This window comes from Streptomyces sp. M2CJ-2 (genome assembly GCF_016757295.1).
Classification (GTDB): domain Bacteria; phylum Actinomycetota; class Actinomycetes; order Streptomycetales; family Streptomycetaceae; genus Streptomyces.
The window spans coordinates 1-55,897 of the sequence record NZ_JAESIF010000042.1; the positions used below are offsets into that span (position 1 = coordinate 1).

55 protein-coding genes and 3 pseudogenes (1 of these 58 cut by a window edge) are annotated in these 55,897 nt (G+C 71.2%); 42 read left to right on the forward strand and 16 right to left on the reverse strand.

The window, feature by feature from the left end; translation table 11 throughout:
- The first annotated feature begins 64 nt into the window (after positions 1-64).
- The gene (locus JL475_RS26155) at positions 65-1,915 is read left to right on the forward strand and encodes an ATP-binding SpoIIE family protein phosphatase (protein ID WP_202280390.1); all 1,851 of its coding nucleotides are present in this window, start codon (positions 65-67) and stop codon (positions 1,913-1,915) included.
- A 35-nt stretch (positions 1,916-1,950) separates the two neighbouring features.
- Positions 1,951-3,183, forward strand: coding sequence for a radical SAM family heme chaperone HemW (gene hemW, locus JL475_RS26160; protein WP_202280391.1), 1,233 nt, complete (start codon positions 1,951-1,953; stop codon positions 3,181-3,183).
- A gap of 127 nt (positions 3,184-3,310) precedes the next feature.
- Here hemW and JL475_RS26165 read toward each other — a convergent pair whose 3' ends face one another.
- Positions 3,311-4,114, reverse strand: coding sequence for a DUF3097 domain-containing protein (locus tag JL475_RS26165; RefSeq protein ID WP_202280392.1), 804 nt, complete (start codon positions 4,112-4,114; stop codon positions 3,311-3,313).
- A gap of 43 nt (positions 4,115-4,157) precedes the next feature.
- Entirely contained in the window at positions 4,158-4,889 is a 732-nt protein-coding gene (locus tag JL475_RS26170) for an MBL fold metallo-hydrolase (protein WP_202280393.1), read from the reverse strand.
- 168 nt (positions 4,890-5,057) lie between these two features.
- On the opposite strand from JL475_RS26170, the gene hrcA reads away from it, so the two are divergent.
- From hrcA to JL475_RS26190, 4 genes are all read left to right on the forward strand, one after another.
- Positions 5,058-6,074: a heat-inducible transcriptional repressor HrcA gene (hrcA, locus tag JL475_RS26175; RefSeq protein WP_202280394.1), complete on the forward strand. Its 1,017-nt coding sequence runs from the start codon at positions 5,058-5,060 to the stop codon at positions 6,072-6,074.
- Positions 6,074-7,213: a molecular chaperone DnaJ gene (gene dnaJ, locus JL475_RS26180; protein WP_202280395.1), complete on the forward strand. Its 1,140-nt coding sequence runs from the start codon at positions 6,074-6,076 to the stop codon at positions 7,211-7,213. The genes hrcA and dnaJ overlap by 1 nt, the downstream gene beginning before the upstream one ends.
- A gap of 193 nt (positions 7,214-7,406) precedes the next feature.
- Positions 7,407-8,480, forward strand: coding sequence for a nitronate monooxygenase (locus JL475_RS26185; protein ID WP_202280396.1), 1,074 nt, complete (start codon positions 7,407-7,409; stop codon positions 8,478-8,480).
- Positions 8,477-9,217 carry a 16S rRNA (uracil(1498)-N(3))-methyltransferase gene (locus tag JL475_RS26190; protein WP_202280397.1) on the forward strand — a complete coding sequence of 247 codons (741 nt, stop codon included), beginning with the start codon at positions 8,477-8,479 and terminating at the stop codon, positions 9,215-9,217. Before JL475_RS26185 ends, JL475_RS26190 begins: the two co-directional genes overlap by 4 nt.
- A 37-nt stretch (positions 9,218-9,254) precedes the next feature.
- Here the strand turns inward: JL475_RS26190 and JL475_RS26195 are convergent, their stop codons facing one another.
- The gene (locus JL475_RS26195; protein WP_202280398.1) at positions 9,255-9,635 is read right to left on the reverse strand and encodes a hypothetical protein; all 381 of its coding nucleotides are present in this window, start codon (positions 9,633-9,635) and stop codon (positions 9,255-9,257) included.
- A 71-nt stretch (positions 9,636-9,706) separates the two neighbouring features.
- On the opposite strand from JL475_RS26195, the gene JL475_RS26200 reads away from it, so the two are divergent.
- From JL475_RS26200 to era, 14 genes are all read left to right on the forward strand, one after another.
- Entirely contained in the window at positions 9,707-10,252 is a 546-nt protein-coding gene (locus JL475_RS26200; RefSeq protein ID WP_202280399.1) for a hypothetical protein, read from the forward strand.
- Between the two features lie 45 nt (positions 10,253-10,297).
- Positions 10,298-13,534: a S41 family peptidase gene (locus JL475_RS26205; protein ID WP_202280400.1), complete on the forward strand. Its 3,237-nt coding sequence runs from the start codon at positions 10,298-10,300 to the stop codon at positions 13,532-13,534.
- A gap of 156 nt (positions 13,535-13,690) precedes the next feature.
- Positions 13,691-14,044: a histidine triad nucleotide-binding protein gene (locus JL475_RS26210; protein ID WP_202280401.1), complete on the forward strand. Its 354-nt coding sequence runs from the start codon at positions 13,691-13,693 to the stop codon at positions 14,042-14,044.
- Between the two features lie 8 nt (positions 14,045-14,052).
- Positions 14,053-14,958, forward strand: a complete 906-nt coding sequence (locus JL475_RS26215) for a ribonuclease Z (protein ID WP_202280402.1) — start codon at positions 14,053-14,055, stop codon at positions 14,956-14,958.
- A gap of 20 nt (positions 14,959-14,978) precedes the next feature.
- On the forward strand, positions 14,979-15,971 hold the full coding sequence (locus JL475_RS26220; RefSeq protein WP_202280403.1) for an adenosine deaminase: 993 nt from the start codon (positions 14,979-14,981) through the stop codon (positions 15,969-15,971).
- Positions 15,972-16,184: 213 nt separating this feature from the next.
- Positions 16,185-17,486 (forward strand): glucarate dehydratase family protein, encoded by a 1,302-nt coding sequence (locus JL475_RS26225; RefSeq protein ID WP_307825168.1) that lies wholly within the window; start codon positions 16,185-16,187, stop codon positions 17,484-17,486.
- Between the two features lie 176 nt (positions 17,487-17,662).
- Complete coding sequence (locus JL475_RS26230) at positions 17,663-18,829, forward strand: PfkB family carbohydrate kinase (RefSeq protein ID WP_202280443.1); 1,167 nt, start codon at positions 17,663-17,665, stop codon at positions 18,827-18,829.
- 163 nt (positions 18,830-18,992) lie between these two features.
- Positions 18,993-20,066, forward strand: coding sequence for a PhoH family protein (locus JL475_RS26235; RefSeq protein WP_202280405.1), 1,074 nt, complete (start codon positions 18,993-18,995; stop codon positions 20,064-20,066).
- Between the two features lie 12 nt (positions 20,067-20,078).
- The gene (gene ybeY, locus JL475_RS26240) at positions 20,079-20,576 is read left to right on the forward strand and encodes an rRNA maturation RNase YbeY (RefSeq protein ID WP_202280406.1); all 498 of its coding nucleotides are present in this window, start codon (positions 20,079-20,081) and stop codon (positions 20,574-20,576) included.
- Positions 20,573-21,901 (forward strand): hemolysin family protein, encoded by a 1,329-nt coding sequence (locus tag JL475_RS26245; protein WP_202280407.1) that lies wholly within the window; start codon positions 20,573-20,575, stop codon positions 21,899-21,901. Before ybeY ends, JL475_RS26245 begins: the two co-directional genes overlap by 4 nt.
- Positions 21,898-22,257 (forward strand): MmcQ/YjbR family DNA-binding protein, encoded by a 360-nt coding sequence (locus JL475_RS26250; protein ID WP_202280408.1) that lies wholly within the window; start codon positions 21,898-21,900, stop codon positions 22,255-22,257. Before JL475_RS26245 ends, JL475_RS26250 begins: the two co-directional genes overlap by 4 nt.
- 24 nt (positions 22,258-22,281) lie before the next feature.
- Complete coding sequence (locus JL475_RS26255) at positions 22,282-22,635, forward strand: cytidine deaminase (RefSeq protein WP_202280409.1); 354 nt, start codon at positions 22,282-22,284, stop codon at positions 22,633-22,635.
- Positions 22,636-22,826: 191 nt separating this feature from the next.
- Positions 22,827-23,303 (forward strand): hypothetical protein, encoded by a 477-nt coding sequence (locus JL475_RS26260; protein ID WP_202280410.1) that lies wholly within the window; start codon positions 22,827-22,829, stop codon positions 23,301-23,303.
- Between the two features lie 148 nt (positions 23,304-23,451).
- Positions 23,452-24,405, forward strand: coding sequence for a GTPase Era (gene era, locus JL475_RS26265; protein ID WP_202280411.1), 954 nt, complete (start codon positions 23,452-23,454; stop codon positions 24,403-24,405).
- Between the two features lie 196 nt (positions 24,406-24,601).
- Here era and JL475_RS26270 read toward each other — a convergent pair whose 3' ends face one another.
- From JL475_RS26270 to JL475_RS26280, 3 genes are read right to left on the reverse strand one after another with little or no spacing between them, the layout of a single operon-like run.
- The gene (locus JL475_RS26270; RefSeq protein ID WP_202280412.1) at positions 24,602-25,912 is read right to left on the reverse strand and encodes a GH1 family beta-glucosidase; all 1,311 of its coding nucleotides are present in this window, start codon (positions 25,910-25,912) and stop codon (positions 24,602-24,604) included.
- A gap of 58 nt (positions 25,913-25,970) precedes the next feature.
- Complete coding sequence (locus tag JL475_RS26275; RefSeq protein WP_202280413.1) at positions 25,971-26,237, reverse strand: protealysin inhibitor emfourin; 267 nt, start codon at positions 26,235-26,237, stop codon at positions 25,971-25,973.
- Between the two features lie 21 nt (positions 26,238-26,258).
- Complete coding sequence (locus JL475_RS26280) at positions 26,259-27,329, reverse strand: M4 family metallopeptidase (RefSeq protein ID WP_202280414.1); 1,071 nt, start codon at positions 27,327-27,329, stop codon at positions 26,259-26,261.
- Positions 27,330-27,668: 339 nt separating this feature from the next.
- Between JL475_RS26280 and leuA the strand changes: the two genes are divergently transcribed.
- Positions 27,669-29,390, forward strand: coding sequence for a 2-isopropylmalate synthase (gene leuA, locus JL475_RS26285; RefSeq protein ID WP_202280415.1), 1,722 nt, complete (start codon positions 27,669-27,671; stop codon positions 29,388-29,390).
- Positions 29,391-29,574: 184 nt separating this feature from the next.
- Positions 29,575-30,273: a TerB family tellurite resistance protein gene (locus JL475_RS26290; RefSeq protein WP_202280416.1), complete on the forward strand. Its 699-nt coding sequence runs from the start codon at positions 29,575-29,577 to the stop codon at positions 30,271-30,273.
- 75 nt (positions 30,274-30,348) lie between these two features.
- Here the strand turns inward: JL475_RS26290 and JL475_RS26295 are convergent, their stop codons facing one another.
- On the reverse strand, positions 30,349-30,825 hold the full coding sequence (locus JL475_RS26295; protein WP_202280417.1) for a GNAT family N-acetyltransferase: 477 nt from the start codon (positions 30,823-30,825) through the stop codon (positions 30,349-30,351).
- Between the two features lie 150 nt (positions 30,826-30,975).
- Between JL475_RS26295 and JL475_RS26300 the strand changes: the two genes are divergently transcribed.
- The 7 genes and pseudogenes from JL475_RS26300 to JL475_RS40285 form a co-directional block, all read left to right on the forward strand.
- On the forward strand, positions 30,976-31,740 hold the full coding sequence (locus JL475_RS26300; RefSeq protein ID WP_202280418.1) for an SCO2525 family SAM-dependent methyltransferase: 765 nt from the start codon (positions 30,976-30,978) through the stop codon (positions 31,738-31,740).
- A 58-nt stretch (positions 31,741-31,798) separates the two neighbouring features.
- Positions 31,799-33,639, forward strand: a pseudogene (locus tag JL475_RS26305) (SCO2524 family protein).
- Positions 33,640-33,642: 3 nt separating this feature from the next.
- Positions 33,643-34,560 carry an SCO2523 family variant P-loop protein gene (locus tag JL475_RS26310; RefSeq protein ID WP_202280419.1) on the forward strand — a complete coding sequence of 306 codons (918 nt, stop codon included), beginning with the start codon at positions 33,643-33,645 and terminating at the stop codon, positions 34,558-34,560.
- The gene (locus JL475_RS26315) at positions 34,557-35,522 is read left to right on the forward strand and encodes an SCO2522 family protein (RefSeq protein ID WP_202280420.1); all 966 of its coding nucleotides are present in this window, start codon (positions 34,557-34,559) and stop codon (positions 35,520-35,522) included. The genes JL475_RS26310 and JL475_RS26315 overlap by 4 nt, the downstream gene beginning before the upstream one ends.
- 1 nt (position 35,523) lies before the next feature.
- Positions 35,524-36,528, forward strand: a complete 1,005-nt coding sequence (locus JL475_RS26320; protein WP_202280421.1) for an SCO2521 family protein — start codon at positions 35,524-35,526, stop codon at positions 36,526-36,528.
- Between the two features lie 86 nt (positions 36,529-36,614).
- Complete coding sequence (locus JL475_RS26325; RefSeq protein ID WP_202280422.1) at positions 36,615-37,556, forward strand: DUF6879 family protein; 942 nt, start codon at positions 36,615-36,617, stop codon at positions 37,554-37,556.
- A gap of 291 nt (positions 37,557-37,847) precedes the next feature.
- Positions 37,848-37,952 (forward strand): annotated as a pseudogene (locus JL475_RS40285) (DNA-binding response regulator); the annotation flags it as partial.
- Positions 37,953-37,973: 21 nt separating this feature from the next.
- Here the strand turns inward: JL475_RS40285 and JL475_RS26330 are convergent.
- Positions 37,974-38,261: a hypothetical protein gene (locus tag JL475_RS26330; protein ID WP_307825166.1), complete on the reverse strand. Its 288-nt coding sequence runs from the start codon at positions 38,259-38,261 to the stop codon at positions 37,974-37,976.
- A gap of 368 nt (positions 38,262-38,629) precedes the next feature.
- Here JL475_RS26330 and JL475_RS26335 point away from each other — a divergent pair, with 368 nt between their 5' ends.
- Both JL475_RS26335 and JL475_RS26340 read left to right on the forward strand, forming a co-directional pair.
- The gene (locus tag JL475_RS26335) at positions 38,630-39,214 is read left to right on the forward strand and encodes a transcriptional regulator (protein WP_202280423.1); all 585 of its coding nucleotides are present in this window, start codon (positions 38,630-38,632) and stop codon (positions 39,212-39,214) included.
- Positions 39,215-39,225: 11 nt separating this feature from the next.
- Complete coding sequence (locus JL475_RS26340) at positions 39,226-39,414, forward strand: hypothetical protein (protein ID WP_202280424.1); 189 nt, start codon at positions 39,226-39,228, stop codon at positions 39,412-39,414.
- An 88-nt stretch (positions 39,415-39,502) separates the two neighbouring features.
- Here the strand turns inward: JL475_RS26340 and JL475_RS26345 are convergent, their stop codons facing one another.
- Complete coding sequence (locus JL475_RS26345) at positions 39,503-40,777, reverse strand: IclR family transcriptional regulator C-terminal domain-containing protein (RefSeq protein WP_202280425.1); 1,275 nt, start codon at positions 40,775-40,777, stop codon at positions 39,503-39,505.
- 28 nt (positions 40,778-40,805) lie between these two features.
- On the opposite strand from JL475_RS26345, the gene JL475_RS26350 reads away from it, so the two are divergent.
- Together JL475_RS26350 and JL475_RS26355 are read left to right on the forward strand one after the other, a co-directional pair.
- Positions 40,806-41,246, forward strand: a complete 441-nt coding sequence (locus JL475_RS26350; RefSeq protein ID WP_202280426.1) for an aquaporin — start codon at positions 40,806-40,808, stop codon at positions 41,244-41,246.
- A gap of 30 nt (positions 41,247-41,276) precedes the next feature.
- Positions 41,277-42,746 carry an aldehyde dehydrogenase family protein gene (locus JL475_RS26355; protein WP_202280427.1) on the forward strand — a complete coding sequence of 490 codons (1,470 nt, stop codon included), beginning with the start codon at positions 41,277-41,279 and terminating at the stop codon, positions 42,744-42,746.
- Positions 42,747-42,816: 70 nt separating this feature from the next.
- Here the strand turns inward: JL475_RS26355 and JL475_RS26360 are convergent, their stop codons facing one another.
- Both JL475_RS26360 and JL475_RS26365 read right to left on the reverse strand, forming a co-directional pair.
- Entirely contained in the window at positions 42,817-43,032 is a 216-nt protein-coding gene (locus tag JL475_RS26360; RefSeq protein WP_202280428.1) for a DUF397 domain-containing protein, read from the reverse strand.
- Positions 43,014-43,847, reverse strand: a pseudogene (locus JL475_RS26365) (helix-turn-helix transcriptional regulator). Before JL475_RS26365 ends, JL475_RS26360 begins: the two are co-directional and overlap by 19 nt.
- Positions 43,848-43,973: 126 nt before the next feature.
- Here JL475_RS26365 and JL475_RS26370 point away from each other — a divergent pair.
- The 8 genes from JL475_RS26370 (at position 43,974) to JL475_RS26405 (ending at position 50,432) form a co-directional block, all read left to right on the forward strand.
- Complete coding sequence (locus tag JL475_RS26370; protein WP_109378993.1) at positions 43,974-44,192, forward strand: hypothetical protein; 219 nt, start codon at positions 43,974-43,976, stop codon at positions 44,190-44,192.
- Positions 44,189-44,404, forward strand: a complete 216-nt coding sequence (locus tag JL475_RS26375) for a hypothetical protein (protein ID WP_202280429.1) — start codon at positions 44,189-44,191, stop codon at positions 44,402-44,404. Before JL475_RS26370 ends, JL475_RS26375 begins: the two co-directional genes overlap by 4 nt.
- Positions 44,405-44,669: 265 nt before the next feature.
- Positions 44,670-45,641, forward strand: coding sequence for a LacI family DNA-binding transcriptional regulator (locus JL475_RS26380; RefSeq protein WP_307825167.1), 972 nt, complete (start codon positions 44,670-44,672; stop codon positions 45,639-45,641).
- A gap of 84 nt (positions 45,642-45,725) precedes the next feature.
- On the forward strand, positions 45,726-47,786 hold the full coding sequence (locus JL475_RS26385; RefSeq protein WP_202280431.1) for a glycoside hydrolase family 3 N-terminal domain-containing protein: 2,061 nt from the start codon (positions 45,726-45,728) through the stop codon (positions 47,784-47,786).
- 95 nt (positions 47,787-47,881) lie between these two features.
- Positions 47,882-48,628 (forward strand): DNA repair protein RecO, encoded by a 747-nt coding sequence (recO, locus tag JL475_RS26390; protein ID WP_202280432.1) that lies wholly within the window; start codon positions 47,882-47,884, stop codon positions 48,626-48,628.
- Positions 48,629-48,677: 49 nt separating this feature from the next.
- Positions 48,678-49,517, forward strand: a complete 840-nt coding sequence (locus tag JL475_RS26395; RefSeq protein ID WP_202280433.1) for an isoprenyl transferase — start codon at positions 48,678-48,680, stop codon at positions 49,515-49,517.
- Positions 49,518-49,548: 31 nt separating this feature from the next.
- Positions 49,549-50,073 (forward strand): YcxB family protein, encoded by a 525-nt coding sequence (locus JL475_RS26400; RefSeq protein WP_202280434.1) that lies wholly within the window; start codon positions 49,549-49,551, stop codon positions 50,071-50,073.
- A complete protein-coding gene (locus tag JL475_RS26405; RefSeq protein ID WP_202280435.1) occupies positions 50,070-50,432 on the forward strand; it encodes a hypothetical protein in 363 nt (120 codons plus the stop codon). Before JL475_RS26400 ends, JL475_RS26405 begins: the two co-directional genes overlap by 4 nt.
- Before the next feature lie 18 nt (positions 50,433-50,450).
- On the opposite strand, the gene JL475_RS26410 is transcribed toward JL475_RS26405, so the two are convergent.
- The 4 genes from JL475_RS26410 to JL475_RS26425 form a co-directional block, all read right to left on the reverse strand.
- Positions 50,451-50,873 carry a Fur family transcriptional regulator gene (locus JL475_RS26410; RefSeq protein ID WP_202280436.1) on the reverse strand — a complete coding sequence of 141 codons (423 nt, stop codon included), beginning with the start codon at positions 50,871-50,873 and terminating at the stop codon, positions 50,451-50,453.
- Between the two features lie 71 nt (positions 50,874-50,944).
- Positions 50,945-51,847 (reverse strand): metal ABC transporter permease, encoded by a 903-nt coding sequence (locus JL475_RS26415; protein ID WP_202280437.1) that lies wholly within the window; start codon positions 51,845-51,847, stop codon positions 50,945-50,947.
- A gap of 3 nt (positions 51,848-51,850) precedes the next feature.
- On the reverse strand, positions 51,851-52,621 hold the full coding sequence (locus JL475_RS26420) for a metal ABC transporter ATP-binding protein (protein ID WP_202280438.1): 771 nt from the start codon (positions 52,619-52,621) through the stop codon (positions 51,851-51,853).
- Between the two features lie 44 nt (positions 52,622-52,665).
- Positions 52,666-53,643, reverse strand: a complete 978-nt coding sequence (locus JL475_RS26425) for a metal ABC transporter substrate-binding protein (RefSeq protein WP_202280439.1) — start codon at positions 53,641-53,643, stop codon at positions 52,666-52,668.
- A 160-nt stretch (positions 53,644-53,803) separates the two neighbouring features.
- Between JL475_RS26425 and JL475_RS26430 the strand changes: the two genes are divergently transcribed.
- Positions 53,804-55,186, forward strand: coding sequence for a glycine--tRNA ligase (locus JL475_RS26430; RefSeq protein ID WP_202280440.1), 1,383 nt, complete (start codon positions 53,804-53,806; stop codon positions 55,184-55,186).
- 148 nt (positions 55,187-55,334) lie between these two features.
- On the opposite strand, the gene JL475_RS26435 is transcribed toward JL475_RS26430, so the two are convergent.
- Positions 55,335-55,897, reverse strand: the end of a protein-coding gene (locus JL475_RS26435) for an MFS transporter (RefSeq protein ID WP_202280441.1). Its footprint extends 883 nt past the window's final position; only the last 563 of its 1,446 coding nucleotides appear in the window; its start codon lies off the right edge, out of view — the gene reads right to left on this strand; it ends in the stop codon at positions 55,335-55,337.

The following is a 55,897-nucleotide window of genomic DNA, read 5'->3' on the forward strand; positions in this document are numbered from 1 at the left end:
GAAGCCGGCGCCGGACACACCCAACGCCAGTCCCAGAAGGGCGAGTCCGGCGACGGCGCGGGCCATGGTGCGGGCGGCGTCGGCCGACTGGGCGGAGCGCGCCCTGCCCGGCGCCGAGCACCTCACCACCCGCGCCGGCGACGACGCCACGCTGATCGCCAGCGAACTGGTCACCAACGCCGTCGTGCACGCCGGCACCGAGGTACGGCTGACCTGCCGCCTCGAGGAGGAGAGCGGCGCCCTCGTCGTCGAGGTCACCGACCGCCACCCCTCCCGCGCCCCGCACGGCGGAGAACCGGAGGCACCGCCCTACGAGAACCCCGAGCACGGACGCGGCCTGCGCCTCGTCGCCGCGCTCTCCGAGGCATGGGGGATCACCTACCGCCCCGGCACCAAGACCGTCTGGGCCCGGATCCCCGTGGGAGGGGACCTCGCGGCGGACGGCACGCAGGACGGGGAGGAGAGTGCGGAGGAAACGGAGAGCGCAGGGAGCGCGGACATCCCGTTCGACGCGTACGTGTGGGAGGCGGAGCCGGAGCCCGGCGGTGACGGGTGGCGTGCGCCCCGGCCGTACCGGCGGGACGGGGCATGGCTCGGGCGTGGGGCGCTGTCCTTCCTCGCCGAGGCGTCCGATCTGCTCGCCGGGCAGCTGGACGAGGACCTGGTCGCCGCGCTCACCGGGCAGCTGATCGTGCCGCGGCTGGCGGACTGGTGCGCGGTGTGGCTCGAGGACGAGACCACCGGCCACGGCGGCTGGAGCGACGGAGCACGGGCCCACGGGCCCCGCCTCGCTCGTGTCTGGCACGCCGACGAGAGCCGCGTCGAGGAGCTGAGCCGGGTGCTGGAGCAGGATCCCCCGCCTCCCTCCGATCCGCTGAGCACCGGACCGGTCGTCTACCCCTGGCCGGAGAAGGCGCTCCACCTGACCGAGGGCCGCGAGGAGGACAGCGGCCCCGGCACCGCCCTCGCCTACCGGCTCGTCGCCGGTGGCCGGCCGCTGGGGACGCTGGTGATCGGGCGGGCCGGGATCGGGCGGTTCCCGGACGAGGTCACCGGGCTGGTGGAGGACCTCGGGCGGCGTGTGGCGCTCGCCATCGGCGCCGCCCGGCAGTACGCCCGCCAGGCCACCATCAGCGCCGTGCTCCAGCGCGGACTGCTGCCCGGCGCCGTCGCCGAGATCCCCGGCGTGCGCTCCGCCCTCGTCTACGAGCCCCACGACAAGGGCGGACCGAGCGGCGACTTCTACGACCTGTTCCCGGCCGGACCGGGCCGCTGGTGCTTCGCCATCGGCGACGTCCAGGGCAAGGGCCCCGAAGCCGCCGTCGTCATCGGGCTGGTCCGCCCCTGGCTGCGGCTGCTCGCCCGCGAGGGCTACCGCGTCGCCGACGTCCTCGACCGCCTCAACCAACTGCTCCTCGACGACGCCACGGAGGCCGCCGACGCCGCCGCCCGCGCGCTCGTCGCCGCCGGCGCCCGCCCGACCGCCCCCGGGGACGGCCCCCAGACCCGCTTCCTCTCCCTGCTCTACGGAGAACTCACCCTCGTCGAGGGCGGCGCCCGTGTCACCCTCGCCTCCGCCGGACACCCCCTGCCGCTGCTGCTCTCGCCCGACGGGATGGTCCGTACCGTGGCCCGGTCGCAGACCCTGCTCGGGGTCGTCGAGGACGCCACCTACACCAGCGACACCTTCGAGCTGCGCTCCGGCGACACCCTGCTCTGCGTCACCGACGGCGTCACCGAGCGGCGCTCCGGCTCCCGCCAGTTCGACGACGGCGACGGACTCGCCGCCGCGCTGGCCGGCTGCGCCGGGCTGGACGCCGACCTGACAGCGGAACGCATCAGCCGACTGGTCCACGAGTTCGGGGCGCGGCCACCGGAGGACGATCTCGCCCTGCTGGTGCTCCAGGCGGACTGACCGGCCTACGGGCCGAGTGCGGGACAATGGGGCACATGCCTTCCGCACTCCCCGACGGCGAGCCCGTCCCCGCCGACGGCGCGCTGCCCGCGTCCGCGCTCGACGGGGCCGCGGGCCGCCCCCTCGGGTTCTATCTGCACGTGCCGTACTGCGCGACCCGCTGCGGCTACTGCGACTTCAACACCTACACCGCCACCGAGCTGCGCGGCAGCGGCGGCGTGCTCGCCTCCCGCGACAACTACGCCGAGACCCTGATCGACGAGGTCCGCCTGGCCCGCAAGGTGCTCGGCGACGACCCGCGCGAGGTCCGCACGGTGTTCGTCGGCGGCGGCACCCCCACCCTGCTGGCCGCCGACGACCTCGTACGGATGCTGGGCGCGATCCGCGACGAGTTCGGGCTGGCGGCGGACGCGGAGGTGACGACGGAGGCGAATCCGGAGTCGGTCGATCCGGCCTACCTGGCGACCCTCCGCGCGGGCGGCTTCAACCGGATCTCCTTCGGCATGCAGAGCGCCCGGCAGCACGTGCTGAAGGTCCTCGACCGCACACACACTCCCGGCCGCCCGGAAGCGTGTGTCGCCGAGGCGCGGGCGGCGGGCTTCGAGCACGTCAACCTCGACCTGATCTATGGCACCCCCGGCGAGTCCGACGACGACTGGCGGGCCTCGCTGGACGCGGCCCTCGGCGCCGGACCCGACCACGTCTCCGCGTACGCGCTCATCGTCGAGGAGGGCACGCAGCTCGCCCGTCGCATCCGGCGCGGTGAGGTGCCGATGACCGACGACGACGTGCACGCGGACCGGTACCTGATCGCCGAGGAGGCCCTGTCGGCGGCCGGCTTCGACTGGTACGAGGTGTCGAACTGGGCCACCTCCGACGCGGGACGCTGCCTGCACAACGAGCTGTACTGGCGCGGCGCGGACTGGTGGGGCGCGGGGCCCGGGGCGCACTCGCACGTGGGCGGGGTGCGCTGGTGGAACGTGAAGCACCCCGGCGCGTACGCGGCTGCGCTGGCGGCGGGGCGGTCGCCGGGGGCCGGGCGGGAGGTCCTGTCGGACGAGGATCGGCGGGTGGAGCGGATTCTGCTGGAGCTGCGGCTGGAGGAAGGGGTTCCGCTCGCTCTTCTCCGCGCGGAGGGGCTGGCGGCGGCGCGCCGTGCCCTGACGGACGGGCTGCTGCGGCAGGGGGCGTACGACGAGGGGCGTGCGGCGCTGACCCTGCGGGGGAGGCTGCTGGCGGACGCGGTGGTGCGGGACCTGGTGGACTGAGGGGCCGACCCCCGCGAGAGCGGGGAGCATGCACTGCTCGGCCGGGTCGACGAGTTGATCGACGGACCACCTCCGCAGCGGCGGAGAGCAGCCCACCAGGCCCAGCCTGTCAACGACTGGACAGTGCTCAGGGCACGGTCACATGGTCGATGAGCCGTTCCACACTGCCCAACAGCGCCGGCTCCACATCCCGGTACGAGCGCACCGCGCCGAGGATCCGCTGCCACGCCTCCCCGGTGTTGGCCACGCGCCAGCCCAGTGCCCGGCACACCCCCGTCTTCCAGTCCTGGCCGTGCGGCACCCGGGGCCACGCCTCGATGCCCAGGGACGACGGCTTCACCGCCTCCCAGACGTCGATGTAGGGGTGGCCCACCACCAGGGCGTGCTCGCCGGTGACCGACTCCGCGATGCGCCACTCCTTCGAACCCGGCACCAGGTGGTCCACCAGGACGCCCAGCCGGGCGTCCGGGCCCGGCGCGAACGCGTCGACGATCGCGGGCAGGTCGTCGACGCCCTCCAGGTACTCCACGACCACGCCCTCGACGCGCAGATCGTCGCCCCACACCTTCTCGACCAGTTCGGCGTCGTGGCGACCCTCGACGTAGATGCGCCCGGCGCGCGCCACGCGCGCGCGTGCGCCCGGGACGGCCACCGAACCGGATGCCGTACGGGTCGGACGCGCCGGGCCCGCGGCGGGCCGCACCAGCGTCACCGTGCGGCCCTCCAGCAGGAAGCCGCGCGGCTCCAGCGGGAAGACCCGGTGCTTGCCGAAGCGGTCCTCCAGGGTCACCGTGCCCGCCTCGCAGCGGATCACCGCGCCGCAGAATCCGCTGCCGGGCTCCTCCACGACCAGCCCGGGCTCGGCCGGAACCTCGGGGACGGGCCGGGACTTCTTCCACCCGGGGGTCAGGTCAGGGGAGTACTGGCGCATTCTGACGACGATAGGAGAACCTGGCCCCCGTTCGGCCGAAGGATCAGCCCGACACGCCGAAACGAGCCGCGAGGGCGTCGCGCTGGGCCCGTACGAACGCCGCGTCCACCACCGCTCCGTGACCGGGTACGTACACCGCGTCCTCGCCGCCCAGGGCGAGCAGCCGGTCCAGGGCGGCCGGCCACTGCGACGGGACGGCGTCGGGCCCGGCCTGCGGCTCGCCGGACTCCTCCACCAGGTCGCCGCAGAAGACCACCTCCGGGTCGCCGGGCACCAGCACCACCAGATCGTGGGCGGTGTGCCCGGGGCCCACGTTCGCGAGGAGCGCCTGCCGTCCGCCGCCCAGGTCGAGCGTCCACTCGCCGGACACCATGTGCCGGGGGCGGACCAGCGCCAGCGCGTCCACGGCCTCCTCCGCCGCCCGCGCGTCCAGACCCTCGCGCTCCGCGTCCGCGCGCAGTTCCTCGCGACCCCGCGCCAGCACCGTGTCCAGGCCCACCGCGCCGAACACCTCCGCGCCCGCGAACACCGCCGCCCCCAGCACATGGTCGAAATGGGGGTGGGTGAGCGCGAGATGTGTCACACGCCCACCGGCGAGCGCCTGCGCCCGTGCCCGCAACCGGGCGCCCTCGCCCAGGCTCGAACCGGCGTCCACGAGCAGCGCCGCGCCCGCGCCGACGACGAGCCCCGTCGTGCAGTCCCACACCGGCAACCGGCACCGGCCCACTCCCGGCGCCAGCCGCTCCCACCCCGACTCTTCCCAACTCACCGTCATACCGCGACGCTAATCGCCCACGCCGCCCCGGCGCGACGGCGTGGGACCGGCCTTGCCCGGGGTGTACCCACCGGCCGTACACTGGGCGGGGAAGTTTGGCACTCGCGTGCGAAGAGTGCCAGGACATTCAGGGAACGAACCGGCGAAAGGCTTCTGGAGGTGTGCGCCGTGCTCAGTGAACGCAGGCTCCAGGTGTTGCGCGCCATCGTCCAGGACTACGTCGGAACCGAGGAACCCGTCGGCTCCAAGGCCCTCACCGAGCGGCACAACCTGGGCGTCTCCCCGGCCACCGTGCGCAACGACATGGCGGCCCTGGAGGACGAGGGGTTCATCGCCCAGCCGCACACCAGCGCCGGGCGCATCCCCACCGACAAGGGCTACCGGCTCTTCGTGGACAAGCTCGCCGGCGTCAAGCCGATGACCGCCCCCGAGCGGCGCGCCATCCAGAACTTCCTCGAGGGCGCCGTCGACCTGGACGACGTCGTGGCCCGCACGGTGCGGCTGCTCGCGCAGCTGACCCGGCAGGTCGCCGTCGTGCAGTACCCGTCGCTGACCCGCTCGACCGTGCGGCACGTGGAGCTGCTCCCGATGGCGCCCGCGCGCGCCATGCTGGTGCTGATCACGGACACCGGGCGGGTCGAGCAGCGCATGATCGACTGTCCGGCGCCGATCGGCGAGGCGACCCTGGGGGATCTGCGGGCGCGGCTCAACAGCCGTGTCGCGGGCCGCCGTTTCACCGATGTACCGTCTCTCGTCGAGGATCTCCCCGAGGCCTTCGACCTCGAGGAGCGCGGTACGGTCTCGACCGTGCTCTCCACCCTCCTGGAGACGCTCGTCGAGGACAACGAGGAGCGGCTGATGATCGGCGGTACCGCCAATCTGACCCGCTTCGGACATGACTTCCCCCTTGTGATCCGGCCCGTACTGGAGGCGCTCGAGGAGCAGGTCGTGCTTCTCAAGCTGCTGGGCGAGGCGAAGGATCCGGGCGTGACCGTGCGTATCGGTCATGAGAACGCCCACGAGGGACTCAACTCCACCTCAGTGGTGTCGGTGGGCTACGGTTCGGGCGGCGAGGCTGTTGCCAAGCTCGGCGTGGTCGGTCCGACCCGCATGGATTACCCGGGAACGATGGGAGCGGTACGCGCAGTGGCACGGTACGTCGGACAGATCCTGGCGGAGTCGTAGTGGCCACGGACTACTACGCCGTACTCGGCGTGCGCCGCGACGCTTCGCAGGAGGAGATCAAAAAGGCCTTCCGGCGGCTCGCCCGCGAGCTGCATCCGGACGTCAACCCGGATCCGAAGACCCAGGAGCGGTTCAAGGAGATCAACGCCGCCTACGAGGTGCTGTCGGACCCGCAGAAGAAGCAGGTCTACGACCTCGGCGGCGACCCGCTCTCGCAGGCCGGGGCCGGCGGCGGCGCGGGCGGCTTCGGCGCGGGCGGCTTCGGGAACTTCTCCGACATCATGGACGCGTTCTTCGGCACGGCGTCGCAGCGCGGTCCGCGCTCGCGCACCCGCCGCGGCCAGGACGCGATGATCCGGATCGAGGTCGAGCTGGACGAGGCCGCGTTCGGCACGACCAAGGACATCCAGGTCGACACGGCGATCGTGTGCACCACGTGCAGCGGTGAGGGCGCCGCGCCGGGGACCAGCGCGCAGACCTGTGACATGTGCCGCGGCCGCGGTGAGGTCTCGCAGGTCACCCGGTCCTTCCTGGGCCAGGTCATGACCTCGCGCCCCTGCCCGCAGTGCCAGGGCTTCGGCACCGTCGTCCCGAACCCGTGCCCGGAGTGCGCCGGCGACGGACGCGTCCGCTCCCGCCGCACCCTGACCGTGAAGATCCCGGCCGGTGTCGACAACGGCACCCGGATCCAGCTGGCCGGCGAGGGCGAGGTCGGCCCCGGCGGCGGTCCCGCCGGCGACCTGTACGTCGAGATCCACGAGCTGCCGCACAGCACCTTCCAGCGGCGCGGCGACGACCTGCACTGCACGGTCACCATCCCGATGACGGCGGCCGCCCTCGGCACCAAAGTGCCGCTGGAGACGCTGGACGGCATGGAGGAGGTCGACATCCGGCCCGGCACCCAGTCCGGCCAGTCGATCCCGCTGCACGGCCGGGGCGTCACGCATCTGCGCGGCGGCGGCCGGGGCGACCTCGTCGTGCACGTCGAGGTGCAGACCCCGGGCAAGCTCGACCCCGAGCAGGAACGCCTGCTGCGCGAACTCGCCAAGCTCCGCGGCGAGGAACGCCCGCTGGGCCAGTTCCAGCCGGGGCAGCAGGGGCTGTTCTCCCGGTTGAAGGACGCTTTCAACGGGCGCTGACGGACGACACCGGAGGACGACACCGGAGGTGCTGCGCGCGGGGGCCGGAAACGGCTCCCGCGGTGCTGCGGAAGGTGTCCTGAAGGTGCTCGGGAAGGTGCCGTGAAGCCGCCCCGGACACGGCCCGTGCCAAGGGCGAAGGCCGGTTGAGCCCCGATTCGGAGATGTCCGAAGGACGTGGCAACATGCCGTCATGTCCTTGGCGCTCACCGATCTCCTTCCGCACCCCGTCGTGCAGGCCCCCATGGCGGGCGGTGTCTCCGTGCCGCAGCTCGCCGCGGCCGTCTCCGAGGCGGGCGGGCTCGGTTTCCTGGCCGCCGGGTACAAGACCGCGGACGGGATGTACCAGGAGATCAAGCAGCTGCGCGGACTGACCGGCCACCCGTTCGGCGTCAACGTCTTCATGCCCCAGCCCGAGACCCCCGACCCGGCCGCCGTCGGCGTCTACGCCCACCAGCTGGCCGGTGAGGCCTCCTGGTACGAGACCGAGCTCGGCGACCCCGACAGCGGCCGCGACGACGGCTACGACGCCAAACTCGCCGTCCTGCTCGACAACCCGGTGCCGGTGGTGTCGTTCCACTTCGGAGTGCCGACCCGTGAGGTCCTGGACTCCCTGCGCCGCGTCGGCACGTTCACCCTGGTCACCGCCACCACCGCCGAGGAGGCGCGGGCCGTGGAGCGGGCGGGCGCCGACGCGGTGATCGCGCAGGGCGTCGAGGCCGGCGGCCACCAGGGCACCCACCGGGACCTCCCGGAGAACGACGGCTCCGGCGTCGGACTGCTGTCCCTGGTCGCCGAGGTGCGGGAGACGGTGGACATCCCGATCGTCGCCGCCGGCGGCATCATGCGCGGCAGCCAGATCGCCGCGGTGCTCGCGGTCGGCGCCCGGGCGGCCCAGCTCGGCACCGCCTTCGTCGCCACCCACGAGTCCGGCGCGCCCGCCCTGCACAAGCAGGCGCTGACCGACCCCCTGTACGTCCGCACCGAACTGACCCGCGCCTTCTCGGGACGCCCGGCCCGCGGCCTGGTCAACCGGTTCCTGCGCGAACACGGCCCGTACGCGCCCGCCGCCTACCCGGACGTCCACCATCTCACCGCGCCGCTGCGCAGGGCCGCCGCCAAGGCGGGGGACGCGCAGGGCATGGCACTGTGGGCGGGACAGGGCCACCGGATGGCCCGGGAGCTGCCTGCCGGGCAGCTGGTGGAGGTGCTGGTCGCCGAACTCGCCGCCGCCCGGACGGAGCTGTCGGCGGGGGGTGCCGGATGACCGCGCCGGTCTTCGTGGTGGAGCACTTCGACACGGACGCCTCCGGACACCATGTGCTCGACGGCCCCGAGGGGCGGCACGCCGTCTCCGTGAAGCGGCTGCGGGCCGGGGAGAGCGTCGTCCTCACCGACGGCGCGGGCCGCAGGGCCGAGGGCGAGGTGACCGGGACCGAGGGCAAGGACCGGCTGATCGTGCGCCTCGGGGACGTCGTCGAGGAGCCCGTGGAGTCGCCCCGGCTCACCGTCGTCCAGGCACTGCCCAAGGGCGACCGGGGCGAGCTGGCCGTGGAGACGATGACCGAGGTCGGCGTCGACGCGATCGTGCCGTGGTCCGCGGCGCGCTGCATCACGCAGTGGAAGGGCGAGCGCGGTCTGAAGTCCCTCGCCAAGTGGCGGGCGACGGCCCGGGAGGCCGGCAAGCAGTCCCGCCGGGCGCGCTTCCCGGAGGTCGCGGACGCGGCGACGACCAAGCAGGTTGCCTCACTTCTCGCCGAAGCCGACTTCGCCGCCGTGCTCCACGAGAGCGGCACCGAACCCCTCGCGACCGCCGAACTCCCCGGCTCCGGCAGCATCGTGCTGGTCGTCGGCCCCGAAGGCGGGGTCTCGCCGGAGGAGTTGGCGCTCTTCGCGCAGGCCGGCGCCAAGCCCTACCGCCTGGGCCGCAGCGTCCTGCGCACCTCCACCGCGGGCACCGCCGCCACGGCCGTCCTGCTGGCCCGCACGGGCCGCTGGTCCTGACGGCCCCGTTCGCCGCCAGCCGCGGGGCCGCCGGCTGTCAGCCGTCCGCCGCGCGGGCGGCGGCGACCGCCGGGAACAGTTCCCAGCCGTCCAGCTCCGCGGCCCCGGTGAGCAGCCCGCGCCGGACCGCCTCGTCGACGAAGGCCCGTACGACACCGGGCTCGTGCAGGTTGAGCGCCGCGTGTCCGCCGAGGGCCACAGCCCCGGAATGCAGGAAACCGTCGGGGACGAGACGGCCCTCGCCGCCCCGGAACACCAGGTGGACCGTCGCCGTCGTTCCCTCCCGGGTCAGTGCGAGCACCTCCTGGCAGGGCCCGTCGGTACGGTGCCGATGACGCACCGACCACAGGTAGGCGGTCGTTTCGCCCGTGGTGGTCCCGTCCACGACGAGTCGTCTGAGCCGGCGTTCGCTGCGCATCGCTCCACGGTAGTGAGGAGTGGCCGTATGCGCCCTACCGTCACGCGTGGGGCGGTGGCAGGCTGCCGGGCATGGGGGCATTGAGGTGGGTTCGGGGCGGGACGCGGTGGCGCCGGTCGGTGTCGGCCGTCGGGTTCGTCGTGGTCGTCGTGGGCGGGGCCGGGGCGTGCGAGCCGGGTCCGGTCGGCACGGCGGCGGTGGCGTACACGACCGACGAGACGGTCACCCGGGAGCTCAACCGGCAGAAGGCCGGGGTGCGTTGGCTCAGCTGCACCGCCTCCTACGGGAACCAGGACGGCGCGTCGTCGCGGCCCGCGAGTGAGGACACCGTGGCCACCGTGGACTGCGACGGGGAGACCGAGGACGGCAAGGAGATCACCGTCACCGGGAAGATCACCCATGCCGTCGACGGCGCCTGTGTGCGCGGGGACATCACCGCGAAAGTGGACGGCAAGCAGTGGTTCCGGGTCGACGGCCTGGGCGACTGCGACGCCACCAGCCCGCCCGCGGTGGGCGAGCCCACGAACCGCGGCCCACGGCCCACCGTCACCGTGACGGTCACCACGACCGTGTGGTGCGAGCAGTACCCGTCCTGTCGCCCCGTCGAGGGCAAGTGATCCAAACCTCTGTCCAGGCCGACCCCGTGTGCGTAGGGTGATCGGGTGACACAGCCTGCATCGGTCGCCCCCGCCGCGTATCTCCGGTTCCCGCATCCGCACGGCGAGTTGGTCGCCTTCACCGCCGAGGACGACGTGTGGCTCGCCCCGCTCGAGGGCGGCCGGGCCTGGCGGGTGAGCGCCGACAACGTGCCGGTGACGCTCCCCCGCATCTCGCCCGACGGCACCACCGTCGCCTGGACCTCCACCCGTGACGGCGCTCCCGAGGTGCACACCGCCCCCGTCGAGGGCGGCCCCGGCCGGCGTCTGACGTACTGGGGAAGCGCGAGGACCCAGGTGCGCGGCTGGACCCCGGACGGCAAGGTCCTCGCGCTCAGCACCCAGGGCCAGGCCAGCCTGCGCCGCACCTGGGCCCGCGCGATCCCCCTCGACGGCGGACCCGCCACCACCCTGCCGTACGGCCCCGTCGGCGACGTCGCCCACGGGCCGCGCACGGTCCTGCTGTCCGCGACGATGGGCCGCGAGGCCGCCTCGTGGAAGCGCTACCGGGGCGGCACGGCGGGCAAGCTGTGGATCGCACAGGAGACCGGCGACGGTGCCGACAACTCGGCCGACGGCTCAGGAGAGTTCGTCCGGCTGCACGGAGATCTCGACGGGAACATCGAGTACCCGCTGTGGGTGGGAGACAGGGTCGGTTTCCTCTCCGACCATGAGGGCACCGGCGCGCTGTACTCCTCCCTCGCCGACGGGTCCGACCTGCGCCGGCACACCCCCCTCGGGGGTTTCTACGCCCGGCACGCCGCCACCGACGGCACCCGTGTCGTGTACTCCTGCGCCGGTGAACTGTGGATCCTCGACGACCTGGACGGGGCCGAGCCGCGCCGGCTCGACATCCGGCTGGGCGGGCAGCGCGTCGACCTCCAGCCGTTCCCGGTGAACGCCGCCCGCTGGTTCGGTTCCGCCTCCCCCGACCACACCGCGCGCGGCAGCGCCGTCTGCGTGCGCGGCACCGTCCACTGGGTCACCCACCGCGCCGGCCCCGCCCGCGCGCTCGCCGCCACCCCCGGCGTACGGGCCCGCCGCCCGCGCACCTTCCGCGCGGACGGCGAGGAATGGGTGGTGTGGGTGACGGACGCCGACGGCGACGACGCTCTGGAGTTCGCCCCCGCCACCGGCCTCGCCCCCGGAGCGACCCCGCGCCGGATCGCCGCCGGACAGCTCGGCCGCGTCCTGGGCCTCGCCATGGCGCCCGACGGCAGCCGCGCCGCGGTCGCCTCGCACGACGGCCGTCTCCTGCTCGTCGAGCGGGAGACCGGCGAGGTCCGCGAGGTCGACCGCAGCGAGCACGGCGACGTCTCCGGGCTGACCTTCTCGCCCGACTCCGCCTGGCTCGCCTGGTCCCACCCCGGCCCCCGCCCGCTCAGCCAGCTGCGGCTCGCCGACACCACCGACCTGTCGGTCACCGAGGCGACCCCGCTGCGCTTCCAGGACTACGCGCCCGCGTTCACCCTCGACGGCAAGCACCTCGCCTTCCTGTCGACCCGCTCCTTCGACCCCGTCTACGACGAGTACGTCTTCGACCTCGCCTTCGTCGAGGGCGCCCGCCCGCACCTGATCACCCTCGCCGCGACGACGCCGTCCCCGTTCGGCCCGCAGCGGCACGGCCGCCCCTTCGAGACGCCGGACCGGGACGAGACCCCCGACAGCGAGGGCACCCCCACCACCCGTATCGACCTCGAGGGGCTGGCCGACCGGATCGTGCCGTTCCCGGTCGAGGCCGCCCGCTACTCCAACCTGCGCGCCGCCAAGGACGGGGTGCTGTGGCTGCGGCACCCGGTGCGCGGCGTGCTCGGCGCCTCCAGGGCCACCCCCGAGGACCCCGACCCCAAGACCGAGCTGGAGCGCTACGACCTCGCCCAGCAGCGCATCGAGCATCTGGCCGTGGACGCCGACCACTTCGAGGTCAGCGGCGACGGCAAGCGGGTGCTGCTGTGGACCGACGGGCGGCTGAAGGTCGTCCCCAGCGACCGGCGCGCGCCGAACGACGACGACAGCGACGGCAACATCACCGTCGACCTCGACCGGGTGCGCCAGTTCGTCGACCCGGCCGCCGAGTGGCGGCAGATGTTCGACGAGGCCGGCCGCATCATGCGGGACAACTACTGGCGGCCGGACATGAACGGCGTCGACTGGGACGGCGTCCTCGACCGCTACCGGCCCGTCCTCGACCGGCTCGCCACCCACGACGACCTGGTCGACCTCCTCTGGGAGGTGCAGGGCGAACTCGGCACCTCGCACGCCTACGTCACCCCGAGCGGCGGCTACGGCGGCGGTCCCCGGCAGGGCCTGCTCGGCGCGGACGTCTCCCGTCACGAGGACGGCAGTTGGCGCGTCGACCGGATCCTGCCCGCGGAGACCTCCGATCCGCAGGGCCGCTCCCCGCTGGCCGCGCCCGGCGTCGCGATCCGCACCGGTGACGCGATCGTCGCCGTGGCCGGACAGCCGGTCGACCCGGTGGCCGGGCCGGCGCCGCTGCTGGTCGGCACCGCGGGCAAACCGGTCGAGCTGACCGTCTCCCCGGCCGGCGGCGGGGACCCGCGGCACGCGGTCGTCGTCCCCGTCGCCGACGAGGAGCCGCTGCGCTACCACGCCTGGGTCGCCGACCGACGGGCCCACGTCCACGAACTGTCCGGCGGTCGGCTCGGCTACATCCACGTGCCCGACATGCAGGCCCCCGGCTGGGCCCAGATCCACCGCGACCTGCGGGTCGAGGTGACCCGCGAGGGCCTGATCGTGGACGTCCGGGAGAACCGCGGCGGGCACACCTCCCAGCTCGTCGTCGAGAAGCTGGCCCGGCGGATCGTCGGCTGGGACCTGCCGCGCGGCATGCGCCCGGAGAGCTACCCGCAGGACGCGCCGCGCGGTCCCGTGGTCGCCGTCGCCAACGAGTTCTCCGGCTCCGACGGCGACATCGTCAACGCGGCGATCAAGGCGCTCGGTATCGGCCCGGTCGTCGGCACCCGCACCTGGGGCGGCGTCATCGGCATCGACAGCCGCTACCGGCTCGTCGACGGCACCCTCGTCACCCAGCCCAAGTACGCCTTCTGGCTGGAGGGGTACGGCTGGGGCGTGGAGAACCACGGCGTGGACCCGGACGTCGAGGTGGTGCAGCGACCGCAGGACCACGCGGCGGGGCGGGACGCGCAGCTGGACGAGGCGGTCCGGCTGGCACTGGCGGCCCTGGAGGAGAACCCTGCCAAAACACCCCCGAACCTGCCCTGAGCCGACCTGACCGACCGACGGAGATGACTGATGCAACCGAGGAAACCGAGGAAGCCGAAGCAACCGAGGAAGCCGAAGCGGCCGAAGTAACCGACGCGACGGTGTGACGGATACGATGCCCGGTAGACGATCAACTTGGTGCGAGGAGGCACACCCATGGCAGGGGAACCGCAGGACGACTGTCTGTTCTGCAAGATCGTCGCCGGGCAGGTTCCGTCGACGATCGTCCGCGAGACGGAGACGACCGTCGCGTTCCGCGACATAAACCCGCAGGCGCCGACGCACGTCCTGGTCATCCCGAAGGCGCACCACAAGGACGCGGCGGCCCTGGCCGCGGCCGCTCCCCAGGTCGCGGCGGACGTCCTGCGCGAGGCCCAGGCCGTCGCGGACCAGGAGCAGTTGGAGAGCCACCGCGTCGTCTTCAACACCGGCAGCGGAGCCGGGCAGACCGTCTGGCACGCGCACGCCCACGTCCTGGGCGGCCGCGGTCTCGAGTGGCCCCCCGGATAGGAAGTTCCTTGTCCGTACGCGAACTGGTGGTGCTCGGCACCGCCAGCCAGGTTCCCACCCGCCACCGCAACCACAACGGCTATCTGCTGCGCTGGGACGGTGAGGGCATCCTGTTCGACCCCGGCGAGGGCACCCAGCGCCAGATGCTGCGAGCCGGGGTCGCCGCGCACGACCTGAACCGGATCTGCGTCACCCACTTCCACGGCGACCACTCGCTCGGCCTCGCCGGAGTGATCCAGCGCATCAACCTCGACCAGGTACCGCACCCGGTCACCGCCCACTACCCGGGCTCCGGGCAGAGCTTCTTCGACCGGCTGCGCTACGCCACCGCCTACCGCGAGACGGTCGGCATCACCGAGGCACCGGTCGGCGCCGACGGCCCGCTCGCCCGCACCGCCGGGTACACCCTGGAAGCACGGAAGCTGTCGCACCCCGTGGAGTCGTACGGCTACCGGCTGGTCGAACCCGACGGGCGGCGGATGCTGCCCGACCGGCTCGCCGCGCACGGCATCAAGGGCCCGGACGTCGGCCGCATCCAGCGCGAGGGCACGCTCGACGGGGTCCCGCTGGAGGACGTGAGCGAGGTGCGGCGCGGCCAGCGGTTCGCGTTCGTCATGGACACCCGGCTCTGCGCGGGGGTGTACGCGCTGGCCGAGGGCTGCGACCTGCTCGTCATCGAGTCCACGTTCCTCGACGAGGACGAGGAACTCGCCGTGGAACACGGTCATCTGACGGCGGGTCAGGCGGCCCGGGTGGCGCGGGACGCGGGCGTGCGGCATCTGGTGCTCACCCACTTCAGCCAGCGCTACGGAGATCCGGAGGAGTTCGAACGGCAGGCGCGGGCCGCCGGGTACGAGGGGGAGCTGACCGTGGCCCGCGATCTGCTGCGAGTACCGCTCCCCAAGCGTCGGTGAGATCGCCGTACGATATTTCGATGCCCGTACCCAAAGCCGAACTGCACCTTCACATCGAAGGCACCCTCGAGCCCGAACTCGCCTTCGCCCTCGCCGCACGCAACGGCGTCGAACTGCCCTACGCCGACACCGACGCCCTGCGCGAGGCGTACCGGTTCGAGGACCTCCAGTCGTTCCTGAACCTGTACTACGAACTCATGGCGGTGCTGCGCACCGAGCAGGACTTCGAGGACCTCGCCGACGCCTACCTGGCCCGCGCCGCCGCCCAGGGCGTGCGGCACGCGGAGATCTTCTTCGACCCGCAGGCCCATCTGTCCCGGGGTGTCGCCATGGACACGGTGGTCGACGGACTGTGGCGGGCACTGGAACGCGGGGAGCGGACGCACGGCGTCTCGACCCGGTTGGTCATGTGCTTCCTGCGGGACGAGTCCGCCGAGTCGGCCCTGGCGACCCTGGACGCCGCCAAGCCCCACCTGGACCGGATCACCGGTGTCGGTCTCGACTCGGCCGAGGTCGGATACCCGCCGGCGAAGTTCCGCGAGGTGTACGAGGCGGCCGCCGCGCTCGGGCTGCGGCGGGTGGCGCACGCCGGTGAGGAGGGGCCGCCGGAGTACATCACCGAGGCGCTGGACGTCCTCGGCGTCGAACGAGTCGATCACGGGCTGCGCTGCATGGAGGACCCGGCGCTGGTGGAGCGGCTGGTGCGGGACCGCGTTCCGCTGACCCTGTGCCCGCTGTCCAACGTCCGGCTGCGCACCGTGGACACCCTCGCCGACCACCCGCTGCCCGCGATGCTCGACGCCGGCCTGCTGTGCACGGTGAACTCCGACGACCCGGCCTACTTCGGCGGCTACGCCGGGGACAACTTCGACGCGGTGCGCGACACGCTCGGCCTCGGCCCGGAGCGGCTGCGCGAACTGGCCCGCAACTCCTTCCTCGCCGCGTTCCTGGACGACGACGAGGAACGCCGGGCGCGCTACCTCGCCGAGGTGGAGGCCTACGTCTTCCCGTAGTTCCGGCGGTCCCGGCAGCTCCCGCACTTCCCATTGACGGCCCCTGTTCGCCTATCTAACCTCTGTTCCCATGCATGGATGACGTTCGTATGGGGAGGCAGTGCGGGTGGGTTTTGGTACGGAGACGGGGACGGCACCTCCCGCCCGTCGGCCCCGCCGACCGCAAGGCCCCGCCCGCCACCGGCCTGGACCTCGTAGGAGCTGCCCGTGACCGTGCCGACCACCCGCGACCTGACCGTCACCGAGGTACGGCTCACGCCGATCCTGGTCGCCGACCCGCCGTTGCTGAACACCCAGGGAGTGCACCAGCCGTACACGCCCCGGCTGATCGTCGAGATCGTCACGGCGGACGGGACCACCGGCGTGGGGGAGACCTACGGCGACACCAAGTACCTGGAACTCGCCCACCCCTTCGCCGAGCAGATGAAGGGACGCCAGGTCACGGATGTGAACGGCCTCTTCGCGCTCCTGGACGAGGTCTCCGTGGCGGCCTCCCGGGTCGAGAACGCCGTCGACGTCGGCGGGCTGCGCGGTGTGCAGACCGCCGACAAGCTGCGGCTGTCCATCGCCTCCGCCTTCGAGGTCGCCTGCCTCGACGCCCTCGGCAAGGCGCTCGGACTGCCCGTGCACGCACTGCTCGGCGGCAGGGTCCGCGACGCCGTGGAGTACAGCGCGTACCTCTTCTACCGGTACGCCGACCACCCCGAGGGCGTCGCCGCCGAGAAGGACGACTGGGGTGCCGCCCTGGACCCGGCCGGCGTCGTCGCGCAGGCCCGTGCCTTCAAGGAGCGGTACGGCTTCACCTCGTTCAAGCTCAAGGGCGGCGTCTTCCCGCCCGAGGAGGAGATCGCCGCCGTCCGCGCCCTCGCCGAGGCCTTCCCCGGCCACCCGCTGCGGCTCGACCCCAACGGCGCCTGGTCCGTCGAGACCTCGGTCCGGGTGGCCGAGGAGGTCGGCGGGCTCCTGGAGTACCTGGAGGACCCGACGCTCGGCACCCCCGCCATGGCCGAGGTCGCCGCCCGCACCGGAGTGCCGCTCGCCACCAACATGTGTGTGACGACCTTCCCCGAGATCAAGGAGGCGTTCACCACGGACGCCGTCCAGGTCGTCCTCTCCGACCACCACTACTGGGGCGGACTGCGCAACACACTGCACCTCGCCGCCGTCTGCCGCACCTTCGGCGTGGGCGTCTCCATGCACTCCAACACCCACCTCGGCATCAGCCTCGCCGCGATGACCCACGTCGCGGCCACCGTGCCGAACCTCCACCACGCCTGCGACTCCCACTACCCGTGGCAGTCCGAGGACGTGCTCACCGAACGCCTCACCTTCCAGGACGGCACCGTGCGGGTGTCCGACGCCCCCGGCCTCGGCGTCACCCTCGACCACGACCGGCTCGCCGCCCTGCACCGGCGGTGGCTGGCGGACGACGGCGCGCTCCGCGACCGCGACGACGCGGCGGCCATGCGGGTCACCGACCCCGAGTGGGTCACCCCGACGGTGCCCCGCTGGTGAGCCGCTGGTGAGCCGGTGAGATGAGACGCCCCCGAACGTGACGGGCGGCGGGTCGTCGGTGTCGTCGGTGGATTGGTGCACACTGGCCAGAACCGCACCAGGCCAGGGAGCGCATCGTGAAGGCGTCCACCACGTCACCCGGAGAGGGAATCACCGACAGCACCCCGCGGGGCGTCATCAGCCACAACGGGACCCCGGCGGGGGCGCACGGCGTGCCCCACGTCGACCCGCTCGCCGCGCTGCGCACACCCGACGACCCGCCCTGGGACGTCTACCTCACCGGCACCGTCTTCCTCGACATCATCTTCACCGGGCTCGACTCCGCCCCGGTGCGCGGGACCGAGTCCTGGGCGCGCGGGATGGGGTCGAGCCCCGGCGGCGTCGCCAACATGGCCACCGCCCTCGCCCGCCTCGGCCTGCGCACCTCCCTCGCGGCGGCCTTCGGCGACGACCACTACGGGGAGTACTGCTGGGACGCCCTGGAGCAGGGCGAGGCCATCGACCTCTCCGCGTCGCGCACCGTGCCCGGCTGGCACTCCCCGGTCACCGTCTCCATGGCCTACGAGGGCGAGCGCACCATGGTCACCCACGGCCACGAACCGCCCCCGGAGGAGCCCTCCCACCGGTCGGCCTCCACCAGCGGCAAGCTGCCCCCGCCCGGCGCGCACCTGTCGCCCTGCCCGCCCCGCGCGCGGAGCGCGGTCGCCTCCCTCACCCCGGGCCGCAGCGAGCACTGGATCGCCCACGCCGCGCGGCAGGGGACCCGGATCTTCGGCGACGTCGGCTGGGACGACACCGGCCGGTGGGACCTCGCCGCACTGCCCGACCTGCGGCACTGCGAGGCGTTCCTGCCGAACGCCGAGGAGGCCATGCGCTACACCGGCACCGACTGCCCCCGCGCCGCCGCGCACGCCCTCACCGAGCACGTGCCGGTCGCGGTGGTCACCCTCGGCGCGGACGGGGCGTACGCCGTGGACCGGCGCACCGGGGAGAGCGCCGAGGTGCCCGCCATCGCAGTGGAGGCCCTCGACCCGACCGGCGCCGGGGACGTCTTCGTGGCGGGCTTCGTCACCGGCAGCCTGGCCGGCTGGCCGCTCGCCGACCGCCTCGGTTTCGCCGGTCTGACCGCGGCCCTCTCCGTCCAGGAGTTCGGCGGCTCCCTGTCGGCGCCCGGCTGGTCGGAGATCGCGGCCTGGTGGCGCGAGGTCCAGTCCGTCGAGGGCCAGGACCCGGCCGCCCTGAGCCGGTACGCGTTCCTCGCGGACCTGATCCCCGACGGCCTGGTCCGCCCCTGGCCCCTCCGCAGAGCGGTCCCCACCATCGGCTTCGGCCGGTCCACCTGACCCCCGCCCCCCCGCCGTCACCTGGTCCCCACTCGTCCGCAACCGCCCCGCCGGTAAAAGGCCTACGGGGTTGTCACCCCCGCGTCGTACCCTGGGAGGCGCGAGGCCGCCCTCAGTTGCGTGGCCCTGACGAGGAGGAACAGCAGGCCTTCAGCGCCGGCCCATGACTCAGACACCCACAGCTCAGACCCCCGCGCAGGAGCAGGCGAGAGTGCAGTTCACCGTCCCGGCCAAACACCCCATGGTGACCGTGCTGGGTTCCGGCGACTCCCTCCTGCGCGTGATCGAGAAGGCCTTCCCGGGGGCCGACATCCATGTCCGGGGCAATGAGATCAGCGCGGTCGGCGACGCAGGGGAGGTCGCCCTCGTCTCGCGCGTTTTCGACGAGATGATGCTGGTGCTGCGCACCGGGCAGCCGATGACGGAGGACGCGGTGGAACGCTCGATCGCCATGCTGAAGGCGAGCGAGAACGGGGAGAGCGACGGCCAGGAGACCCCGGCCCAGGTGCTCACACAGAACATCCTGTCCTCGCGCGGCCGCACGATCCGCCCCAAGACGCTCAACCAGAAGCGCTATGTGGACGCGATCGACAAGCACACCGTCGTCTTCGGCATCGGCCCCGCCGGTACCGGAAAGACCTATCTCGCCATGGCCAAGGCGGTGCAGGCCCTGCAGTCCAAGCAGGTCAACCGCATCATCCTGACCCGCCCCGCGGTCGAGGCCGGAGAGCGCCTGGGCTTCCTGCCCGGCACCCTCTACGAGAAGATCGACCCGTACCTGCGCCCGCTCTACGACGCCCTGCACGACATGCTCGACCCCGACTCCATCCCGCGCCTGATGGCGGCGGGCACGATCGAGGTCGCCCCGCTGGCGTACATGCGCGGCCGGACGCTCAACGACGCCTTCATCATCCTGGACGAGGCGCAGAACACCAGCCCCGAGCAGATGAAGATGTTCCTCACCCGGCTCGGCTTCGACTCGAAGATAGTGATCACGGGTGACGTCACCCAGGTCGACCTGCCGAGCGGGACCAAGTCCGGCCTGCGCCAGGTGCAGGACATCCTGGAGGGCGTCGAGGACGTCCACTTCTCCCGGCTGTCGTCGCACGACGTCGTACGCCACCGGCTGGTGGGCCGTATCGTCGACGCGTACGAGCAGTACGACAGCGAGCACGGCACCCAGAACGGCACGCACAAGAGCGGCGGCCGGGGCAAGTCCGGGCACAAGGGGAAGTAGACCGAACAGCAGATGTCGATCGACGTCAACAACGAGTCCGGAACCGAGGTCGACGAGCAGGCGATCCTCGACATCGCCCGCTACGCGCTCGCACGGATGCGCATCCACCCGCTCTCCGAGCTCTCGGTGATCGTCGTGGACTCCGGAGCGATGGAACAGCTCCACATCCAGTGGATGGACCTGCCCGGCCCGACGGACGTGATGTCGTTCCCGATGGACGAGTTGCGGCCGCCGTCCAAGGACGGTGACGAGCCCCCGCAGGGCCTGCTCGGCGACATCGTGCTGTGCCCCGAGGTCGCCGCCCGGCAGGGCGCCGAGGCGCCGACGCGGCACACCATGGACGAGGAGCTGCAACTGCTCACCGTCCACGGTGTGCTGCACCTGCTGGGCTACGACCACGAGGAGCCCGACGAGAAGGCCGAGATGTTCGGCCTGCAGGCCGCCATCGTGGACGGCTGGCGCGCGGAGAAGGGCATGACCGGCCCGTCCCCCGCCCCGACCGTGTCATGAGCCCCGGGCTCGTCCTCGGCGCGATCGCCCTGATCGTCGTCGCCTGGCTGTTCGCCTGCGCGGAGACGGGCATCGCGCGCGTCTCCGGCTTCCGCGCCGAGGAGGCCGTGCGCTCCGGCCGCCGGGGCGGCGCGAAGCTCGCCAGGCTCGCCGCCGACCCCACCCGCTACCTCAACGTGGCGCTGCTGGTCCGCGTCGGCTGCGAGATGGCCGCCGCCGCGCTGGTCACCTACGCCTGCCTCCGGCAGTTCGACGGCACCGCCGAGGCCCTGCTGGTCGCCATCGCGGTCATGGTCCTCGTCTCGTACGTCGCCGTCGGCGTCTCCCCGCGCACCATCGGCCGCCAGCACCCGATGAACACGGCCACGGCGGCGGCGTACGTCCTGCTGCCGCTGGCCAGGATCATGGGACCGATCCCGTCCCTGCTGATCCTCATCGGCAACGCGCTCACCCCCGGTAAGGGCTTCCGGCGCGGCCCCTTCGCCTCCGAGGCGGAGCTGCGCGCGCTGGTCGACCTCGCGGAGCAGGAGTCGCTGATCGAGGACGAGGAGCGCCGCATGGTGCACTCGGTCTTCGAACTGGGGGACACCCTGGTCCGTGAGGTCATGGTCCCGCGGACGGACCTGGTGATGGTCGAGCGCTACAAGACCATCCGCCAGACCCTCACCCTCGCCCTGCGCTCCGGTTTCTCCCGGATGCCGGTGACCGGCGAGAGCGAGGACGACATCGTCGGCATCGTGTACCTGAAGGACCTGGCCCGCAAGACGCACATCAGCCGGGACGCGGAGAGCGAGCTGGTCTCCACGGCGATGCGGCCCGCGTTCTTCGTGCCCGACACCAAGAACGCCGGCGATCTGCTGCGCGAGATGCAGAAGGACCGTAACCACGTCGCCGTCGTCATCGACGAGTACGGCGGCACCGCCGGCATCGTCACCATCGAGGACATCCTCGAGGAGATCGTCGGCGAGATCACCGACGAGTACGACCGGGAGATCGCGCCGGTGGAGGAGCTGGGCGAGGACCGCTACCGGGTCACCGCCCGTCTCGACATCACCGACCTCGGCGAGCTGTACGGCCTGGAGGAGTACGACGACGAGGACGTGGAGACCGTCGGCGGACTGCTCGCCAAGCTGCTCGGCCGGGTGCCGATCGCGGGCGCGTCCGCCGTGGTCGGCCTGCCCGACGAGCGCCGGCTGCGGCTGACGGCGGAGGCGGCGGCCGGCCGCCGCAACAAGATCGTCACCGTGCTGGTGGAGCCGGTGACGCCGGGAGACCCGGGGGAGCCGGTCGACCCGTCCCGGGTCGAGGAGGAGCCGACGCGATGACCCCGGAGGACCTGCGTGCCCTCTGTCTCTCCTTCGACGCTGCCGTGGAGGACTTCCCGTTCAACCCGGAGACCTCGGTCTTCAAGGTCCTGGGCAAGGTCTTCGCACTGACGGCCCTGGACGAGCGGCCCCTGACGGTCAGCCTCAAGTGCGACCCGGAGGACGCGATCCGGCTCCGCGCCGAGCACCCCGGCCTGATCGTCCCGGGCCGGCACCTGAACAAACGGCACTGGAACACGGTGACCGCCGACGGCGATCTCCCGGACGGGCTGGTCCGGGAGCTGGTCGAGGACTCCTACGACCTGGTCGTCGCCGGCCTGCCGCGCGCGGAGCGGCTCCGGCTCGACCGGCCCTGAGACGGGCTCCGTATGCTCAGGTCCATGACCGACAGCAACGCGCTCGACCCCGAGGACCGCAAGATCGTCACCCTGGCCCGTTCCGCGCGGGCCCGTAACGGTGTGCCCGAGGGGGCCGCCGTACGGGACGAGAACGGGCGGACCTATGTCGCGGGGACCGTGGCCCTGGACTCCCTCCGACTGACCGCCCTGCAGACGGCGGTGGCGATGGCGGTGGCGTCCGGGGCGAAGTCGTTGGAGGCGGCGGCCGTGGTGACGACGGAGGAGTCGGTGCCGGCCGCGGACCTCGCGGCGGTACGGGACCTCGGCGGCCCCGGGACCCCGGTGCTGCTGGCCGGCCCGGACGGGACGGTCCGGGAGACACTCACCGCGGGATGATCCCCAGCAAGGTGTTACCGGCGGTAAATAGGCCGGATTTCCACCTTGTCGTCGTCTCGGCCCCCGCGCATCAATGGAACCGTTGCTTCCGACGGGTCGTCAGACCCGGCCCGTCGGATCCCTTCGTCTCGTGCAGCGTCACCGCTCCCCCCTGCCCGAGCACTCCCCCCACGGAAAGGGAACCGGACTCCATGAGAGGCACACGAATCGGCACCGGCGCGTCCCTGGTCGCCGCCGTGGCGGCCTGCGGGCTCGCTTTCGCCCCCTCCGCCGCCGCCGTCGCCCCCGGGACGGCGACCGTCAACGCCGACTGCGGAAGCTGGGGTGGTGGCGACGCCACCCTCACGGCCACCCAGAGCGGCACGTCCGCCACCATCACCATCAACACCTCCGCGGTCACCGCGCCCCTCGCGATCAGCAAGGACTCGCTCGTCTCGCAGCTCACCCTGGTCAAGGCCGGCGGCGGCACCACCGTCTTCAAGGGCACCAAGAACCCGGCCATGGCGACCGGGGACGCCCTCGAGGTCGGCCCGCTCTCCGGGACCGTGGCGTCCGGCGACAGCCTGGAGGCGTTCGGCGGCACGCTGAAGGTGACCGCGTTCGGCTTCATCACCATCACGTGCACGGCCGTCGGACCGCAGTCACCGGGCCCGTTCGTCTTCGACTGATCCCCGGCCGCCGCTCCCCGGGCCCTGCTCCCCACTCCCCGGCCCCCACCGGTCCGGGCACCCCCCGGGTGTCCGGACCGGTGGGGTGTCCGGACCGGTGCGGGCGGGTGGTACGGCGGGGCCTCGGGGATCAGGGACAATGGGCGGCATGAGTGTTCGTACCCAGTCATCCGAGCAGCCCGTCGAAGCTGTCCACCGGGCCGGCTTCGCCTGCTTCGTGGGCCGCCCCAACGCGGGCAAGTCCACCCTCACGAACGCTCTGGTCGGGCAGAAGGTGGCGATCACCTCCAACCGGCCGCAGACGACCCGGCACACCGTGCGGGGCATCGTCCACCGCCCCGAGGCGCAGCTGATCCTCGTCGACACCCCCGGCCTGCACAAGCCGCGCACACTGCTCGGCGAGCGGCTGAACGACGTGGTCCGCACCACCTGGGCCGAGGTCGACGTGATCGGCTTCTGCCTTCCCGCGGACCAGAAGATCGGCCCCGGCGACCGCTTCATCGCCAAGGAACTGGCCGGGATCAAGAAGACCCCGAAGGTCGCCATCGTCACCAAGACCGACCTGGTGGACAGCAAGACCCTGGCCGAGCAGCTCCTCGCCGTCGACCGGCTGGGCCAGGAGCTGGGCATCACCTGGGCGGAGATCGTCCCGGTGTCGGCGACCACGGACAAGCAGGTCGACCTGCTGGCCGACCTGCTGATCCCGCTGATGCCCGAGGGCCCCGCCCTCTACCCCGAGGGCGACCTGACGGACGAGCCCGAGCAGGTCATGGTGGCGGAGCTGATCCGCGAGGCCGCCCTGGAGGGCGTCCGCGACGAGCTGCCCCACTCCATCGCCGTGGTCGTGGAGGAGATGCTGCCCCGTGAGGACCGCCCCGCCGACAAGCCCCTCCTGGACATCCACGCCAACCTGTTCATCGAGCGCACCAGCCAGAAGGGCATCGTCATCGGCCCCAAGGGCAAGCGCCTCAAGGACGTCGGCATCAAGTCCCGCAAGCAGATCGAGGCCCTCCTCGGCACCCCGGTCTTCCTCGACCTGCACGTCAAGGTCGCCAAGGACTGGCAGCGGGACCCGAAGCAGTTGCGGCGACTGGGGTTCTGACCGCGGTGGGTGCTTCGGCGAGCGTCCGATGTGCGCCGGCATCAAGTCGGGCAAGCAGATCGAGGCCCTCCTCGGCACTCCTGCCGCGCGGCGGCAGCCGCAGATCGACGCAGCCTGGACCCGCACGTCAAGGTCGCCAAGGACCGGCAGCGGGATCCGAAGCAGGTGCGGCGACCGGGGTTCCGACCCGGCGGTGTCAGAGGCGCTGCTCGCACAGCATCTCCCGGAACCAGCCGTAGGACGCCTTCGGAGTGCGCTCGAGGGTCTCGAAGTCCACGTGGACCAGGCCGAAGCGGCGGGTGTAGCCCTCCGCCCACTCGAAGTTGTCCATCAGGGACCACACGAAATAGCCCCGTACGTCCACGCCCGCCTCCACCGCCCGGTGCAGGGCGCGGACATGGCCGTCGAGGTAGACGATGCGGGCCTGGTCGTCGACGCCCTCGTAGGAGCAGCCGTTCTCGGTGATGACGACCGGGGGGAGCCGGTCGCCGTAGCGGGCGTGGAAGGTGATGAGGAGTTCGGTCAGGGCCCCGGGGACCACCGGCCAGCCGAAGTCCGTCACCGGATACCCCTCGATCTCCCGTATCGAAAAGGGGAGTTCGGCCGGCATGCGGACACCGCCGAACTCGGTCCCGGTGCCCTGCGGGGCACCCACCCGGGTCGGCGCGTAGTAGTTGACGCCGTACCAGTCGACCGGCTCCGCGATGATCCCCAGGTCCGCCTCGACGTCGCCCGGCATCAGTTCGCCGATGCCGTCCGGGTAGCGGCCGAGCAGCACGGGGTCGGCGAACAGGCGGTTCAGGAGCGTGTCGTAGAAGTCCGCCGCCGCCACGTCCGCCGGGTCCGGGCCGGCCGGCCAGACCGGACCGTGGGAGTTGGCGATGCCGATGTCACCGGCACCGGCCGCGCGCAGGGCGCGTACCGCCAGCCCGTGCGCGAGGAGTTGATGGTGAGCCACCGGCAGCGCGTCGAGGAGAAGCTTTCGGCCAGGGGCGTGGACACCCAACGCATGGCCCAGCAGGGTGTGTTCGGCGGGCTCGTTGAGGGTGATCCAGCGCGACACACGGTCGCCGAGCCGGTCGGCGACCTCGGACACGTACTGCGCGAAACGCTCCGCGGTGCTCCGCTCCAGCCAGTCCATCCCGGTCGGCAGATCCCAGTGGAACAGCGTCGGCACCGGTCGCACGCCCGCCGCGCACAGGTCGTCGACCAGCCGGTCGTAGAAGTCCAGGCCGCCCTTCGCCCGCACCCGCGGCCAGGAGACCGAGAAGCGGTACGCGTCCACCCCCAGTCCGGCCAGGAGCGCCACGTCCTCGCCGTGGCGGTGGACGTGGTCACAGGCCACCGCCGCCGTCGAGCCGTCCCGCACCCGCCCCGGTTCGGCACTGAACTCGTCCCACACGGACGGCCCGCGTTCGTCCACCGCGCCCTCGATCTGGTGCGCCGAGGTCGACACGCCCCACAGGAAACCGTCCGGGAAGCGGGGGATCGGGTTCGTCGTCGCCATGGCACGGATCATCCGCACCGACCGCGTCCCAAGTCAACGCCCTTGCGGGGAAGGGTGGTTACGCGCCCTCCTTGAGCACTCTGCTGATCAGCGTGCGCTGTTCCTCGGTCAGCCGGGGGTCCGCGCAGTACACCGACCGCCCGTCCACCGTGATCCGGTAGCTGAAGCCGTCCGGCACCCCGGCGGGCGGCGCACCCCGGCCGGAGGCCACGGCACTCTCGGCCAGGGCGTGCCACTCGGGCGCGTCGGCCCGTCCCGAGGTGTCCACCTCGGCCTGCCGCTCGATACCGGCGAATCCACCGGTGCGTGTCACCTGAATGCGCATGGGTCCGTGTCTAGTACGGAACTACAGCGTCCGCACCCCCACCCGCTCCCAGGCCTTCGACACCGCCCGCAGCTCCTCGCCCTCCCCGAACCGGGCCCGCGCCACCTTCACCGTCAGCGTCGCGAAGTCCGTGAACTGCGCGTTCTGCGCAAGCTCGCCGCCGGTCAGCACGTCGTACCAGACCTGCCCCGCCCGCTCCCAGGAGTGCCCGCCGAGGGTGGTGGCGGCCAGGTAGAAGGCGTGGTTGGGGATGCCGGAGTTGATGTGGACGCCGCCGTTGTCGCGGCCGGTGCGGACGTAGTCGTCCATCGTCGAGGGCTGCGGGTCCTTGCCGAGGACGTCGTCGTCGTACGCGGTGCCCGGCTCCTTCATGGAGCGCAGCGCCTTGCCGGTGACCCGCGGGGCGAGCAGCCCCGCGCCGATCAGCCAGTCGGCCTCGCCGGCGGTCTGGCCGAGCGTGTACTGCTTGATCAGGGCGCCGAAGACGTCCGACACCGACTCGTTGAGCGCGCCGGACTGGCCGAAGTAGTCCAGGTTGGCGGTGTACTGGGTGAGGCCGTGCGCGAGTTCGTGGCCGATGACGTCGACGGGGAGGGTGAAGTCGAGGAAGATCTCCCCGTCCCCGTCGCCGAAGACCATCTGATCGCCGTTCCAGAAGGCGTTGTTGTAGTCCCGGTCGTAGTGCACGGTCGCGACCAGCGGCAGCCCGGCGCCGTCGATCGAGTCGCGGGAGAACGCACTGAGGAAGAGTTCGAAGGTGGCGCCGAGGCCCGCGTAGGCGCGGTTGACGGTGGCGTCCTTGCCGGGCTCCTCGCCCTCCCGGCGGGCCACCGCCCCCGGCAGCTTCGTGCCGTGCCGGGCGTCGTGGACGGTGCGGTGCGGCTTGCCGGACTCGGCCGCGGCGAGCGGGGCGACGGGGGCGGCGCCGACGACCGTGGTCAGGCGGCGCTGGGTGCGCTCGTAGGCGTCGCGCTGGAGGGTGCGGCGGGCGGGTCCGGCCAGTGCGGGGTCCTCGGCCTGCGCGAGCCGGTCGAGGACGTGCGGCGGAACGATGGTGCAGAAGACGGGCTCGAAGCCCCCGTTGGTGGTCATGTCCGGCACCTTCGCACTGTGTGACGCTCCTGTCACCATCCGCAACCATGATTGATGAAAAGTGCGGTCGATCACTGCAGTCGGACGCCCTGGAGTGGTATACGGCACTTTTTGTCCCGTTCCTCCCTCTGGTCCCGCATACTGATACGGACGCTCGCACGGGCCTGTGTCTCGGTTAAGCTGCGCAGCATCATGCGTTTCGGGCTGCTTCTCCTTAGCTGCCGCGGTGAGGGTCCGCAGTAGGCCGACCCCCTCCCCGCGGAGTTCGGCGCTGCGCCGTCGGCCGTCCCTTCCGGTCTCGTCCCGGATCACCGCGGACCCTCGAGGAGCCCACGCACCATGGTCAACCGCCAGCAGCCCAGTTCCATGCCGATCCACAAGTACGGCCGCTACGAGCAGGTCGACATCCCCGACAGGACGTGGCCGGGCAACCGGATCACCACCGCTCCCCGCTGGCTCTCCACCGATCTGCGCGACGGCAACCAGGCCCTGATCGACCCCATGTCGCCCGCCCGCAAGCGCGCGATGTTCGACCTGCTGGTCAAGATGGGCTACAAGGAGATCGAGGTCGGCTTCCCGGCCTCCGGCCAGACCGACTTCGACTTCGTGCGCTCCATCATCGAGGACCCGGACGCCATCCCCGAGGACGTCACGATCTCCGTACTGACCCAGGCCCGCGAGGACCTGATCGAGCGCACGGTCGAGTCCCTGAAGGGCGCCAAGCGCGCCACGGTGCACCTGTACAACGCCACCGCGCCGGTCTTCCGTCGCGTGGTCTTCCGCGGCTCCAAGGACGACATCAAGCAGATCGCCGTCGACGGCACCCGCCTGGTCGTGGAGTACGCCGAGAAGCTGCTGGGCCCGGAAACGCACTTCGGGTACCAGTACAGCCCCGAGATCTTCACCGACACCGAGCTGGACTTCGCGCTGGAGGTCTGCGAGGCGGTGATGGACGTCTACCAGCCCGGTCCGGGCCGCGAGATCATCCTCAACCTGCCGGCGACCGTCGAGCGCTCCACCCCCTCCACCCACGCCGACCGCTTCGAGTGGATGGGCCGCAACCTGTCCCGCCGCGAGTACGTCTGCCTGTCCGTCCACCCGCACAACGACCGCGGTACGGCCGTGGCCGCCGCCGAGCTGTCCCTGATGGCCGGCGCCGACCGCGTCGAGGGCTGCCTGTTCGGGCAGGGCGAGCGCACCGGCAACGTCGACCTGGTCACCCTGGGCATGAACCTGTTCTCCCAGGGCGTCGACCCGCAGATCGACTTCTCCGACATCGACGAGGTCCGTCGCACGTGGGAGTACTGCAACCAGATGGAGGTCCACCCGCGCCACCCGTACGTGGGCGACCTGGTCTACACGTCCTTCTCCGGCTCCCACCAGGACGCCATCAAGAAGGGCTTCGACGCCATGGAGGCCGACGCGAAGGCCCAGGGCGTCACCGTCGACGACATCGAGTGGGCGGTGCCGTACCTGCCCATCGACCCCAAGGACGTCGGCCGCTCCTACGAGGCCGTCATCCGCGTCAACTCGCAGTCCGGCAAGGGCGGTATCGCCTACGTCCTGAAGAACGACCACAAGCTGGACCTGCCGCGCCGCATGCAGATCGAGTTCTCGAAGATCATCCAGGCCAAGACGGACGCCGAGGGCGGCGAGGTCACCCCGGCCGACATCTGGTCGGTGTTCCAGGACGAGTACCTGCCCAACCCGGACAACGCCTGGGGCCGCATCCAGGTCAGGAACGGCCAGTCCACCACCGACCGGGACGGCGTCGACACGCTCACCGTCGAGGCCACCGTGGACGGTGAGCCCACCGTGCTGACCGGCAGCGGCAACGGTCCGATCTCCGCGTTCTTCGAGGCCCTGCAGTCCATCGGCGTCGACGTACGCCTGCTCGACTACCAGGAGCACACGATGAGCGAGGGCGCCTCCGCGCAGGCCGCCTCGTACATCGAGTGCGCGATCGGTGACAAGGTTCTGTGGGGCGTCGGAATCGACGCGAACACCACGCGTGCCTCGCTGAAGGCGGTCGTCTCGGCCGTCAACCGGGCGGCCCGCTGAGCAGCCGCTCCGAGAGCTCCGAGGGTCCCGCCCGCCGTTTCCGGCGGGCGGGACCCCGTCGGTTACCGGCCAATCCCTGTGCAGGTCACGGGAAGGTCTCGTCCGAGATGCTGACGAAGACTCTTCGGTGTGGCTAACATCACGCAAGCGCGGCGCCGATGCCGGGGCGATGTGGAGGTGCGACGTGCTGCCAGGACGGGGACCCGACAGCCGTGCCGCTGTCACCAGACTCTCGCGCCTGCTGGGAACCCGGACCGCGTGGACGGCCGTCGGCGACGGGGAGTTCTTCTGCCCCGGTTGCGGCGGCGACCGCAACTACCGGAGGCTGACCGGACAGCGCCGCTTCACCCTCCTCGGTGTGCCCGTGGTGCCGCGCGGCACGGCCGACCCGGTCGTCGAATGCGCGGCCTGCCTCCGCCACTTCGGCACCGACGTCCTGGACCACCCCACCACCACCCGCTTCTCCGCGATGCTCCGCGACGCCGTGCACACCGTCGCCCTCGCGGTGCTGGCCGCGGGCACCTGCTCGCGGGCGTCCCTGGAGACGGCCGTCGCCGCCGTCCGCGCGGCCGGCTTCGACGACTGCACCGAGGACCGGCTGGCCGCGCTCGTCGAGGCGCTGGCCGCCGACACCGGCCGCTTCACCGGCGAGCCCTGCACGGCGGACCTCGCCATCGAACTCCACGAGGCCCTCGAGCCGCTGGCCCCGCACCTCGCCGCCCCGGGCCGCGAATCGATCTTCCTGGGCGGCGCCCGCATCGCCCTCGCCGACGGCCCCTACACCCCCGCCGAGCGCGACGCCCTGGCCACCGTGGGCGCCGCCCTCACCATCTGCTCGGACGACGTGACCCGCCTGCTGACGGCGGCCCGGACACCGTCCTGACCGGCAAGCCGCTCTCCGGGCCGGGTCGGGCCGGGCCTGGTGCCGCGAACCACGGCACCTCATCGCGGATGCGGGCTACGGGGTGGTGTGCAGGGTCATGAGGATGCGGTCGGCGCCAGGGCCGAAGTGGTCCGGACGGGGGCCCTCGCGGTCGGGTACGAAACCGAGGGAGTCGTAGAGCGCTGTAGCCGGCTTGTTGGTCGGCTCGACCCAGAGCAGGACGGTGTGCGCGCCCTCGGTGCGCAAGTTCTCCAGCGATTCCAGCATCAGCTGTTCGGCCAGCCCCCGCCTGCGCACGGCGGAGGCGACCCCGAGACCGACGATCCAGCTCCGCCCCTTGTGCGGCGGCGTGGCCAGCACGTATGCGCACAGTCGGCCGTTCTCGTCTTCAGCTACCAGCAGGTGGTCTGCGAACATGTCCACGAACTGGCGCAGGATGGAGTGCGGCATCGGGTCATCGGGAAAGACTTCCCGATCCAAGCGGAGCAGGTCGGGCATGTCCTGCCCGACGACGTTGCGTACCCGGACGGACGGAGGGTGAAGTGCCGGCATCGAACCAGAATTGCCTGGTGCCTCCGACCGTTCAAGTCCCCGGATCACGTGTCCGGTGCCGATGCCTGCCGTGCGCCCCCGTGCCTCCTTGCACCGAAGCGGGCCAGAAGGAGGGGGAGCAGGGGACTGACCGCATCGATACCGTGGGGCATGCCTTTGGGATCACCAGAAGAACAGGCACAGTCGAACGCGGAGGCGCGGTGGGAAAAATTCGATCCCACGCTTTACGTTCAGGAGAACTACAGTAGATTACTCTCCGTCGACGAGACGATCATATCGATCGTCCGGGCGCACTTCAGTGATCATTTTCGTGACATTTCCGAGCCGCTGGTCCATGGGATCGACGTAGGTGCCGGCGCCAATCTTTATCCGGCCCTCTCCATGCTGCCCTGGTGCGCCCGGATAACTCTGCTGGACCGGTCGAAGTCCAACCTTGACTATCTACGGCAGCAGATAAAGGGACATGACGACGGTTGGGAAAAGTTCTGGCGGAAGCTGTCCCTGGACGACGCCTACGCGACAGTACCTGGCGGTCCTTGGGCGCGGTTGCGTGAAGTCGCGCAGATCGAGCAGGGTGACATATTGAATCCCGTCGACCGACGGTTGAGGTGGCAGGTGGGGACCATGTTCTTCGTCGCGGAGTCCGTTTCCACCTCCACCAGGGAATTCCATTGCGCAGTTGAGCACTTCCTGGAAAAGCTTGCTCCAGGGGCGCCCTTCGCTGCAGCTTTCATGGAGCATAGTGAAGGATACCGACTGGGAGGAACCTGGTTCCCGGCATGCGACGTCAGTCAGGCGGACATCGGCGCCAGCATCAGACGCTTCACCGACTCCGTGCAGACCTACAGGATCGGCAAACCGGGGGAGGTGCGTCCGGGCTACACGTCCATCATCCTGGCTTGCGGATTCCGGTGAGTGGGTAGCTCTTGGATGGCCGTTCCGTGGAAGTGCGGGGCGGGTGAGGGGGGACGGGGTGCAGATCAAGCCGCGGCAGCATCTGCTGGACATCTGGCGAGCCGTGGCTCGCCATTCGTTCGACGACGGGAAGCTCGTCCGGGGGGACGCCGGAGGGCTGAGCAGCGTCGCGGACGCGGAACGGCTGCTCTGCCTGCTGTACCCCGCCGCCGAGGTTCCCGCCTTCCGCCTCGACCAGCCCGACACCACGGAGAGGGACGTCCTGGAGGCGTTGGAGCGGATCGGCAGCCGACTGGAGATCCCGCCCCACCTGATCACCGCGCTGACCCAGTTCATGCGTACCCACACAGGGCCGGACGACAGCCCCGTCTTCTCCGGTGGGCACTACTTCAGGACGATGAACCCCAGCGGGAACTCACCCACGAACAGAGCCAGTTGGGCGTCGTCGACTCCTACTCCATGTCCGTCACGCTCTGCCTCGCCACCCTGGGATTCCTCAAGGTCTACGAGAACAGCACCACCCGTCCCGAGATGCACAGGGCGGTCGGTGAGCTGAGGGAGGCCACCAACACCCGGCTCACCGCCGCGATGGTCAGCCTGCTGCGCTCCTTCACCGTCAACGTCTTTGACGCCGAGTCCGAGCAGGGCCGGCGGCTGATCCAGGTCATCGGGCAGAACAAGCAGTCCGACCGGGCCGTCCTCCAGCAGTTCTCCGGCAGATTCCGCCCGCTGCGCGCCACGATCATCGAAGGCCTCAGCCGCGGCATCGAGGTCGACGAGAGCATCCGGGACGAGAGCCGGCTCTTCGAGTGCGGCTGGGCCTGGGGCGTGGTGAAGGACGCGCCGACCGTCGTCGACCTGGACGTCCCGGTCAAGGGCCAGCCCGACGGCATCGCCGACCCGCTGCCCTACGTGTACTTCACCGTCGTCGCCCTGGACGGCATCCAGGACCTGTTCTCCGAGCGCACCCTCACCCTGGGGCTGCTCGACGCCGACCAGCAGAAACTCGCCGAGGCCCTACGCCTGCGCTGGGAACTCAGCCAGCAGTACTGGTCGGCCATCGCCCGATTCGGTGCCGGGCGCCGGCCCCTGGAGGACCTCCCCTGGCAGACCACCGGCCTGCGGCTGGAGTCGGAGTACTTCTCCCTGACCGTCGCGGCCATCCTCGTCCGCGACCTGGTCCGCCGGAAGGCCACCGACGACGACCTCACCCGCACCGTCGCCATCATGGAACGCCTTGCCGACAGGGGCCGGGTCACCAGCCGTATGAGCAGGAACGACCCCGCGGTCGGGCTGCACAACCCCGGGGTCACCATGCCGCTCGCCGGATCGGAACGGTCCGGCGGGCAGCTCCAGTGGCGGATGACCGATTTCTCGGCACAACTCCTCAAGCGGACCATCCAGCTTGCGGAGCTCTCCCGGAACGTCGACGCACAGGACCGTCTGCTGCGCCTGGCTGAGCAGGCATTCGAGCACCTGTGGAACCGGCGGATCGAGGAGGGTGAGGGGGCCGGCCTCTGGGACAACGCGGCAGCCGTCTTCCCGGACGCGGCCGTCGGTCGGCGCCTCTCCTGGAGCATCACCGCGCGTGTCACCGAGTGTCTGGTCGCCGCCCGCAACCTGTACGAGCAGCAGCCCATCCGCAGTCCCGAACTCGCTCAGCTGGCCCGTGAGCTGCTCAGCGAGGCCACCCATCTGTTCGGTAAGGAACAACTGGAGGCCTCGACCACCGCCGAGGGGAGCCGGGGCCGGGCCATGCGGAGCATCGAGAGCCGACTGGACCGTGCCCGGAGCCTGGTCGACGACCGGCCCGCGACCGCGTTCGCGCTGGCCCTGCCCGTGCTCCAGGAACTCGACACCCTGGCCCAGGCTCGCGGTGCTGCCGCAGAGGAGATGTGAGCCGTGCTCGTCTTCGCCGCCTCCGACAAAGGAGGCACGGGTCGCTCGGTCACCAGCGCCAATCTGGCCTATCAACGCGCCCTCGCCGGCGATCACGTGGCGTACGTCGACTTCGACTTCGGCTCCCCCACGGCGTCCGCCGTCTTCGACCTGCCTGACGCCATGCGCGGCACCGAGGAGCGGGGCCTGCACTCCTACCTGGAGGGCGAGGTCACGGAACCGGCCCGGATCGACGTCTGGCGGCAGACTGAGCATCCCCTGCTGCGGGCCCGGCCGAACCGGTCCGGCCGCCTGGTGCTGTTTCCCGGCGACGTCGGCGGCGGCGAGTTCGCCACCGGCGGGGACGCCCTCGAGCGGTGCGTCGATCTGCTGTTACGGCTGAACGGCGAGTTCGACCTCATAGTCGTCGACCTGAGCGCCGGCCGGAGCTACGCGGTCGACATGGTCCTCACCGCGACGGCACACCCCCGGATGCGGTATGTCCCATTCCGCTGGCTGGTCTTCCACCGCTGGACCCGGCAGCACGTGATCGCCGCCGCAGGTCTCGCCCACGGGGACCACGGGATCATCAAGGGTGGTGTCGAACGAGGGCACGACGAGGAAAGACTTCGGGGTGCTGTCCGCTTCGTGCGGGCAGCCGTACCCCATCCGGATTCGCCGTTGTGGTCCCACGGCTCGCCCGCCCAGGCAGCCTGGATGCAGTCCTCTGACGAGGCACTGCGCCGACTCGCCGCTGAACATCACATCGGTGACAGCGTGGTGCTCGGTGTCGTACCCCTGGAACCCATCCTGCAGTGGCGCGAACAGTTGATCACCGAGGAGGACGTGCTTTCCACCCAGATCGCCAACAAGGAGACGCTGGAGGCGCTGGAGGAGATCGCGCGGCGCTTGACCGACGACGATCACTGGGGGCGGCCGTGACGGAGGCGGTGTTCCGCGAGACGGCCGCCGAGCCACGGACCCAGGCGGTTCCGCTGTCCCACCTCTCACTGGAACTCGGCCACCTCTACATGGAGGACTTCGAGGCCGGTCCACGACACCTGCGGCAGCGCTTCGAACGGGTACGCCCCTGGGCGGAGGCGGCACGTGCCGCCGCGGCGGCCGAGACCGGTGGCAAACGCCCCCGGATCAGCACGTGCTTCCTCGTCGACGACTACTTCGCACGTTTCGCCGGGCCTGCCGAGGTCGTCCCCATGTTGCTGGAGGAGGCCGGACGGGCCGGGCTCGACGTCGACTACCTGGCCCGCGAGTCCGGCTGCGCCGTCGCGGGGCAGGTGCCGGTCGCCGAAGCCGTGGCCCGGCGGATCGTCGAGGAGCCACCGCCGGGCAGCTACGGCCTGCGCCCGCCGACCGCGCAGACCGGCTGGCTCGCCAACGGCGAACGCGGGCCCGTCATGCGCGTCCCGCAGGCCATGAAGAAGGCCGCCGCCTGGTCCCCGCCCCAGGAAACCGCCGCCCGCCGCCACTCCGTCTTCGCGGACGTCGAACTGTGGGACGAGGGCCCCGACGGACATCGCACTTGGTCCTGCCCCTTCCTCGCCGCGGTGTGGCAGCTCGCCCGCCTCGGACTGCTGCGCAACGAGGGCAGGGCCGTGCTCGTGCCCCAGCCGCACACCCTTGCCGACTTCCCCGGGGAATGGGGCGAATTGCCCGAGCTGGTCCGGCTCAATCCCCGGGCGGACCCGTTTGCCGCCTACCGGACCTGCTCGGTGCTGCCCAACCACTTCCTGGCCGTCGAACACGCCGTCCGCGTGATTCTCGACCAGATCGAGGTCGACCCCGGGGCACTGGCCCAGGCCGCCGACCGCTCCGCCCAGGAGGACGCGGCCGTCCCCGCCTCGGTGGCCGACCGCGTCTCCTACGTCTTCCACGCGGGGCGGTGACATGACGCCGGGGGAGAGGCCACCGCCTGTCGTGCTCACCTGTGGGGAGGTCCGCACCTGTCTGCTGCCCGCCCTCCAGCCCCTCGACAGCCGTGCCACCGCCCAGTTCCTCACACTGCGGGGCGACGAACGGGTCCTGCTCTCCGAACGCCCCAATCTCTACGGCCGTTCCGCCGAAATCCTCACCGGCGTCGACTGCGCCCTGCCCAGCGTCAACGGCGCCAAGGTCCGGGCCGTCGGCACCGTTGCCGCGCGGGCCTCCCTCACAGAGGGGCGCGTCCTGCAGAGCTCCGCCCACTTCCGAATGCCTGCCGCTGGGCCCGATCACCGACAACCCTGGGGCCACCACCTCGTACGCCCCGGACTGGTCGAGCCGTTCGGAAAACTACCGCACGAGTCCGTCGCCGAGGGGCTGCTGAACGGGGGCCGGCCTCGCGAACTCGACGTCGGACTGGTCGCCGGCGGACTGCTCACACGCGTGCTGCGCCACCCCCTGCTCGACCAGCACCCGCCTCTGAGGTCCCGTCCCACCAGGCTGCGCTGGGTGGCTGTGTCCACCGAGCGCGACGAGGCGCCGTGCATCGAGCGGTTCACCCTCGCCGAGGACGAACTGCGTACGGTGCGGCTACGCGTCCCCGTCGGCACCCCCGGCGCCGACATCGCCACGCTGTGCGAGGATCTCGCCCTGCACGACTGGCTGCTCACCACAGTCGTCCGCATCCTCGACGGTATCCGGCCGGGCGGCGGGCAGCCCCGCGCCCGGCCGGCGTCCGAAGCGGACCAGGACCATCGCGGCGTCGTCACGGCACTCCGGCCCGCCGTCGAGCACCTGCTGCATCTGTGGATGCCGCGGGCCCGTGTGTCGCGCACGCTCGTCCCGCTCTGGGACACCCTGGAGGACCACCCCGGCTTCACCCGGCAGTGGCGGGCATTGATGCAGCGCGTGCGGGATCAACTGGCAATTCATGCACTTCAGTTGCTCGTGGAGGTGCCGACTCGGCGCTGACCGGGAAGCATGCTGTGGACACCTGACGGGGGGAGACGGACATGCACGGAGCACCGCCCACACCCGGCCCGGCGGCCGCGGGCGGGTTGCGCATCGCGCCCATCGTGCTCAAGATCCTTGTCACCATCGTGGTGAGCACGGGTGCCTACGTGCTCACGAACCTGCTGAACCAGTCCGGCGACGAACTGTGGAAGATCGCGGTTTCCGTCGTGATCGGCGGTTCCGCACTCATCGTGCAGTACATGGTCGACTTCGAGCAGCGGCTGGGGACGGTCGAGGCCGGTCACAGAGAGCGGAGCCGGGAGCTCGAAGCACAGTTCAACAAACTCAGTGAGGCAGCCGGGCTGCTGAGCGAGCTGGATCAGGCAGGTATGAGCACCAGCGATGCCAGGCGACTCATCAAGAGTCTGAACCGAGTGGGGCAGCAGGGACCGGAGATCGTCAAGGCCTTCGCCCGGTCCGAGGTGGAGAGCCTTGCCTCTGTCGTCACCGACCTGACGAGCATGACCGCACACTGGCCGCGGGACAACAACGAGTGGCTCATCAGGCTCACCGAATGCGCCCGGCGCACCATCCACGCCACCAGCAGCTCCGTCGACCAGCCTTTCTGGAACACGGACTCGGCGGGCCCGTACTTGGATGCCCAAGCCGAGGCGATGAGTGCTCGAGGTGTGACGATCCAAAGGCTTTTCATGATCAAGGAAGAAGAGGAAGCCGACCCGGGTTTCATGCAACGGTTCACGAGACTCTGCCGGGCTCAGCGTGACACGGGTATCAGCGTGCGGTTCCTCACCCTGCCGCTTCCGGAGGGGGCGAGACTGAGGTCGGTGGTGGCGCGGGACGTCGTGATCTTCGACAGCGAACTGTATCTGGAGTTCGAGCCGGACCGGCAGGAGGGAAATGTCCAGACCCGACTCGATGCGGAGGGCCGCCGAGTCGACGGACAAGTGAGGACGTTCAACACCCTGTGGGCGACCGCCACAGAGCTTGACCACCGGCCGTCCCCCTCGTCGGGGGGCTCCGGGTGACAGCGCTCTTCTCCGTGACACGGGCGGAGCACGACCGGGGTATTCCCCGGGGAGCAGTCCCGCTTCTCGACCGCCTCACGCAGGAGCGCTCGACTCGGCCTCACGCCTGACGAAGTGGGCGCCTTCCGCCGGGAGTCCGGACACCGATCCGGACACCGGACCGGAGGGGGTCCGTCCCATGGGGGCCGCAACGACACGTACCGGGCGACGACGCGTCGTGCCCTGGGTGGTGGTCGGGCTGTGGCCGGCCGCGCTCGTACTGACCGCGGCCGACCGGCGGACCGCCGCCGAAAAGACACCAGCCCCGCCGCACTCCTCGACGCCGTTCGCACCGTGGCCGCCGAAGAGGCACTGCTGTGGCCGGGACCCACCGCGCGGCTGATCGAGCGGTTCCTGGCAGTCCGGCGACACCGTCACTCAGAGGGCGTGGGCCAGCCAGCGCTGGATCGTGCTGTTGATGTTGCCGGGCAGGGCGCTGAGCCTGTCGATGGCCTCGCGGTCCTCGGGTCGGGGCGGGATGCCGGCCGCCGTCAGGGCCGCGTGCAGCTCCAGACGGCGCCGGTCCTGCGGGTCGATGGCGACGTCCAGCCGTTCGCCCGGGCGCGGCGGCGTCAGCTGGTAGTCACCGAAGCTGCTCCCGTCGAGGGCGTAAGGGTCGACGAAGGCACGGTGGTTGGTGCCGAACTCGTAAGCGGAGGCGGTCACGTGGATCTCCAAAGGATGTCGGTCTACCTCACAGGAGACCGCCTCGGAGCCCGCCTCGGTGGTATCCCCGCCGAAATGTCACGCCAACAGCGCCATAGCCAGTTCATCCTCACGTCGGACCAACAGCCCGGTGGGATACGGGAGATGGAGTGGCGCTCCGTGGTGCATACGGGAGCGATCGTATTCGCACGACTCGACGGGTCTACCCGCAAACGCATGAATTGAACCGATTATGCACAACTGCGCCATATCGTCACAGGTTGCACGCGCATGCCATGTGGGTGACGTCGAGGGGGTACGGATCTCCCAAAGGACTCGTTGCAAAGAACCTGTTGCAACGAGTCCTTTGCAACGCTACCGTTGGTGCCATGGACGGTTCCCAGGACCCGCAGCTCCACAGTCTCGATGCCCGCTCGCTGCGCGGGCTCGCGCATCCCCTGCGGATGCGGTTGTTGAACGCACTACGGCACGGGGGGCCGGCCACCGCGTCGCAACTGGCCGCGAAACTGGGTGAGTCCAGCGGCGCGACCAGTTACCACCTGCGCCAGCTCGCCGCGCACGGCTTCGTCGAGGACGCGCCGGAGCGCGGCAAGGGACGGGAGCGGTGGTGGCAGGCGGTTCACCGGGGCGTGCTGTTCGACGGAACGCTGCTCGAGGACCGTGACCCCGAGGTGCGCGGAGCCGCCGACCTGTACCTGCACGAGGCCGCGAACAACCACACCCGGGAACTCGCCACCTGGCTCGGTACCCGCCACGAATGGTCCGAGCAGTGGAGACGCTCCTCGGACATGAGCGACTGGACGCTGAGTCTCACCCCCGAACTCGCCCGCGAACTCGGCGACAAGATGTACGAGCTCATGGAGAGCTACCGGGTTCTGGCCCTCGACGAGGGCACCCCGGACGTCGAGCAGGTGCGCATTCACACACACGTCATCCCCACCCGCACGGACTGAGAGGCCGCCCGATGCACTCCGAGACCCACCTCGCGCTGCACCACATCCGCGACACCGAACTCCGCGCGCAGGCCGAGGCGCACCGTCTCGCCGCCTCCGTCGGACACACCCGGACCCTCCGGGTCCGTCTCGGCTGGACCTTCGTGGAGTTCGGCCTGCGGCTCGCCGCCGCCCCCAGGGCGGCAGCCACTGTGTCCTAGCCCCAGCGATTCACTTCGTGTGGCTGAGCTGGTCTGCCGGTGCCGGGATGCCAGGTTCCGTGCGAATCCGCCGGCTTCGAAGGGACGGTCAGCCCGTTTGTACGGGAGCGCCGGCGGACGCGACGGCAAGGTCGGACTCGATGCGGGCGGCGCAGGCGCGCAGCGCGGGGAGTACGGCGTCCAGGGTGTGCTCGGGCGGCTCCGGGCCGGCGTGCAGGGCGACGTTCACGGCTCCGACGGCCCGCCCGCTCCGGTCTCGGACCGGTACGGCCAGCGAGCGCAGTCCCGCCTCCAATTCCTGCTCGACGAGGGCGTATCCCTTTTCGGCGGCCCGGTCCAGTGCGGCGGCGAGCGCGTCGAGCGAGGTGAGCGTGTGCGGGGTCAGGGCCTGGGGGCGCAGGGTCTGGATCTGCTCCAGCCGGTCCGCCTCGGGCAGATCCGCGAGCAGGACCCGGCCCATGGAGGTGGCGTACGCGGGCAGCCGGGTGCCGGGCGTGATCCGGGCGCTGGTGATCTGTTCGGTGGCGGCCCGGGCCACATAGCGGACCTCGGCGCCGTCGAGGACCGCGAGCGAGGCCGATTCCCTTACCAGTCCGGCCAGTTCGGTCAGATGGAGCTGGGCGATGTCGGCGAGGGTGAGGGTGGACAATCGCGCGTATCCGAGCTCCAGGACGCGCGGCGACGGCAGGAAACGGCGGCCGCGCTGTTCCACGTAACCCAGTTGACTGAGCGTCAGGAGATTGCGGCGGGTGCTGGGATACGAGAGCCCGGAGGCCTCGGCGGCCTCCGCGAGCGTGAGGCCACCGTGCTGCCGGCCGAGCGCGGTCAGGGCGGCGAGGCCCCTGGCCAGTGCCTGCAGGAAGGACGGTCCCAGTTCGGGCTTGGCGTCGGCGTAAGCAGGGGCGGCGGGCGGCGCGGCGGCTGCCTTCGAGGTGCCGTACAACTCGTCCGCGATGTGCAGAGCCTCCTCCTCCATCGTGGCCAGCGCGTGCTCGCGCAGTTCGTCGCCGCTGTGGCGGCTGGTGTGCGCCAGCACGCTGATCGCACAGACGGGCCGGCCGTCGGGGTCGCGTACCGGGACCGCCAGTGCGACCAGGCCCGGGGCGACCAGTTGGTCGTCCAGCGCCCAGCCGTCCGCGTCGGCCGCCGCGGTCCAGGCGGCGAAGTCCGCCTCCGTCCGGTCGGGGGGCGCGGCGGCGCGGCGCGCGGGAACGGCCGGGAAGTTCTCGTCCAGCGGGTCGGCGGCACGGCGGGCCCGCCACGCGTCGTACGTGTCGGGCTGCCATCCGGTGGCGAGTACGGCACCGGCCGCGCAGCGCTCGGAGGGCAGTAGGTCGCCGACGCGGAAGCCCAGGGGGATCATCCGGCCGGGCGGGACGGCCTTGCCGACGATGCGTGCGTCGCAGCCGTCGAGGACGATCGCCGGGACCGCGCTGGCCGGGCTGGTGTGGGGCGGGGCCGTGCGCCAGGTCGGACACGGAGCCGTGCACCCCGCACCCGGGACCGGTGCGGTCGAACTGTTCCTCATCGAGGGAGCCGCGCTCGCCGCGGTCTTCGTCACGGTTGCGCTGGTGATGACCAGACCCGCTCTGGGGGCGCTGATCCCGGCGGTCATCGGCGTCGGCGTGGGCGTGGTCATCGCGACCCTGGGCACCGTGACCGGCGCGAGCATCAACCCGGCGCGCGCCCTCGGTCCGGCCCTGCTCTCCGGTACGTACGAGCACTTCTGGAACTACATGATCGCGCCGCTGGCCGCCCCGGCCCTGGTCGGCCTCGCCCACCGCGCCCTGCGCGGCCGCCGGGCCGCCGCCCCCTCACCCGCCGAGGCCTGAGCCCTCACGTCCCCCTGTACAGGAGCACTCGTGTCCATCTCCCGAGGACTGATCATCAACGGCCAGGAGGTCCCCGCCTCCTCCGGCCGCACCGCATCCGACATCAATCCCTGGACCGGCGCCGTCTGCGCAGAGGTCGCCGCAGGCACCCCGGACGACGTCCGCCGTGCCGTGGACGCCGCCGACGCCGCGTTCGAGACGTGGGCCGCGACCAAGCCGGCCGAACGCCGCCGGATCTTCCTGCGCGCCGCACAGCTGATGGCCGAGCGCACCGAGGAGGTCGTACGACTGATGGCGACGGAGGTCGGCGGCGTCGCGGCCTGGGCGGGCTTCAACGCCCACCTGGCCGCCGACATCCTGCTGGAGGCGGCGGCCGAGGTCAGCCGCCCGACCGGGCAGACCCTCGCGACCAACGCCGACGGCGTCCACTCCGCGCAGGTGCGGGTGCCCAAGGGGGTGATCGCCGCGATCTCTCCGTGGAACGCGCCGGTCATCCTCGGCGTCCGCGCGGTCGCCGTGCCGATCGCGATGGGCAACACGGTGGTGATGAAGCCCAGCGAGGACGCGCCGATCGCCTGCGGTCTGCTGATCTCGGACGTCCTGCACGAGGCGGGGCTGCCCGCGGGCGTGCTCAACGTCGTCACCAACGACCGCGCCGACGCCGCCGAGGTGGTCTCCGCACTGATCGCCGACCCCCGGGTGCGTATGGTCAACTTCACCGGTTCCACGGAGGTCGGCCGTGCCATCGGCGTCCAGGCCGCCCGGCACCTCAAGCCCGCCGTGCTCGAACTCGGTGGCAAGAACGCCCTGTTGGTGCTGGAGGACGCGGATGTCGACTACGCGGTGGACGCCGCGGTCTTCGGCTCCTTCATGAACGCGGGGCAGATCTGCATGTGTGTGGACCGGGTCGTCGTCCACCGTGCGGTCGCCGACGAGTTCACGGCCAAGTTCGCCGCCCGCGTCCAGGCACTGCCGTACGGCGATCCGAGCGACCCGGGCACAGCGGTCGGTCCGGTCGTGAGCGCGGTCGCGGCACGCCGGATCTCGGCGCTCGTCGCGGACGCGGTCGCCCAGGGCGCCGAACTGGCCGCAGGCACCGGTGAGATCGAGGAGCCGGGCACGTTGATCCGCCCGGTCGTCCTCACCGGGGTCACCCAGGAGATGAAGGTCTACTACGACGAGATCTTCGGTCCGGCGACCGTGGTCCATGTGGTCGACAGCGTCGAGGAGGCCGTCGCGCTCGCCAACGACACTCCGTACGGGCTGACCGCGGGCGTCATCACCGAGAACCTGGCGAAGGGGCTGGAGGTCGCCGGCCGTCTGCGTACGGGCATCGTGCACGTCAACGACCAGTCCATCGCGGACGAACCGCAGGCCCCCTTCGGCGGCGTGAAGAGCTCCGGCTACGGCCGCTTCGGCGGGCAGGCGGGCGCCGAGGCCTTCACCGACACGCGCTGGGTCACCGCGCAGGCCGTGGGACACGCGCGCTTCCCGATCTGACGGATCGGTGTCCGGGCGGCCGGCAGCGGACTCGCCGGCCGTCCGGGCGACGGGCGTGTTCGTCCGGGGTTCACCCCCGGGCCGGGCGCCCCTCGGTGACGGTGCCTATGGACTCCGTCCAGGCCGCCGCCCGGACCACCAGCACGGGCCCGTCGGCCACTTTGCTGTCCCGGACGGGGACGACACCGGGGACGCCGTCGGCGACCAGGACGCAGGACTCTGCCCCGTCGCCGCCGCTGTGGCTGCTCTTGCGCCAGCGAGCGTTGCTCAGGTCGTACTCGCGCATCGTCTGAAGTCCTCCGCCGCCGACTCGACCAAGGCGAGGGACGCCTCCGGCGACAACGCGGCGACCCTGAGCAGATCGTATGCGCGCTGCGCCCGCTTCACCACGGCCGGGTCATCGACCAATGTTCCCGAAAACGATGTCTCTGTATAGGCGATGGGCGGCGCGTCGTCGAAGTCCATGAGCGCCAGCATCCCGCCCATGGAGGGGTGGGCTCCTTCCGAGTACGGCAGCACCGCCACCACCACGTGACGCTCACGCATCAGCAGCGCGATGTGCTCCAACTGTTCAGCCATGGCCTCCCGGCTGCCTACGGGCATGCGCAGCGTGTTCTCGTGCAGAACGACCCAATACTCGGGGCGTGTTGCGTCCCTGAGGATGCTCGCCCGTTCCAAGCGAGCGGTGACCTTTTCCGCAACGTACTCATTGGTGACAAACGGGTTGGCTGCCGCGGTTACCGATTGGGCGTATGCCGCCGTCTGGAGGAGGCCCGGCACCAGTGTGGGTGCGAACTCGCAGATCTTTGTCGCCGGCCTCTCCAGCTCCACGACCTCTACGAAGTAATCCGCATACCGGCGATCGTCGATCAGCTTCCTGTGCAGCCGCTCGAAAATACCGTCGGTTTGCAGGGTCTCGTCGATCCGCTGGGCCACGTCCAGTTGGGGTTTTCGAATAGCCTGTTCGAATTAGCCGATGTAGTTGCCGGAGACGAACACCCGTGCGCCCGGCTCCACCTGCGCGAACCCTGATTCCTCCCGGCGTCGCTTCAGTTCCGCGCCGAAGAACGCCCATGCCGCTTGGCGTGAACCGTTGGCCATTGCTGGCCCCTTTCTCAAGCTCTTTTCACAGCCCGTTATTTGTAGGCTGCAACCCCCTTCCGAGTGTAGGTTCCGGCGGGCACCTCAAGGACTGGAAGCGTGAATGCCGAAAAGAAGGGAATCAGGGTGAAGGCGCAACACTCGGCGCTCTGCGTCGAAGAAGCGGAGGAAGTGGTGAAAGAGTTGCGGGCGTTACTCGCGAAGACCGGAATTACCCTGCCGTCACTGGGGCTGGACCCGGTGAGTCTTGCGCGGGAGGCGCCCTGTCCGCTCGTCGACCTGGGGCGGTGCTCCGTGGACACCGCACGGCGCATCGCGGCCGCGATGGCCGCGGCGGCGCGATGAGACCGCCGGTCGGCGTGTACGTCGTGGACACCCGGACCGAGCGGATCGGCATCGTGATGGGGCACGAGGGGCCCTACGTCCAGCTGAGACCGTACGGCGGCGGCCGGGAGTGGGACGCCGAGCCGCTCGCCCTGCGCCGGGCGACCCCCGCCGAACGGCTGCGCGCGGCGACCGCGTACGCCAACGCGCGCAGCCGGGGGGAACTGGCCTGACGCAGGAACGCAGGGACGCGGGGTCTGGTGCGGACCGGGCCCCGTCGACTTCCGGGCGATGAAACAAATGAAACGTGATGAAAACGGTTTCAGGACTTCCGAGTTGGTTCGATGCTTTGTCGGGCACCTCGCTGACCTGCGCTGTTTCCCGTTCCTGTGAAAGTGTTAGAAGTTTCTACGACGCATGTGTTGACCCGGGCCTACAAAGGATTTCAGACTCCCTCCACGCAGATCGGAGGGTCACGTGCCAACAACGATCCGGGATGTGGCGAAGGCAGCGGGGGTCTCGCCGGCCACCGTGTCCCGCGCGCTGGGCATGTCGGAGCTGGTCGCTCCGGCGACGCGGGAGCGGGTGCGCGCCGTGGCCGCCCGCCTGGGCTACGCGCCCAACCGGGCCGCACGCGGCCTGATCACCGGCCGTACGGGCAACGTGGGACTGGTCGTGCCCGACCTGCTCAACCCGATCTTCCCCAGCGTGATCAAGGCGGTCCAGGCGCGAGGCCGCGAGACGGACTACGCGGTGTTCATCGCCGACACCGACGAGAACGCCGCGGCCGAACGGGACCTGGTCCGCGCGCTGGCCAAACAGGTCGACGGTGTCATCCTGTGCGCGCCCCGGACCGACGACGAGCAGTTGTCGCGACTGGCCGGTGAGACCGAGCTGGTCACGGTGTTCCGCCGGGTGGCGGGGACACCCGCGGTCACCGTGGACAACGCCGACGGCATGCGGCAGAGCGTCGAGCATCTGGCGGCGCTCGGGCATCGCCGGCTCGCCTGGGTCGGTGGTCCGCCCGCGTCGTGGTCGAACCGTCGGCGCACGGCGGGCCTGCGGGCCGCGACGGCGCGGCTGGGGCTGGAGCTGGCGGAGGTGGGGCAGTTCCCTCCGTACTACGACGGCGGTGTGGCGGCGGCCGACCTGGTGGTCGCCTCCGGCGCCACCGCCGTGGTCGCGTACAACGACACCATGGCCCTGGGCCTGTTGGCGCGGCTGCACGCCCGGGGCGTCCGCATTCCGGGGGAGTTGAGCGTCGTCGGCATCGACGGCATCCCGATGGCGGGCATGGCCCACCCCGCCCTGACCACGGTCCAGGTCCCGGCGCGGGAGGTCGGCCGGGCCGCGGTCGACCTGCTGCTCGACCGTCTGCGGGACCCGGAGCAGCCGGCGGCCCACCGCCGTGAGCTGCCCGTGCACCTCGTCGTGCGCGACTCCACCGGCAGCCCGACCGGGAAGGAGTAGACGGGCCCCACCACCGCCGACCGCGTACGGGCAGCCGCCGCGGTCGTGACCGGCACTCGTCACCCCATGACAAGGAGTTCAGCAATGCGTTCGTCTCCGCATGCCGGAAATGCCGGAATCGCCCGGAGGGTGGGGCTGGCTCTGGCGGCCGTCCTCCCGCTGGCGCTCGTCCCGCACGGCCCGGCGACCGCCGCCGGAGCCGCCGCGCAGGGCGGGAAGGCGCCCTCCGTCGAGAGCAGGGTCAAGGACGTCCTCACCCGGGGCGGTGACCGGTTCCGCGACCTCAACGACAACGGCCGCGTGGACCCGTACGAGAACTGGCGCCTGCCGGCGAAGAGCCGCGCACAGGACCTCGTCGGGCGGATGACCACGGAGGAGAAGGCGGGGATGATGCTCATCTCCACCTTCAGCGACACCACGAGCCGCACCGTGCTCGGTGAGGACCACCTGCGCTACTTCATCGTGCGCGACGACCCTGAGCCGAGGGACCTCGCGCAGCGCAACAACGAGTTCCAGGAACTGGGTGAGGCGTCGCGGCTCGGCATACCGGTCGTGATGACCTCCAACCCCCGCAACCATGTGAATCCCAGCCGCACCATCGGCCACGCGGAGGCCGGTGGGCAACTATCCACCTGGCCGGGAGAGTTGGGGTTGGCCGCCACCCGTGACCCCCGACTCGTCCGGGAGTTCGCGCAGATCGCCGCCAGGGAATGGCGCGCCGTCGGCATCCAGAAGGGCTACATGTACATGGCCGACCTCGCCACCGAGCCGCGCTGGACGCGGACCGACGGCACGTTCGGCGAGAACCCGCAGCTTGCGGCGGACATGATCAGCGCGGTGGTGAAGGGCTTCCAGGGCGGGAAGCTCGGTCCGCACAGTGTCGCGCAGACCACCAAGCACGCTCCCGGCGGCGGTCCCCGGGTCGAGGGCAAGGACCCGCACCACGCGTGGGGCCAGACCAACGAGTACCCGACCGCGGGCAGCCTGGCGAAGTACCACCTGCCGCCCGTGCAGGCCGCGATCGACGCCGGCACCACGTCGATCATGCCGTACTACGCCCGCCCGGAGAACGACGGCAGCGCGCCCCAGCTGCCGAAGAAGCTCTGGTACACCGAGGACCAGCAGTTCGAGGAGGTCGGCTTCGCCTTCAACAGGCCGATCCTGCAGGACCTGGTGCGCGAGGAGATGGGCTTCGACGGCTACATCAACTCCGACACCGGCATCATCGGCGACCGGGCCTGGGGCGTCGAGCACCTCTCCGAGGCCGAGCAGTACGCCAAGGCGGTCCACGCCGGTACGAACCTGTTCTCCGGCGGCACCGACGTGGCCCCGCTGCTCGAAGCGATCGAGAAACGCCTGGTGACGAAGAAGCAGATCGACCGGTCGGTGACCCGTCTGCTCACCGAGATGTTCGACCTCGGCCTGTTCGAGAACCCCTACACCGACCCGGACCGCGCGCAGCGCATCGCCGACGACCCCGCCTCGCAGGCCAGGGCGGACGAGGCGCACCGCAAGTCCGTGGTGCTGCTGCGCAACGACGACGCGGGAGGCGACCGGAAGGTGCTCCCGATCACCGACGACCGGGTCGGCGGCGTCAAACTCTACGTGGAGGTCTTCCAGGAGCGCGACGCCGACACGCAGACGGCGGCGCTGCGCAAGCTGATCCGCGAGTACGACCCGGCCGTCACCCTGGTCGACGACCCGGCGGACGCGACCCACGCCTACCTCCACGTGGCGCCGAGCCTGGCCTGGAGCGAGGACGACACGGAGGACGACGGGCCGTCCATCGAGCTGACGAAGGACTCCGACACCGGCATCGACTCCGAGCGCATCCTGGCCCTCCAGGAGCAGATCGGGACCGTCGTCCTCAACGTCGACATGGTCAATCCCTGGCTGATCCACGAGATCGAGCCGGGAGCCGACGCGGTCCTGGCCACCTTCCACACCTCGCACGAGGCCGCCCTGGACGTGATCCGGGGACGGTTCGACCCCTCCGGCAAGCTGCCGTTCGGCATCCCGGCGGACAAGGCGGCGGTGGAGCGCAACGCCTCGGACGTGCCCAGCTACGACGAGGGGTACGACTACGCGTACGAGAACGCGGCGGGCGACACCTACGCCTACGGCTTCGGCCTGAGCCACGAGTGACCGCCTGACCGTCCGGCGGGCCCGTCCGGCACGGTCCGCCGGACGGGCCCTGACCGCGTGACGGGGGAGCGTCGGGCGTACGCGAGAATGGGGGCATGAGTCTGTTCCGCGACGACGGCATCGTGCTGCGCACCCAGAAGCTGGGTGAAGCGGACCGGATCATCACGCTGCTCACCCGCGGTCACGGACGCGTACGCGCCGTCGCGAGGGGCGTGCGCCGGACGAAGTCCAAGTTCGGCGCCCGCCTCGAACCGTTCTCGCACGTGGACGTGCAGTTCTTCGCCAAGGGCAGCGAGCTGATCGGGCGCGGCCTCCCGCTGTGCACCCAGAGCGAGACCATCGCGCCGTACGGCGGCCCGATCGTCACCGACTACGCCCGCTACACCGCCGGAACGGCCATGCTCGAGACCGCCGAGCGGTTCACCGACAACGAGGGCGAGCCGGCCGTGCAGCAGTACCTGCTGCTCGTGGGCGCCCTCAGGACCCTCGCCCGCGGCGAGCACGCACCGCATCTCGTCCTCGACGCGTTCCTGCTGCGCTCCCTCGCCGTCAACGGCTACGCCCCGAGCTTCGGGGACTGCGCGAGGTGCGGGATGCCCGGACCGAACCGGTTCTTCTCGGTCGGGTCCGGAGGTTCCGTCTGCGCCGACTGCCGGGTGCCCGGCAGCGTCGTACCCTCGCCGGAGGCCCTGGAACTGCTCGGCGCGCTGCTGACGGGGGACTGGGAGACCGCGGACGCGTGCGAGGAGCGGCACGTCCGGGAGGGGAGCGGGCTGGTCTCCGCCTACCTGCACTGGCATCTCGAGCGCGGGCTGCGCTCACTCCGGTACGTCGAGAAGTAAATACGTCGAGAAGTAACCAGAAACCAGCTAGAGGGAGACGAGGAAGCACATGGCCGTACGCGGGTTCCTGGGGCGTCAGCGCCGGGAGTACAAGACGCCGGAACCGCACCCCTCCGGCGCGCGGCCCCCGAAGTTCCCCGGTGAGCTGGTCCCCAAGCACGTGGCGATCGTCATGGACGGCAACGGCCGCTGGGCCAAGGAACGGGGCCTGCCGCGCACCGAGGGGCACAAGGTCGGCGCCGAGCGGGTGCTGGACGTGCTCCAGGGCGGGATAGAGATGGGCGTGGGCGCCATCTCGCTGTACGCCTTCTCCACCGAGAACTGGAAGCGCTCGCCGGACGAGGTGCGCTTCCTGATGAACTTCAACCGGGACTTCATCCGCAAGTCCCGCGACGAGCTGGACGCACTCGGGATCCGGGTGCGCTGGGTGGGCCGGATGCCCAAGCTGTGGAAGTCGGTGGCCAAGGAGCTCCAGATCGCCCAGGAGCAGACCAAGGACAACGACCGGCTCACGCTCTACTTCTGCATGAACTACGGCGGCCGCGCCGAGATCGCCGACGCGGCGCAGGCCATGGCCGAGGACGTGAAGGCGGGGCGCCTCGACCCGGCCAAGATCACCGAGAAGACCCTGCAGAACTACCTGTACTACCCGGACATGCCGGACGTGGACCTGTTCCTGCGGCCGAGCGGTGAGCAGCGTACGTCCAACTACCTGCTGTGGCAGAGCGCCTACGCCGAGATGGTCTTCCAGGACGTCCTGTGGCCGGACTTCGACCGGCGGGACCTGTGGCGGGCGTGCCTGGAGTTCGCCTCCCGCGACCGGCGCTTCGGCGGCGCGATCCCGAACGAGGAGCTGCTGGCCATGGAGGGCAAGCAGCCTGACAGCTGACGCCGGGCCGCGGGACGTTAGGGTTCCGCCCATGGTTCACCAGGGGCGGGACATCATGCAGGACAGCGACGCCGTCGAGTCGGCCTTCCGGCCGACACGCACCGACATCCTCCGGGCCATCCAGGTCCGCGACCGCATTCGCCGGCTGGCGCCGGTGCGGTGGACGTTCGCCGTGCTGTTCGCCGGGTTCGCCGCGTTCACCGCGTTCGGAGGTGCGGACGCCGCGCCGTTGGCCGCCCTCTCCCTGCTGACCGCAGTCCTGATCTGGGGCGCCCCCCGCATCCAGGCCAACCATGTGTTCCGGGCCATCTCGTGGCAGGGCGAGTACCGCACCACGGTGACCGACGCCGGGATCACGGTCGAGACCGAGCACACCACGTTGGTGCAGCGCTGGTCGCTGTTCCGCGGCTACCGCGAGACCCGCGACCATCTGGTACTGCTCAGCCGCGACCCGAACATCCTGGTGCTGGAGGTGCTGCCCATGCGCAGTCTGCGCGGCGAAGAGGACGCACAGCGCCTGCGGGTCCTGCTCGACCGTAACCTCTCCCGCGTATGACGGCCGCCCGCGCCGCCCGCGGGTGCGCGGCGGCCGCCGTCTTCGCCTTCGCGGGGTTCGCCGTGCTCTTGGGCTTCGGCAGCACGGTGGAAATGGAGTCGTTCCCCGGGTTGCGGGAGAACCTGGCGCCGGTTGCCGTGTACCTGCTGGTGTTCGCGGCGCTGCTCGCCGCAGGCGGACTGGCACTGGCCGGGCGACGGTCGTACGCGGGGTGGGGCGCCGTCGTCGTCCTCGGTGTTCTCATGGCGGTGCGGATCTGGACGCTCGCGCCGATGCTGCACTGCTGGTCCCACGACAGCGTGGGGCGGAACGACGACGGCTCCTACCACTGCGTGAATCGCGGCGACATGCTGCCCTGAGCTGCCGCCGCCGCGGTCTCAGTCGTCGCGGTCGGCCGCCGCGCACTCCGCGCAGGTGCCGAAGATCTCCACCGTGTGGGCCACGTTGACGTAGCCGTGTTCGGCGGCGACGGCCTCCGCCCAGGTCTCCACGACCGGGCCCTCGACCTCGACCGCCTTGCCGCAGGTGCGGCAGACCAGGTGGTGGTGGTGCTCGCCGGTGGAGCAACGGCGGTAGACGGACTCACCCTCGGCGGTCCGCAGCACGTCGACCTCGCCGGCCTCGGCGAGGGACTGCAGGGTGCGGTACACCGTGGTGAGCCCCACCGAGTCGCCCTTGTGCTTGAGCATGTCGTGCAGTTCCTGCGCACTGCGGAACTCGTCGACATCCTGGAGCGCAGCCGCCACAGCGGCCCGCTGCCTGGTGGCGCGGCCCTTCACGGGCGGTCCAGCGGTGGTCACCGGTTTCCTCCTCACGTCCGACTCTGCCGCGGCCATTGTGCCAGTCCGGGGAAGATCCGGGCCGGGAGCAGTCAGGCGTCGGCCTTGCCGGTGGCGCCCCGGCCGGCCGGGACCGCGCATTCCGCGGGGTCCGGGGCGGGCCGTGCGGCGGCCAGGGGCCGGGCGCGGCGACGGGCCAGCGGGGTGGCCAGCGCGGTCAGCACGATGAACGCGGCGATCGTCAGCAGCACGATCGTCGCGCCGGGCGGCACGTCCTGGTAGTACGAGGTGACCGTGCCGCCGATGGTCACCGTCACGCCGATGGCGACGGCGATGGCGAAGGTGGCGGCGAAGCTGCGGCTGAGCGCCTGGGCGGCGGCGACGGGCACCACCATCAGCGCGCTCACCAGCAGCAGGCCGACCACGCGCATCGCGACGGTGACGGTGACCGCCGCCGTGACGGCGGTGAGCAGGTTCAGGAACCGCACCGGCAGGCCCGTGACCCGCGCGAACTCCTCGTCCTGGCTGACCGCGAACAACTGGCGGCGCAGACCGAGGGTGACCAGCACGACGAAGGCGGCCAGCAGGCAGATGGCCGTGACGTCGGACTCGGAGACCGTCGACAGGGAGCCGAAGAGGTACGAGGTGAGCTTCGCGTTGGACCCGGTCGGGGCAAGGTTGATGAACATGACACCGCCCGCCATGCCTCCGTAGAAGAGCATGGCGAGGGCGATGTCGCCGCGGGTCCTGCCGTACCAGCGGATCAGCTCCATGAGGACGGCGCCGAGGACGGAGACCAGGGCCGCCATCCACACCGGCGACCAGGAGAGCAGGAAGCCGAGGCCGACGCCGGTCATCGCGACGTGTCCGATGCCGTCGCCCATGAGGGCCTGGCGGCGCTGTACGAGGTAGATGCCGACCGCGGGGGCGGTGATGCCGATCAGGACGGCTGCCAGCAGCGACCGCTGCATGAAGGCGTAGTTCAGGATTTCCATGGATCAGCTCAGCAGTCCGGTGCGGATCGGTTCGACGCCCGCGGGTGCGTGCGGGTGTACGTGGTCGTGGCCGGGCAGGGCGTGCTGGCCGACCGCCTTCGGGGGCGGGCCGTCGTGCACGACGCAGCCGTCGCGCAGCACGACCGCCCGGTCGATCAGGGGCTCCAGCGGACCCAGCTCGTGCAGGACGAGCAGGACGGTGGCGCCCTTCGCGACCTGCTCGCGCAGTGTCTTCGCGAGCACTTCCTGGCTGGCCAGGTCGACGCCCGCCATCGGTTCGTCCAGGATCAGCAGCTCGGGTTCGGCGGCGAGCGCGCGGGCGATCAGGACCCGCTGGTGCTGGCCGCCGGAGAGGGCGTCCACCGAGTCCTTCGCCCGGTCCGCCATGCCGACCAGGTCCAGGGCGCGGTGCACGGCCTCGCGGTCGGCCTTGCGGAACACGCCGAAGCGGGTGCGGGAGAGCCGGCCGGAGGAGACGACCTCGGTCAGCGTGGCGGGCACGCCGCTCGCGGCCGTGGTGCGCTGCGGTACGTACCCCACGCGCGCCCAGTCGCGGAACCGGCGCTGCGGGGTGCCGAACAGCTCGACCTCGCCGGCGCCGACCGGCACCTGGCCGATGACGCTGCGCACGGCCGTCGACTTGCCGGAGCCGTTGGCGCCGAGCAGGGCGACCACCTCACCGCGGTGCACGGTGAGGTCGATGCCGCGCAGGACGGGGCGCGAGCCGAGCTCGGCGTGGACACCGCGCAGGGATATGACGGGCTCGGTGCTCATGCTGCCGTCCTCATGCTGCGGTCCCTCCGGTGGGTTCGAGTCGGTCACTTGGCGCCCAGCGCCGTCTGCAGGGACCGCAGGTTGGACTCCATGACCTGGAAGTAGTCGTCGCCGCGGGACTTGTCGGTGATGCCCTCGAGCGGGTCGAGGACGTCCGTTTTGAGTCCGGCGTCGCGGGCGACGGTCTTCGCGGTCCGGTCGCTGATCAGCGTCTCGTAGAAGACGGTGGTCACCCCGTCGGCCCTGGCGGTCTCGGTGAGCTGCTTCACGCGCGCCGCGCTGGGCTCGGACTCGGGGTCGAGGCCGTTGATGGCCTCCTCGGTCAGGCCGTAGCGCGCGGCGAGGTGGCCGAAGGCGGCGTGGGTGGTGACGAAGACGTCGGTCTTCCGGTGCTCGAGGCCGGCCTCGAACTCGGCGTCGAGGTCGTTCAGTTTGCCGACCAGGGCCTCGGTGTTCTTCTTGTAGTCGGCGGCGTGGTCGGGATCGGCCTTCTGGAAGGCCTTGCCGACGCCCTCGGCGATCTCGGCGTACTTGACCGGGTCGAGCCAGACGTGGGGGTCCTGGCCGTCGTGGCTGTGGCTGTGCCCGTCGTCATGCCCGTGGTCGTCGTCATGCCCGTGCTCGTCGCCGTGGCCGCCGGCGTCGTGGTCGAGGGAGGTCAGCGTGGCCGCGTCGATCTTCGTCCGCACGCCGGACTGGCCGATGGCCTCGTCGACGGTGGGCTGCAGGCCCTTGAGGTAGAGCGCCGCGTCGGTCTCCTCGAGCTGCGCGGCCTGCTTGGCGCTGATCTCCAGGTCGTGCGGCTCCTGGCCGGGCTGGGTCAGACTGGTGACGTTCACATGGTCGCCGCCGATCTGCTCGGCGAGGAACGCCATGGGGTAGAACGAGGCGACGACGTCGAACCTGTCGGTGTTGCCCACGGCCGCGCTGCTGCCGGAGGAGCAGGCGGACAGGGTGCCGAGGGCGGCTGCGGTGACCGCGGTCGCCGCAGCCGCGGGTATGAGGCGTCGTCGTACGTTCATGACACCCATTTTCAACAAAAATGGAAACCGTTGTCAACAAGGTGGGCGGAGGCCTGTGGCAGGCCCCTAATTGGTCCAGGGGCAGGGCCCGCCGGTAGCCTGGGAACTTCGCTGGAAGCAATCTCGCTTCGTCGCCCGACGTCGTAATGAAGAGAGCACTGTGGCCGCCGACAAGATCGACACCATCGTCAGCCTGAGCAAGCGCCGAGGTTTCGTATTCCCCTGCAGTGAGATCTACGGCGGCCAGCGTGCCGCCTGGGACTACGGGCCGCTGGGTGTCGAGCTCAAGGAGAACCTCAAGCGCCAGTGGTGGCGCTACATGGTGACTTCGCGTGAGGACGTGGTCGGCATCGACTCGTCGGTGATCCTGGCCCCCGAGGTGTGGGTCGCCTCCGGTCACGTCGCCACCTTCACGGACCCGCTCACCGAGTGCACCGCCTGTCACAAGCGGTTCCGCGCGGACCACCTGGAAGAGGCGTACGAGGAGAAGAAGGGCCGCGCCCCCGAGAACGGCCTCGCCGACGTCAACTGCCCGAACTGCGGCAACAAGGGCCAGTTCACCGAGCCCAAGCAGTTCTCGGGTCTGCTCTCCACCCACCTCGGCCCGACCCAGGACTCCGGCTCCGTCGCCTACCTGCGCCCCGAGACCGCCCAGGGCATCTTCACCAACTTCGCCCAGGTGCAGACCGCTTCGCGCCGCAAGCCGCCGTTCGGCATCGCCCAGATCGGCAAGTCCTTCCGCAACGAGATCACGCCCGGCAACTTCATCTTCCGCACCCGCGAGTTCGAGCAGATGGAGATGGAGTTCTTCGTCAAGCCGGGCGAGGACGAGCAGTGGCAGGAATACTGGATGGAGCAGCGCTGGAACTGGTACACCGGTCTCGGCATGCGCGAGGAGAACATGCGGTGGTACGACCACCCGCAGGAGAAGCTCTCCCACTACTCCAAGCGCACAGCTGACATCGAGTACCGCTTCCAGTTCGGCGGCAGCGAGTGGGGCGAGCTGGAGGGTGTCGCCAACCGCACCGACTACGACCTCGGCGCCCACTCCAAGGCCTCCGGTCAGGACCTCTCCTACTTCGACCAGGAGGCCGGCGAGCGCTGGACGCCGTACGTCATCGAGCCGGCGGCCGGTCTCGGCCGGGCGATGCTCGCCTTCCTCCTCGACGCCTACGTCGAGGACGAGGCGCCCAACGCCAAGGGCAAGCTGGAGAAGCGCACGGTGCTGCGCCTCGACCCGCGCCTGGCCCCGGTCAAGGTCGCGGTGCTCCCGCTCTCCCGCAACGCGGAGCTGTCGCCGAAGGCCAAGGGCCTCGCCCAGGCGCTGCGGCAGCACTGGAACATCGAGTTCGACGACGCCGGTGCCATCGGCCGCCGCTACCGCCGCCAGGACGAGATCGGCACGCCGTTCTGCGTCACGGTCGACTTCGACACCCTGGACGACAACGCGGTGACGGTGCGCGAGCGCGACACCATGAAGCAGGAGCGGATCTCCCTCGACCAGATCGAGGGCTACCTGGCGAGCCGCCTGATCGGCTGCTGACGTCGTAGCACCTCGACTCCGTCGAACCGCCCCGGGCAGCGCTTCCCGCGCCGCCCGGGGCGGTTCACGTTCCGTGGGGTCCACCGTCGCCCGGTGGGCCCGGGCCGGATGTTCCTCCGCCTTGAGCCAGGGCAGGAACCGGGCGCGGCTACGCGTCCACGCCGGCCGCCTCGCGGATCTCCGCCGACTCCAGCCGCTCCGCCGTCCGCCGCGCGGTCGCACGGGCCCAGCGGCCGGAGGTCGCCGCGCCCACCACCAGCACCGCTAGCCCGCACACGGTGAGGATCCACCAGCCGGGCCGCGCCGCCGACACGAAGCTGTCCGCGTACGACGAGGAGCCCACCCCCGCCGCCAGCACCGCGCCCACCACCGCGACCCCGAGCGCCTGGCCCAGCTGCCGGCTGGTGGAGGCCACCGCCGAGGCCACCCCGGCCTGGGCGCGAGGCATGCCGGAGACGGCGGTGTTGGTGATGGGGGCGTTGACGAAGCCGAAGCCGACGCCGAACAGGACGTACCCGGTGAACAGCGTGACGTCGGACGTCTCGGCCTCGAAGAGGGCGAAGAGCAGCCCGCTCACCGTCAGCGCGCCGCCCGCGATCAGCAGCGGCAGCCGGGGGCCCCGGCTGCCGACCAGACGGCCGGAGAGCGGGGCGCACAGGAAGGTCGGGACGGCCATGGGGAGCATCCACAGGCCGGCGTCCAGGGCGCTCA

What these genes read in the sequence shown, in the direction of transcription:
- leuA (WP_202280415.1), top strand. Translation starts at nt 27,669, where the DNA reads ATGGTCAACCGCCAGCAGCCCAGTTCCATGCCGATCCACAAGTACGGC.
- JL475_RS26400 (WP_202280434.1), top strand. Translation starts at nt 49,549, where the DNA reads ATGGTTCACCAGGGGCGGGACATCATGCAGGACAGCGACGCCGTCGAG.
- JL475_RS26255 (WP_202280409.1), top strand. Translation starts at nt 22,282, where the DNA reads ATGACCGACAGCAACGCGCTCGACCCCGAGGACCGCAAGATCGTCACC.
- JL475_RS26415 (WP_202280437.1), bottom strand. Translation starts at nt 51,847, where the DNA reads ATGGAAATCCTGAACTACGCCTTCATGCAGCGGTCGCTGCTGGCAGCC.
- JL475_RS26220 (WP_202280403.1), top strand. Translation starts at nt 14,979, where the DNA reads ATGCCCGTACCCAAAGCCGAACTGCACCTTCACATCGAAGGCACCCTC.
- JL475_RS26340 (WP_202280424.1), top strand. Translation starts at nt 39,226, where the DNA reads ATGCACTCCGAGACCCACCTCGCGCTGCACCACATCCGCGACACCGAA.
- hemW (WP_202280391.1), top strand. Translation starts at nt 1,951, where the DNA reads ATGCCTTCCGCACTCCCCGACGGCGAGCCCGTCCCCGCCGACGGCGCG.
- JL475_RS26155 (WP_202280390.1), top strand. Translation starts at nt 65, where the DNA reads ATGGTGCGGGCGGCGTCGGCCGACTGGGCGGAGCGCGCCCTGCCCGGC.
- JL475_RS26210 (WP_202280401.1), top strand. Translation starts at nt 13,691, where the DNA reads ATGGCAGGGGAACCGCAGGACGACTGTCTGTTCTGCAAGATCGTCGCC.
- JL475_RS26425 (WP_202280439.1), bottom strand. Translation starts at nt 53,643, where the DNA reads ATGAACGTACGACGACGCCTCATACCCGCGGCTGCGGCGACCGCGGTC.
- JL475_RS26260 (WP_202280410.1), top strand. Translation starts at nt 22,827, where the DNA reads ATGAGAGGCACACGAATCGGCACCGGCGCGTCCCTGGTCGCCGCCGTG.
- JL475_RS26185 (WP_202280396.1), top strand. Translation starts at nt 7,407, where the DNA reads ATGTCCTTGGCGCTCACCGATCTCCTTCCGCACCCCGTCGTGCAGGCC.
- JL475_RS26280 (WP_202280414.1), bottom strand. Translation starts at nt 27,329, where the DNA reads ATGACCACCAACGGGGGCTTCGAGCCCGTCTTCTGCACCATCGTTCCG.
- JL475_RS26395 (WP_202280433.1), top strand. Translation starts at nt 48,678, where the DNA reads ATGGCCGTACGCGGGTTCCTGGGGCGTCAGCGCCGGGAGTACAAGACG.
- JL475_RS26350 (WP_202280426.1), top strand. Translation starts at nt 40,806, where the DNA reads ATGCGTGCGTCGCAGCCGTCGAGGACGATCGCCGGGACCGCGCTGGCC.
- JL475_RS26190 (WP_202280397.1), top strand. Translation starts at nt 8,477, where the DNA reads ATGACCGCGCCGGTCTTCGTGGTGGAGCACTTCGACACGGACGCCTCC.
- JL475_RS26275 (WP_202280413.1), bottom strand. Translation starts at nt 26,237, where the DNA reads ATGCGCATTCAGGTGACACGCACCGGTGGATTCGCCGGTATCGAGCGG.
- JL475_RS26385 (WP_202280431.1), top strand. Translation starts at nt 45,726, where the DNA reads ATGCGTTCGTCTCCGCATGCCGGAAATGCCGGAATCGCCCGGAGGGTG.
- JL475_RS26335 (WP_202280423.1), top strand. Translation starts at nt 38,630, where the DNA reads ATGGACGGTTCCCAGGACCCGCAGCTCCACAGTCTCGATGCCCGCTCG.
- era (WP_202280411.1), top strand. Translation starts at nt 23,452, where the DNA reads ATGAGTGTTCGTACCCAGTCATCCGAGCAGCCCGTCGAAGCTGTCCAC.
- JL475_RS26345 (WP_202280425.1), bottom strand. Translation starts at nt 40,777, where the DNA reads ATGATCCCCCTGGGCTTCCGCGTCGGCGACCTACTGCCCTCCGAGCGC.
- JL475_RS26320 (WP_202280421.1), top strand. Translation starts at nt 35,524, where the DNA reads ATGACGCCGGGGGAGAGGCCACCGCCTGTCGTGCTCACCTGTGGGGAG.
- JL475_RS26200 (WP_202280399.1), top strand. Translation starts at nt 9,707, where the DNA reads ATGGGGGCATTGAGGTGGGTTCGGGGCGGGACGCGGTGGCGCCGGTCG.
- JL475_RS26375 (WP_202280429.1), top strand. Translation starts at nt 44,189, where the DNA reads ATGAGACCGCCGGTCGGCGTGTACGTCGTGGACACCCGGACCGAGCGG.
- JL475_RS26170 (WP_202280393.1), bottom strand. Translation starts at nt 4,889, where the DNA reads ATGACGGTGAGTTGGGAAGAGTCGGGGTGGGAGCGGCTGGCGCCGGGA.
- recO (WP_202280432.1), top strand. Translation starts at nt 47,882, where the DNA reads ATGAGTCTGTTCCGCGACGACGGCATCGTGCTGCGCACCCAGAAGCTG.
- JL475_RS26270 (WP_202280412.1), bottom strand. Translation starts at nt 25,912, where the DNA reads ATGGCGACGACGAACCCGATCCCCCGCTTCCCGGACGGTTTCCTGTGG.
- JL475_RS26300 (WP_202280418.1), top strand. Translation starts at nt 30,976, where the DNA reads ATGCCTTTGGGATCACCAGAAGAACAGGCACAGTCGAACGCGGAGGCG.
- JL475_RS26360 (WP_202280428.1), bottom strand. Translation starts at nt 43,032, where the DNA reads ATGCGCGAGTACGACCTGAGCAACGCTCGCTGGCGCAAGAGCAGCCAC.
- JL475_RS26295 (WP_202280417.1), bottom strand. Translation starts at nt 30,825, where the DNA reads ATGCCGGCACTTCACCCTCCGTCCGTCCGGGTACGCAACGTCGTCGGG.
- JL475_RS26165 (WP_202280392.1), bottom strand. Translation starts at nt 4,114, where the DNA reads ATGCGCCAGTACTCCCCTGACCTGACCCCCGGGTGGAAGAAGTCCCGG.
- ybeY (WP_202280406.1), top strand. Translation starts at nt 20,079, where the DNA reads ATGTCGATCGACGTCAACAACGAGTCCGGAACCGAGGTCGACGAGCAG.
- JL475_RS26195 (WP_202280398.1), bottom strand. Translation starts at nt 9,635, where the DNA reads ATGCGCAGCGAACGCCGGCTCAGACGACTCGTCGTGGACGGGACCACC.
- JL475_RS26250 (WP_202280408.1), top strand. Translation starts at nt 21,898, where the DNA reads ATGACCCCGGAGGACCTGCGTGCCCTCTGTCTCTCCTTCGACGCTGCC.
- JL475_RS26405 (WP_202280435.1), top strand. Translation starts at nt 50,070, where the DNA reads ATGACGGCCGCCCGCGCCGCCCGCGGGTGCGCGGCGGCCGCCGTCTTC.
- JL475_RS26245 (WP_202280407.1), top strand. Translation starts at nt 20,573, where the DNA reads ATGAGCCCCGGGCTCGTCCTCGGCGCGATCGCCCTGATCGTCGTCGCC.
- JL475_RS26420 (WP_202280438.1), bottom strand. Translation starts at nt 52,621, where the DNA reads ATGAGCACCGAGCCCGTCATATCCCTGCGCGGTGTCCACGCCGAGCTC.
- JL475_RS26235 (WP_202280405.1), top strand. Translation starts at nt 18,993, where the DNA reads ATGACTCAGACACCCACAGCTCAGACCCCCGCGCAGGAGCAGGCGAGA.